We start from the raw sequence: 57,671 nt of genomic DNA, 5'->3' as shown, positions 1-57,671 counted from the left end.
ATAGTGCGGTCAGGTGAAGATCATGGGGCCACTCCTCGTTTGTCGAGTGGCCTGAACTGGCAATCGGGCTAAGTATGTTGTGCGAGACTGTCTTGGGCACCTTTCCTTGTGAGAGATACGGGGCACCTGTGGTCACGCGATGCGCGCGCCTGTGTCGAACGTCGGTACGATGCCGTACGGACATGCATCTGCGTCGACGTGCAATGGACGCACGAGGGCGGCCAGTTGGCAGCCTCACTGATATCGGAGCCGGCATACGATGCCAGGCCTACCGTCGCACGCGAATGAATTCACGCTTTCAACCATTGCCGTTCGTTCCCTGACTGACGCGATGCGTTGCAGAAATAGAGCATGCCCACGAATGTCGTGTACTCCGTCATGATGACTGTATCTCGCGCCATGTTTTATGGAAGGGCGAGCGCCTCGCCGCCTCGCCCCACCTCTGGAAAGTACGGCGTCCCGCCCGTACGTCGCCGTACTGACCTTGATCTGGATCAGGCGCAGACTTTTCCTTCCAGGATACGGTTAAGTTTCTTGAAGCAGTCAATGAAGGGGGGCGGCCTACTCCAGCGGGACGGCCCGGGAGTCACCGAAATGGACACACTCACATCAGAGTCGGTAAAACACCCTGAGCGTCCGAAGCTTTTGCAGATCATGGGGCCAGGCCTTATCACCGGTGCCTCCGACGACGATCCCAGTGGCATCGCGACCTACTCTCAGGTTGGCGCCCAGTTTGGCTACGGACTCGCGTGGACCTTGCTATTCAGCTATCCGCTGATGGCCGCCATCCAGGAGATCAGTGCACGCATTGGACGCGTCACCGGCTATGGCATCGCAGGCAATCTTCGCCGGCATTATTCGCCCTGGCTATCTAGCACGATCGTCAGCATGTTGCTGATTGCGAACACCATCAATCTTGGCGCCGACCTCGGCGCGATGGGAGCGGCACTGAAGCTGTTAGTCTCCGGACCCGCCCTGCTCTACGTCACTCTATTCGGCCTGCTTTCCGCTAGTCTGGAAATCTTCACGCGCTATGCACGTTACGTGTCTGTGCTGAAATGGCTGTGTCTGTCGCTGTTCAGCTATGTCATCTGCGCGTTCGTTGTGAAGGTACCGTGGACAGATGTTGGTTGGGCGGTGATCCAGCCACATCTGTCGCTAAACCCCGACTACCTGGTGGCGATCGTAGCCGTCATGGGAACGACCATCAGCCCGTATCTCTTCTTCTGGCAGGCTGAACAGGAAGTCGAAGACGAGCAGGAACGCCCCGGCGCAGCCCCCCTGACCAGTGCCCCGGAACAGGCGCGGGCAGAGTTCAGTCGCATCCGCATCGATACATATCTCGGCATGGCGCTATCAAACGTCGTCGCGTTCTTCATTGTCGTGACGACGGCCACCACGCTGCACGCACACGGCGTCACCAACATTCAAACATCTGCCGGAGCCGCCGAGGCACTGCGCGCGGTTGCGGGCCAGTTCACGTTTATCGTATTTGCGGCCGGCATCATCGGCACTGGCATGCTGACGCTTCCCGTGCTCGCCGGATCGGCCGCCTACGCCGTGGGCGAGCTGTTTTCGTGGCGCGTCGGCCTTGCGCGCCGGCCGTTCCAGGCGAAGGCGTTCTACGGGGTGATTGCTGCTGCGACGGCGCTTGGCGTCGGCCTGAACTTCGGCTCGATCGATCCGGTCAAGGCACTGTACTGGAGCGCGGTTCTCAACGGAATAGTCGCCGTGCCCGTCATGATTGCGATGATGTTTCTTTCGGTGCGCGCGGACATCATGGCTGGTTTTACGCTGCCGTTGAGATTACGCTTACTCGGCTGGGGCGCGACGTTCGTGATGGCGACAACGGTTGTCGCCATGGCCATCACATGGTTCGGCTGAGGGCACGATACGTGCGGCCCGCAAGCAGCGCAACGTTACGGACGCGTTACGCGCGCGCGTAACGCATCGATTTCATCGAGCAGGTCGAGGGCTAACGCAATACCCGACGGGTTGATGTCGAGGTCGCTCGCAAGCCGCACAGCGACGCGCGCCCGGTAGAGCAAAGCGCCGGCGAACCGCCACGTCTGCGGCGCGCCGTCCTGCACCCCGAATACGCCTTCCGAAATCCACAAAACCAGCTGCGATTCCGAAGCACCCGTCGCCCGACATAATCCAGACAGCGTGAACTCGGTATGATCTTCGACAATGTGACCTTCAAGCCAGATCGTTGACGGTTCGCTCATCATGATCACCTGTAGAAGTCGGCGCGCGGATCGAAATCAAACGCCTGTCGCATCCTGTCCCATGTCGCCTTTGCGCTGTCGCTGTCGGCCGGAGGCAGCGCGATGTTCAAGGTCACATACAGGTCGCCCGGTGGATTGCCCGGGATGCCCTTGCCTTTGAGTCGCAAACGCCGACCGCCGACGGAATCCGGCGGGATCGTCATTTCGACGGAACCGTCGGGCAGCGGCACCGTCACGCTCGCGCCGAGTGCCGCCTCCCAGGGCGCGACCGGCATAGCGAGTGATACATCACGTCCGTCGACACGAAAACGTGGGTGATCGCGCAACCGGATTTCCAGATAGAGGTCGCCCGCACGTCCCTGTCCGAAACCGGCACCGCCCTGGCCAGAAAGCCGCAGATGTTGCCCGCTTCGCGTCCCCTTGGGGATCGATACGTTAAGCGTGCGCGATCGCAACGAAACACGGCCTTGCGCATCGAGAACCGGTGTTTCCAGCGAGATGGCACGCTGCGCGCCGCGATACGCATCTTCGAGACTGATGGTGATCTTCGCGTGATGATCCTGTCCCGGCATCGGGCATTGCGCGCCGCTGTAGGCGTCTTCGAGATCGCTTGACATCTGCACGGCGTGATCAGCTTGCGATGTTTTTCCGTTTGCCTGCTGCCCCTGACCGCCTGCGCGTCCACTGCCGAACATCGCTTCGAAGAAATCACTGAAGTCCGCGTTTGAGCGGCTGCGGCTTTCCTTTCCGTTGAATTCGAAGTTGTCATCCCATTGCGGCGGCGGCTGAAAATCCTGACCTTCATGCCACTGGCTACCCATCCGGTCGTAGGCTGCGCGCTTCTCCGTATCCTTGAGCACCGTATACGCCTCGCCGAGTTCCTTGAAGCGCTCCTCCGCATCGGCCTGCCTGCTCACATCAGGATGATATTTGCGCGCCAGCTTCCGGTACGCACGCTTGATACCGTCCTCCGTCACATCGCGTGGCAGTCCGAGGATCTCGTAGTAGTCCCTGTATTTCATCTCGGCCGCGAAGAAGTGGGCGCGCACGTCGCGCGTCATATGATGGATATCGTTGCGGTGCCTGAAGCGAAGTGTTTGGCGTGCGCAGCATTAACACATTGCACGTATATGCGACGGAAATCGGTACGATGCCGTACCTGCGTGTGAGCGTCGGGCAACCCGCGACCGGCGCCGGACAAGGTACCCGTCGAGACCGGACGTCAACAAGCGATGAAGGCTGCTTTCGCCGGCGCCAACGTCTCAGGCGGGTGCTGCACGTTACCGTACAGACCTGCGCCGCGCGGTATGAGAACGTGCAGGTCCACGCTGCGCACACCGGCCTCCCGGGGCACTCTCGCAACGCAGCCATAGGCGGAACGTCTGCACATGGTACAGACAGACTCTGCGGCAGCGAAGCCACGTTGGTGGCCACCGCAAACGGCGACACCACACCGCGCGATTCTTGCGTTGCAATCCAGAGACCAACATGTCACAGCATCCCGCGTTCGCCGCGCCATCCATAGGCGCGCTTCCTTTCTATTGTGTCGAATCGGAGAAAGGATTCATCGAATACCCTTCCCAGACCACCGCCGCTCTTGCCGACAAGCACGTACCCTCTCTCGCAAAGCCCAGTGAAACCAAAGTGACAGATGAAATCCTCGCGATCGTTGCGCACGAATTGCGTGGTCCTCTGGCGCCGTTGCGACTCGCCGCTGAGGGTGATCCGCAGGACGTCCGCCGATCGGACCGACGTGCTCCGGATGGTCGACACGATTGAGCGGCAGATCGACGGCATCGCCCGTCTGGCCGAAGATCTGACGGACGCCACCAGAATCGGTCAGGGGTCGCTTCGTATGTGCAAGGGCGACGTCGACCTCATCGACTGCCTGTCCGACACACTCGACGCCACTGTCGCGGCGACCGCGGCACGTCACCAGACCTTCACCGTCGAGATTCCTGACCAGCCATTACGTATCGGGTGCGATCCCGTTCGCCTCTCACAGGCCGTCAGCAACTTCTTGCACAACGCCGTGAAGTACACACCGCCAGGCGGTCATATCCGCTTTTCCGCGCATACGGAGCGCATGCATCTGGTTCTGAGCGTGAGCGACGATGGCCTCGGCATGTCGGCCGCGCTGCTGCCGCATGTTTTCGACCTGTTTGCTCAATCCAGCCGGACGATCGCGGCCAGTTCGGGCGGTCTCGGCATCGGGCTTGCCGTCGTAAGCGCGATTGCGCACGCGCACGGAGGGACCGTGTCGGCGAGCAGCGCAGGCCCCGGAGCTGGTAGCGCATTTACGCTCCGCCTGCCTGTCATCGCCGCACAGCACGCACCCGACTGGACCTGATACCGCATTCACAGCATATAGACAGCCTCCTGATTCTCCCGTGCAAGAGCACGATCAACAGGTATTCTCAGCTTTTTCGCGGTTCTATTCGCCTTTTACGCCCGCAAATAGCCGGAACACGGCATGATGTCGCGCTGACGCACCCGAACTATAATTTGAACCAGGCTCCCCCTCGCTGTGGAGAGCGCTGCTGCAACCTCGTCGCCCGGTTTTCAGCAGCACGTTGAGGAGCGGTACATGGCAAACGTGGATCCCGCAAGGAGAAATCATCTGCTCTCGGTTCTGCAGGAGGCGGAGTGGGCGCGGGTGTCACCTCACCTGGTACGCGTCGATATGCCGTTGGGTCAGGTCGTATACGAATCCGGCGATCGTCTCAATCACGTTTATTTTCCGGTTACTGCAATCGTCTCACTGCTCTACGTGATGGAAGACGGCGCGTCAGCCGAAATTGCGATCGTCGGCAATGAGGGGCTCATCGGTATCGCACTGTTCATGGGTGGGGAGACGACGCCAAGCCGGGCGATCGTACAAAGCGCCGGCGAGGCGTACCGGCTCGATGCGCGAATTCTGAAAGAAGAGTTTCACCGTGCCGGCCCGGTGCAGCGGCTGTTGTTGCGCTACACCCAGGCGCTGATTACCCAGATGGCGCAGACAGCCGTGTGTAACCGTCATCATTCGATCGATCAGCAACTCTGTCGATGGTTGCTGCTCAGCATAGACCGCCTGCCGTCCAACGAACTGAAGATGACGCAGGAACTGATCGCCAACATGCTGGGCGTGCGACGTTCCGGCGTCACCGAAGCGGCGTTGAAACTACAGGATGCGGGACTGATTCGCTACAGTCACGGGCATATCGAAGTGCTGGACCGTCCCGGACTGGAAGTACGCGTATGCGAATGCTACAGCGTGGTAAGACGGGAATTCGACCGACTGTTGCCCGATCTGAAAGCACTGTAGAAGTCACTCTTTCCTACGACCAGTACCCCGCGTTGCCATAGAACGCGTACAGTTGCGTTTCGAAGTCGCGCTCTAGCGGGACAGCGCTGTCGTACACCGGGCTGTCCCTGATGGAGTCGCGTGTCAACCCTGTCGAAACAGTAGATCCGAGCCAGTCGATCAGATAGATCCACTGCGTTGCCAGCAACACTTCGTTTGACGGCCACCAGTTTTGTGTGTCGACGGCTAGATATCGAATGACCCAGGCCTCGTCGTCGAAAATGAATCCAGACACGTGACCGATATCGCTGTGGTCCGCCGCGACGTGGAACCCATCCACCGCGTTTGTGCTATGCAGATGACTGTCACCCGGCGGTTTGTCTCCGTACAGCGCAAGTTGCGCGCGCGTCTCCGGCGACACAGCCGACAGCGCCGCACGACTGAATGCCGGATAGCTACTCACGCCCCACACATCCAGGCCGCCCCAATAAGTCGGGTAGCCGTAATAGCGGAGATACTCCGCTTCATGATGACGCGAGACAGGTTGGTGGAGGTCGACGGGAGGGCTGTCGCTCACCTGCTGACGCATGAGCTCAACGTGGATGCCCAGCGCCCCCGGGTCCGTGCGGATAATCGAGTATGGCGAAACCAGCACGCGCCGCCCGTCGCTCCAGTTTCCCGTTTTGACGACCAGATAGCGGATACCCCACGCCTCGTCATCGAAGTAGAGCTCTTCGACATTGCCTATATCACCGTCACTCGCGACCACGGCGCATCCCCTCAGACTCTCGATATTTCGCAGCATGGTTCGATACTCCAGTGATGGGCGCAAGGCGCCCGCCTAAGCCGCCGTCTTGAGCGGTGTCGGCGACACGCCCGCTACGTCGCGCGCGGCTATGGCCAGCGCCAGCGGCGGGTTCAGGCTATCGATCATCGAACTTGGAATCAGGATGGTTGCGCCGCGCTCCTTCGTCGTTTCATAGATGATATTCATCGCCCGCAATTGCAGTGCCCCTGGGTGATTTTCATAGACCCGGGCAGCTTCGACGAACTTCGCGGCAATTTCAGCTTCGGCGGAACCGAGAATCACACGCGCCTGCTTTTCGCGCTCTGCCTGAGCCTGCCTCGACATCGCGTCCTGCAACGCCTCCGGAATCGCAACGTCCCTGATTTCTACCGATCGAACCGTGACGCCCCAGTCGGCAATCTTGCCGCCTATTTCATCGCGTAAGTGCGCATCGGCGGCCCTACGATCTGAAAGAAGCGAAGCCAGCATCGACGAGCCAATCATCTCGCGCAACGACGTCTGGGCGACGCGATCGATCGCTTGCCGGTAATCTGTGATGGCGAGCGCCGCCTTTTGTGCATCATGCACGTGCCAGAAGATGACCGCATCGACATTGACTGGGACAGTATCTTTCGTCAGCGCCTGCTCGGCATTAAAGGCGGTGGTCTGGACACGCTCGTCGATGATGGCGACCACGCTGTCCAGTACCGGAATGATCATGAAGAGTCCTGCACCCCTGACGCTCTGAAGTTTGCCGACACGCAGGATGACAAACTTCTGCCACACGTTGGCGACCTTCACCGACGCCGCGACCAGGATGGCAACAAGAAAAATGGGCGGCGCCAGATAAAGGCTGACCCATTGACCGACCGCGACTGCGATCAGCGTAATCGTGACGGAAAGAGAAAGTGTGATCGGGTTCATAGGCATGCTCCTGGCGCGGGTGGCGGCTAGCTCGCATGCACTGACGTTCTTCGCGTGACACCGCATTGGAACGCGCGAGAACAGATGTTCAGCGCATCGTGAATCATGGTGCCCGCTGCTGCGGTGAAACTCGGTACGGTAGCGGACGGCTTCCGAGACCGCCAGCACGTAACATTGCCCCGAAGGTAAGCGGACTGCTTACAGCGGTCCACCGTGCCACCGTATAGTTGCGAGGCACGGCCCTGACCGTCGCCTGAATCCGACGCGCCACCATCTTCAACAGTGTTCAGGGAACAATGCCATGCTAGTCAGAGAAGTGATGAAAGAGCCGGTCTGTATCCAGGCCAATGAAATGCTCGACTCGACCTCCCGAAAGTTCAAAAAGTTCAATGTCGGCGCGTTGCCGGTGTGTCTCAACAATAAGGTAGTCGGCATGATCACCGATCGCGATGTGACGGTGCGTGGCGTCGCCGATGCGCGCGATGTGGGTCGCATGACGGTGCGAGAGGCGATGTCGGCAGATATTCTTTTCTGCTTCGAGGACGATCCCGTTGAGGAAGCTGAACGGATCATGCGCGAGCGTCACGTGCAGCGGCTCGCCGTCCTGGATCGCGCGGACCAGCACCTAGGCGGGATCATTGCGCTCACCGCCTTGAGCGGCGGCGCCTCCGAACGGCGACCTTACGAACTCGCCTTCCACAAGACATTCATCGATCACAGAGGGCATCCACACCACACTGAACTGATGCGTGTGACTGTAGCCCAGGGCACGAAGGCAGAAGCCATCGTCGTCGGGATCCGTCAGTTCGAGGAAATGAACCATCTGAATGCATGGCATCAACTAGCCGACGGATACGATGTAACGACCGTGCATATCGACGCAGGCGGCGAAACGGTCGAAGAACGTGAGCCGACTTCCGTCAGGGAGGCGAGCATCCTGGTCCGCGCACGCGAACTGTGGGAACAAGCGGGTAAACCGCAAGGACGCGACAAGCAGTTGTGGGAACAGGCAGCCGGCGAAGTTGACAGCGCGCCACCCCGCCACGCCTGGCGTTTCCGATCCTGTTTCCACCCAGTCAGCACACATGGAACGACGTAATGAATAGGGATCAGCTGCACGGCTGGACAAAGCAAATTTCCGGCACGCTGCGCGCACACATCGGCAGGGTCATTGGCAATCGAGCGGTCACGCTGAAAGGCCGGGTGGGGCAAGTGATCGGCAAGACCCAGGCCTCTTACGGTAGCGCTAGGGCCCGCCTCAAGAAACGCGGGTGAGCAGCCGCGCCATGGCATCCGTAGGTACGACCGGTTCCTGCTGCGCTTGCGTAGCAGCCGACGCAGGCGACATCGAGAGAAGCAGGAACGCGAAGGTCGGATCCCTTGCGGGTGGCCCCGATCAGGAAAACAGGTGTCGGTAGCGAAGCGTAAATGAGATCGCGTCCCAACGTCCAGCCAACTGGCTTTGTACCGCCGCATGTGCGGGAATTCCTTGCCTGAGGGGAACATGGACCGGTTAACGTATGCGCTGCTTGAATATCACGAACGCAGCAAGCACCACGTCAACTTCTATGCTCCTGGCCCCGGGAGGCTCGACTGGACAACCCAGCCGGATCCCTTCCGGGTGTTTCACGGCGCACCGCGCGTAGGTCTGCCGTTAGCCGCGGATAAACTGGCCACACGCTACAACGCGTTGCGCTGTGGCACCCTGCCGCCCGCGCACGCATTCGATCTATCCAGTCTGGGGATCCTGTTCGAGCTTTCCCTCGGCCTGTCGGCGTGGAAATCCCATGACGCCCAGCGGTGGGCACTGCGCTGCAACCCTTCGAGCGGAAACCTGCATCCGACCGAGGGGTATCTTCTGTGCCCGGGTCTGCCCGGCTTGTCCGGAGGCGTCTACCACTACCTGAGTCGGCATCATGCGCTTGAGCATCGCGCTGCAGTGGAAGATCCGCGATGGACTGAGGCGTTTTCGGACAGCGGTGTCCTGCTCGGCATAAGCTCGATCCACTGGCGCGAGGCGTGGAAATACGGTATGCGTGGCTGGCGCTACTGCCAGCAGGATTGCGGCCATGTTATTGCTGCGCTGAGTTACGCAGCGGCTGCGCTCGGCTGGCAGACGCGGCTGGTAGAGGCGGCTGCCGATGATGCACTGGCCAACTTGCTTGGATCGGACCGCAGCGAAGATTTCGTGGACGCCGAGGCAGAGGCGCCAGATGTTTTGCTCTGGATCGGCAATCCTGGATGGCGGCCTGATCTTGGGCGCATGCTGACCGCTTTGGATAAGGCACAGTGGTACGGACGCGCGAATCAGCTGAGCTCGGGACATGTGAAGTGGCCGGATATTGATTCGATCCGTCGAGCAACACACAAGGCCCGTACTCCCGAACCGACTTCGCCGACTCCAGAATTGCGCCCGTCGCCCGCGAAGCCCGCCCTTGATCTCCGCTTTGCCCGGATCGCCCGGCAGCGTCGTAGCGCGGTGAATTTCGATGGTACGACGCACATCGCCAACGCGGCCTTTTTCAGCATGTTGGGGTGCCTGTTGCCGCGTCGCGACACGCCCCCGTGGAATTCACTGATATCCCCTGCGGCAGTGCATGCGGCGCTATTTGTACACCGCGTCGACGGCCTGGAGCCGGGCCTGTATATGCTCGTGAGAGATCCCGGAGCGCTGCCGGTTCTCAAGCAGACTCTGCGTCCGGAATGGCTGTGGAAGAAGACCGGGCCGGACTATTTGCCGCTCTATTTTCTACTGCCTTACGATTTGCGCGCCGTGGCAAAGTTGATTTGCTGCCACCAGGATATTGCCGCCGACTCCTGCTTTGCGCTGGGAATGATCGCGAGATTCGAAATCGCCTTGAAGCAACCATGGCGTTATCGCCACCTCTACTGGGAATGCGGCATTCTCGGCCAGGCTCTCTATCTCGAAGCCGAAGCCGCCGGAGTGCGTGCCACGGGGGTTGGCTGCTTTTTTGATGATGAAATGCACACACTGCTCGGAGTGAAGGACCACGCCTGGCAGAGCCTGTATCACTTCACCGTCGGTGGCGCGGTGGACGATCCACGCCTCTCTGCATTCCCACCGTATAAGGTTCAGCCTTGAAGTGAGCCTCCCGCGTTCCTTCCCTGGCGAGACGGCATTAGCCAGGATCAACCGGCGATTGAATGTTTATTACGTAATCCTCGTCTTTATTATCAACGCGTTGGCCTCCGAAGCTCGCCAAAAGGTCTGCTTTCCGAGGCAGCAACGGGTCAAAATCGCCAATTCGCCGTACACCGAGATGGACGTTGCGGACTTGCGCTATCGAAAGACGTGAACGGCGAGAATAGCCGATGGGACTCAAGACCATCTCGTCGAATAGATGAACGCTCGTGATGTTGTGCCGGACGCCGCGACCCAGCACAGCACAGCACAGCATTACTAATCGTATCGGGAGCGTTTCCGTTGCCCGTTTGCTAACGGGCACTCGAAGTGTCGGTTGCGACCAAGGTGCGACGCCTGTTGACGGCCGCTCAACGCGCGGGAGCGGCCGCTCAATCTCGCCCGGTGACCGTCTCCTAATGGCCGGTATTTGCCGAAGGTGACCGGCGGTAGTCGACCCATTGCCGAAGCTCGACAGGTACGAGGCGTCAGACTGCTTTCCCTGGGTGCTACGGTCATTCGAGTCGCGGATCGGCTGCGCCGGATGCGAAATTGCCCGCAATCGAGCCCGGTGAATGTACTCATATCTCACGACCGACAAAATTTTGCCTTTCTACAGTGACGCGTAAACAGACGTCCGCGCAGTCATGCGTTTCAATGCCCAACTGGACAGTTTTCCCAATTTTTGTTTGCAATCCTTATGACGTTGGCGAATACACTTGTCCAGCGGCGCTTGATTGACTATTGTCTTTTCATATCACATTTCCGTAACGGCCCTTCTCAATTGCACCCGTTGTAAGACACAAATTTGTGCTCGCCGCGCAAATCGACGCCATTCACAAAAAAGAAGCGCCGGGTACCGTCGTCGGCGCTCATCGCCCGTCCGGCCTGAAATGAACCCCGCCGGACCAGTATGTCCCGTCTTATCCCACCGCGGCCTGGGTGGCTTAGCAATCTGTGTTCATCTTTGAGGCAACTCCGACTCCCTGACCAGCGGAGGAAGGTATGTCCAGGAAGCCTGCCCGCGCGCGCGCGACACGCGCAGCGAAGCGCATCGACGTAATACGGCCTCACTTTCTTCACCGCCGACGCCGACATGTAAGCATTGCCGTTGCAACGCTTTTTGGCGCCGAATTGCTGGCTGCATTACCCGTTTCGGCCCAACAACTGATAGTCAACAATGGCACCCAGACCATAAGTGCAAACGCTTCGTATAACCAGATAACGGTGGGAAGTTCGGGAAGCGGCATCCTTATTGTCACTGGGAGCAACGTCCTGCTGACTGGCGTCGGTGCGAATCCGATGATTGAACTTGGTAATGGCGGGACTGGCACGCTGACGCTCACGAATGGCGGTGGCGTCTTCGCCTTCGGACTGAATATTCACGCGGGAAGCACGTTCGATCTGTCCGGCGCCGGCACTATTCCCACTACCACTGTATCTGGCGTCGGCCTGCTGAATCTGTCCGGCACCGGCACAATAAACAGCGGCAACAAAGCGCTGGTTGTGGGAGTCGACAACAGTAATCAGAACTTCTCAGGAACGATCGTCAATGCCGGAAACTCGTGGGACCCCAACACCAGTCCGCACGGAACGTTGGTCAAGGTCGGCAACGGCACACTCACGATCGACGGCGCCACCATCGCCGGTGCGGTCACTAACGGCGCCGCTGGCACGGGCGGAGAAGTGGTCGTCGCGGGAGGCACACTCGCGCAGACCAGCGGTAATACGCGCATCAGCGCACTGACAGTCGGTGTCCCAGTACCGGGCTTCGGAAATAACGGAAATCTCGCAGTAAGCGGGGGTACGCTTACCCTGGATACGAGCCTCACGGTAGGTTCTTTTACCGGTATCGGCACAGTGACGCAAACGAATGGCGCGGTGGTGATCCAGGCGGGTTGCGGTGATGTTGCCCATTGCGCCGCGCTTACCATCGGCAACCAGAGCGGCACCGGCACTTATGCTATCTCCGGCGGCGCCCTGACTTTCAATGGCCCCGGCTTCGTGATTCTTGGCCGCACATCGGGCACCGGCACGCTGAACATCAGCGGCGGGCAGATGTCGGTCAATGGAGGAAGTGGAGGCAACACGACTTTTATCATCGGCGACAACTCCGCTGCGGGTACCGGCACGGTCAATCAGACCGGCGGCACGCTGACGATTGCGAACAACGCGAGGCTGTATCTCTCCGGCACGGGCAACGGTACCTATAACCTGTCGGGGGGCGTTCTGCAGATCGGCGGTAATTCGCTCACGCACAACTACCCGGCCGGAGGCAGTGCTGGCGGCACCTATGCGTTCAATCTCGGCGGCGGAACGATACAGGTGCTCGGCACCCCGCTCACGACCGACGTGAATGCGACCCTCGCCGGCGGCACATCGACCATTGACACCAATGGCCTCGGCGCAACATGGACAGGCGTGCTGTCGGGCAACGGCGCCCTCAACAAGACTGGCGCGGGCGTGTTGACGCTTACCGCGACCAATCCCTACACAGGAGCCACCACGATATCAGGCGGCACACTGGCCGTCGGCAACGCGCCAAACAGCAGCGCGGCATTGTCGGGCACCAGCCAGCTCACGGTGCAGTCAGGTGCGACACTCGGCGGCTACGGCACTGTGGCAGGCAACGTCATGAACGCCGGCACGATTGCCGTCGCAAACGCGCTGCCAGATTTTCAGGGTAACGGACGCGGGTCGCTCACCCTGCTGGGAGACCTCGCCAACTCGGGCGTCGTCAATCTCGACGGTGGCACGCCGGGAAATGCCTTGATCGTGCGGGGCAACTACGCGGACGCGCCCGACGCGACGGTCATCGTCCGTACCGTGCTCAACGAAGGGGGGCCGCTGTCTAACCAGCAAACCGACCGGCTCCTGATATCCGGAAATGCAACAGGCACGACCACGGTCACGATCAACCCGCACGGGGAAGGAGGACCGGCAATCGGCCTGACCGGCACCCCGAGTTCCACCTCAGGGATCTCGATCGTTCAGGTGGGCGGCTCGTCGGCTTCCGGGGCATTTGTCCTTGGTAACGCCGGCGTCGCAGGTGACGACCCGTTTGTCTACCATCTGGCGGCCTACGGACCGTCGGCGGAACATGGACCATCGGCGGCATCGCAGGCCGACCCGCGCGGCGGAGGCAACACATGGGACTTCCGTCTGCAATCGACGTACACCACACCTGAAGGCCCGATAGACCTGCCGCCGGACCAGCCCGCTGAACCCACCGATCCCAATATCCGTCCAGCCGTCGCGCCTCAGGTGGCCGCCTATCTCACGGCACCCCTCGCGTTGTTTCAGGCTGGAATGGTCGACATCAGCACGTTGCACCAGAGGCTGGGCGAAATCCGCTACAGCAACCAGTCCGTACCGGGCGGCCCTCCCTCCGCGGGATTTTCTCTTTCCCCGGCAGAAGCGTTTGTTCGCGCGTACGGCGGGCAGTACCGGTACACAACAAACCGCAGTTTTGATGCGTTCGGATTTAACACCGACATTGATACGGCGGCCGTGCAATTCGGTGGAAGCGTTTTGCGGCGACAGGGTGACTACGGCGTGTGGCGCTATGGGCTTGCGGCCGCGTTTGGACACGTCTGGTGGACACCTTCCGCCGTTGACGGCAATAGCAAGGGCGATGCGAACCGGTACACGTTCTACGGTACGGCCACATTTCAATCCAACGCCGGGTGGTACACGGACGGCATCATTTTCGGCGGACTCTTCGACGGCCATGTCTCGACCGATGCGCAGGGCAAGGTCTCCGATATGGGCGGTACTACCGTAGGCCTGTCGTTCGAAGCAGGCTATCCGTTTCAGTTGACAAGTGGGGGGCTCTTTTTCGAGCCGCAGGCACAACTCGTCTGGCAGCATCTGTCGTTCAATCGCGAAACGGACATAGACGGAATCGATACCGATCTGGGGGGCCAGGATGACGTGCTGCTTCGTATCGGATTCAGGTTGGCGCAGCCGCTGGAATTCGACAAATACCCCATCACGCCATACTTCAAGTTCAATTTCCTGCAGCCCCTGACGGGCGACGGCAACGTCACCATCGGTGGCTTCCCGTTCGGAACCGGCAAGCAAGGCTCCGCTATGGAAGTAGGCGGAGGCGTCACGGGTCAGTTCACCCCGCGTTTCTCTGTCTTCGCTGATGCGGTCTATCAGCACAGGCTGGTTTCGTATGGATCGAATGGGTGGGCGGCAAATGCGGGACTACGATACGTATTCTGAACCGTCGAGGCGGCAGGAGAGTCGCCGGACAAATCGAGTGAACCCGCGTTTATCGCGCGCCTTTGGCACATTCCGCAGCGAAGTGGATAGCGGACGTTCTATGGATCAAATTTCCGAAATACATCGAGGTTCTGCCAGACGTCACAGTCGAGCGATCGTCGCTTCATGGCCGCGCGCTGCCGGACGCGTCCGGCACATATCGACCCGTTGCAGACCTTGACGCCTCGGGCACGAATGTCGGCTTACGGCGAAGCGTTGCGATGTTACGTAGGTCCCCTTCTGGTAGAGACGGCCGACAATCACGCGGTCTCGCGCACCCGAATCAGCTGATCAATTCTGGCAGCATTAGCGTGTTTGGCTTCTTACCCGCCGACACTCGCCCGTATAACTCGAAAAAAGTGTTGGCGTAGAGGCCGCCGTGCATGTAGGCGACCCGCACGTCGTGCCAGATGCGGCTCATCGGTGCATTCCGATTGATGAACGCGGTGCCCGACGCGCTCGCCAACATGTCCACGGCTTCCCAGATCAACTTGCTCGCGAGGCCAGCGTCGCGCCAGAGCCGTGCGCGCTGCTGCACACTCATTCGTTCACCGCTTGCCGCGTTTTCGTCCAGCAAGCGGATTGAATTCCTGATGATCGATTCCGCCGCATCGATCTTGGCAGTCGCCTCGCCGACCTGCAGGTGCGTGACCGTCGCCTCGTCCTGCTTTTCGTAGGTCGTGAACGCGATGCCGCGTGTCCCGATCGTTTCCATGAAAAGCTCGACCGCTGCTTTCGCCATGCCAAGCATCGGACAAACCAGGCGCGTCGCAAACGCCGGCACCATCGGCATCCGGTACATGGCTTCGCCACGCAGGTGTATGCCGGCGTAATCGTCCTGCAAGTTTCGGCTCATCGACGAGATCCGCTCGTCCGGCACAAACACATCCTTGACCGTAACGCTTGTGCTACCGCTGCCGCGCAGGCCAATTGTGTCCCAGTCGTTCAACAGGTTCACTTCCGATACCGGAATCAGCGCTGCGCCGCGGTCGACCACCTTGCCCTCATCGTTAACCAGCGGAATGCCAAGCTGACCCCACTGCGCGTGATAGATACCCGTGTTGTACATCCACAGTCCATCTTCGATCACGTAGCCGCCGACAACACGCCGCGTTTTCGCCCTGCGTGGCGCGAGCGCGCCAGCGGTGCGGAAATTCGCACCTTGCGCGAACACCTGGTCGGTCACGTGCTTCGGATACATCGTCGCGGCCATCCACGTGCCCGTGCAAATCAGCCCCAGTGCCCACGCCACCGAGCCATCGCCACGCGCAATTTCCATCAGCGTATCGAGGAACGTTCCGAAGGGCGACTGAAGGCCACCGTACATCTTCGGCACCATCATCTCGAAGAGGCGTGCCTTTTCAAAATCTACGACCGTCGCCTCGGGAAGCTTTGACAACGCTTCGGTTTCCGCTGCGCGTGAACGCAGCGTCGGAACCAGCGCGGCGGCCGCGACGACAACGTCTCTGTCTCCGTTGTCGCCGAACGCGCTGGAATAAATAGTGTGCGCGGCATCCGTTGGCTTCGCCGTATCGATCTTACTCATTGCATCTCCTGATATGCGCTCCCTTACTTCCATGTCGGCGAAAGGCGACGGATGGGAGCGGCGGTCGATCAGTCCGACGACACCCGTAAAGCATCCGAGGCCAACCAATGATTCCATATTGTGTGCAAGCAGCTAGGAGCGTGATTCCACAACGCCGCCTGCATCCACCACGCGAAGCAGCCGATGCATCATGTCGATCGCCGGCAACGAACAGCCGGCCGCACGGGCTGCATTAATCGGGGCCTCGTACATTGCCTCGAGTTCCATCGGGCGATGCAGTACGCGGTCGAAATACATACTGGGCAGATAGTCGTCGAAGGACTTGGTCATTTCGAGCAGTTGCTGCGGTGTTTCCTCGGAAAACGGATATCCACATGCGCGTGCGGCTTGTAGCACTTCCTGCATCAGTGTCAGCACTAACTTCTGGCTATCAGGATTCGCGGTCAGCAAGCTTGTACCGGTCTTCAGCAGTGCGGCGACACCGTTGAACGGCACATTCCAGACCAGTTTCCGCCAGCGCGCTTCGGTGATATCCGGAATATTCGAACAAAAAAGTCCTAACGCTATCAATTCATGCTTTGATCGACGAGTTTGTTCTTCGCGATCCAAGGCATCATGGCGCGTAGCTTCGCACCGACCTGCTCGATCTGGTGCTCGGCGGTGATACGGCGACGCGACTGCAGCGTCGGCGCGCCCGCGCGGTTTTCGATGATGAAGCTCTTCGCGTACTCGCCGGTCTGAATGTCCTTCAGCACATCCTTCATCACCTGCTTCGTCTGTTCGGTGATGATGCGCGGGCCCGTCACGTATTCGCCGTACTCGGCGTTGTTCGAGATCGAGTAGTTCATGTTCACGATGCCGCCTTCGTAGATCAGATCGACGATCAGCTTCAGTTCGTGCAGGCACTCGAAGTACGCCATTTCCGGCGCATAGCCTGCTTCGACCAGCGTCTCGAAGCCGGCCTTGATGAGGTCCACCGTGCCGCCGCACAGCACCGCCTGTTCGCCGAACAGGTCGGTTTCGGTTTCTTCACGGAAGTTCGTTTCAATGATGCCAGCACGGCCGCCGCCGATCGCGGCCGCGTACGACAACGCAGTCTCACGTGCCGCACTGGACTTGTCCTGCGCGATCCCAAGCAGCATCGGCACACCGCCGCCCTGCGCGTACGTGCTGCGCACCGTGTGACCCGGTGCCTTCGGCGCGATCATGATCACGTCGAGATCCGCACGCGGAAGCACCTGGCCGTAGTGCACGTTGAAGCCGTGCGCAAAGGCGAGCGCCGCGCCCTGCTTGATGTTCGCGTGTACTTCGTTCTTGTACACCTCGGCGATTTGCTCGTCGGGCAGCAGCATCATGACGACGTCGGCGCCCTTCACAGCCTCGGCCACTTCCTTCACGGTAAAGCCCGCGTTCTCGGCTTTGCTCCAGGAAGCGCCGCCCTTACGCAGGCCGACCGTCACCTTCACGCCGCTATCCTTCAGGTTTAGTGCGTGCGCATGGCCTTGCGAGCCGTAGCCGATGATCGTGACCTGCTTGCCTTTGATCAACGAGAAGTTTGCGTCTTTATCGTAGAAAACTCGCATATTTTCCTCAAAATGCAAATGAGTGGATCACATGACGCCGACATGATTACCAGCGGCACGCCGTTTACGGCCCCCGGCCGTATCGCGTGGAACGTTTCCGCTAAGGCCCAGGGTGGCGTTGTGACGTGCCCGCCCATGTTGCCTGCGGTGGCTCAAAGAAATCAGAACCCGTGCCGCTGCATGATCGCCAATAGCACCGACAGCGTCACAAGTGACGCGACCGTAGAAAATAGAATGGTCTGCGACGTCACGTGCACCTCACGCTGATAGAACTCCGCCAGCATGTATGGCCCGGTGCCCGTCGGCAGCGCGGCTAGCAACACGGCGACGCCGACCGTATCGGCTGGCAGTGCAAACGCTCGCGCCGCCATCCACCAAGCGAACGCTGGCTGTACGATCAGCTTGATCGCCGTGAATACAAACGATGTACTGCGTCCGTTGCCCACTGGCCGCTTCTCCGCCAGAAAAAGCCCGAGGCTCACGAGCGCGCATGGGCTCGCCGCGCCGCTCAGCAGCTTGAGGAACGTCTCGACACTGTGCGGCATCGTCCAATGCGCGCTCGCAACGAGCACGCCCGCGATCGGAGAAACGATAAGCGGATTTTTTGCGAGAGAGCGCAGCACCTTGAAGCCGAGCTTGTGCGGCGCGCGCTCGGTCTGCAACCCGACCTCGATGAGCACGATCGCGAGGGCGAACAGCACGCACGAGACGATGATCGTCGCGATCGTCGTCGGCGTGAGGCCCGCATTGCCGAATACGATAAACGCGAGCGGAAAGCCGATATAACCGGTATTCGGATTCGACGCCGCGACCGCGTCGACGCTTGCGTCGGCGAGATGCCGTCCCTGCGCGAGCCGCACGATCAGCACGCCAAGAAACGGCACCACGCACGCAACCGAGAACGTCGCAACGAAGCCCGGCTGATCGAGCTGTTGCCAGGTGGAATGCGCCATCGAGTCGAACAGCAGCGCGGGCAGCGCGAGCCACACGACGAAACGGTTCAGTTCGGAGGCGGCCGTCGGGCCGAGCAGATCGCGTCGCCGGCAGCCAAAGCCGGCGAAGATCAATGCGAAGACAGGAATCAGGATTTCGAGCGTGGTCAACATCGGTCGTGCACATCGGTAGGTTGCCCCACCAGGATTTTCTTCGGGCTGCTCGAACGACACCGCGCTGCGGCGTGCGCATACAACAATACGATGACGTCCGGACAACTCGAGACTATTACTGCAATCGATGCTCACTGAGGTCATTGAGCACTCCCTGGTTTGGCGGCAGCCACAAGTCTGCGGTGGTGATGCGATTTGGATCAGTTCGAGCCAGTATCGTCGGCTCCTGCACATAAATGAAGTGACTTATAGTCATCGTCGCCATAAGCTATTGTTATAGGGGCGGTCGGCAAGCGTCCTGCCGATCAAATGAACGTGCAGTCGGCAATGCTCATACAGATTGTGCGGGTTGCGCCCTTTGACGTGCAGCCATCGCGGCACAAACAGATCGGTGAAGATTAATGTTTGCCGTATAGGAAGGGGCTATAGTCGCCTACACATAACGGATAGTTATTGAGGCCGCGCTTGGACATTCGCGCGTTGCGCATCGTCGGTACGTCATCCTCGCACAGAGCCCTTCACTGTTCTCCCGGTCATGCCCGACCGGCCGCTTCTGGCCGGGTGCTGTCCGATTCAATCGGCATACGCCACCTGAATCTCGCGAGCCGGCGGTCGGCAGCACGCGACCCTGAGCGGTCGGCGAGGTGTGTCGCATCAACGGCTGCAGACGGCGCGTGAACCGTCGCTCATTGCGCAAACCAACCAGGGAATCGCACCCGCTGGCTTTGGTGTCGGTGTCGCGAGTCCTAGCGTCTCTCCTCTAATTTTGCGCCGTCGCTTACCGCTTGTAGTAGAGCTAACAGTATTCGGTTCGTGGGCGTCGGTACACCACACAATTCGCCCATTCGGACAATAGCGCCCGTTAGGGCATCCACTTCCAGTATGCGTCCGTTGACGGTGTCAAAATACATGGACGTCGCCACATCCGGGTGATAAGACAAGAGTCGCGCCAGCACCTGCGACTGCGCCTTCTCGCCAAGATCGACGCCGCAAGCGAGTGCGACGGCCAGACCTTCCTGAATGATGTCCGATGCGACGCTATGAATATCGCCTCGCTGAAAAACCGCGAGGCGTCGTCTCGTAAGGGCCGTAATCGGATTCGCGACTGCATTCAACAGCAATTTCGTCCACAGGCGCTGCGGAAAATCCTGCCGGGGTGATACCTTTAGCGAAGTCCCTTCGAACAGGGCTGCAAAGGCTTGACCGGTGGCACTGTCGGGAATCGCGATGTCGTCTTCGCTGGCATGGCGGAAACCGAAATCGCTCGCCGAGCGCCGTTCACCATTGAAATATACGACTGCCGGGACAACGGCGCGGCTTCCCACATAAGGCGCGACTCGCCGTTCGTGTTCTATTCCGTTCTGCAGCACAGCGACGCAAGTGCTGGGGCCGCACAGGCGCTCAAACCAGCCAGAAGCCGACGCGGTGTCCTGTGTCTTCGTACACAGTATGATCCAGTCGACATGGTCGGCTTGCAGGGGGTTGGTCACAACATCGAGTGTTAAACGATGTATACCTTGGGGCTGTTCCAGCGTCACCGCCTCGGCATTGCGGCGTGCGCATACGACAATCTGATGACGTCCAGATAGTTGAAGGCAGCTTGCCACTACACCACCAATACCGCCCATTCCTATTATGGCAATCGACGTGCGCTGAGTCACCTAAAACTCCTGTCCGGCAGCAACCGTATTCCGGCCATGCATGGTCATGCGATTTGGTTCATGGAAGTGTGGTCGGCCGCGGCACAAAAATGAAGTGACTTATAGTCATCGTCGCCATAAGCTTTTGTAATAGGAGACGGTCGGGTGGGCAGTCCTGCCCATCGGGAGCTGTTACAGTCGGCAATACTCATACAGATACGCAGTTTGTGCCCTTTGACATGCAACATCGCGGCACAAACAGATCGATGAAGATTAATGTTTGCCGTACAGGAAGGTTCTATAGTCGCCTACAAATAACGGATAGTTATAGAGGCGGCGCTTGGACATTCGCGCGTTGCGCTATTTTGCTGAGGTAGTCAACTGCGGGGGCTTTAGTCGGGCTTCCGAGATCCTGCACGTCACTCAACCTGCAATCAGCCGCGCGGTGCGCCTGCTTGAAGAGGAGTGTGGGGTTCGACTACTGACTCGCGAGCCGAAGACAGTGAAACTCACCCGCGAAGGCGAGGTAGTCTATCGGCACGCTACCCAGATGCTGCGTCAAGCCCGCCAACTCACCTCTGAATTGAAAGACATGAAGTCAGAGCTGAAGGGCGTGTTACGCGTTGGGTTACCACCTCTGGTTGGATCGACGTTTTTTCCCGACGTGATAGCGAAATTTCGCAGGGAGTATCCCGGCATCGAACTGCAAATTGCCGAGTTTTTTTCAAGCCACCTTGAGCAGGCACTCGACGACGGAGAGATTGATATTGCCGCGGCGATGCTGCCGGTCGACACGGAGCGCTTTGTCGTACAGCAGTTCGCCGCGGATCGATTGATGTTCGTCGTCAATCCGGGACACGAAATAAGCGCTTATTCAGCGATGAGGATTCTTGCGCTGAAGAGCCAGCCGTTAGTTACCTTCACTAAAGACTTCAAACTGTGTCAATTGATCGAAGACGCGTGCCGCGCGCAGGGATTCATTCCCTCGATCGTTGGCCGCAGCAGTCACCTTGACCTCGTACTGGCGATGGTGGCATCCGGAATGGGCATAACCGTTTTGCCCGAGTCTGTCATCGAAAGGAACAATGTAAGGCACTTCGTCTCGGTGCCCATTGTGAAACCTGCCATACACTTCGAGCTTGCACTCGTGCGACTGCGGGAGAGTTATGTCAGCCATGGATGCAGGGCTTGGTTAGCGCTCGCGGCGGGTGCCCTGGGATTTCAGATCTCTGACTCGTTCGTGTCCCAGGCCGGCGCCGAGCCACGGCCTTAATGTGCGATACGTCATTGCTGCTCCCGGCGGTCACGTCCGCCCATCGTGTCATCAGCCTCATATAGAGTTTGGTCCCGGACCGCGCCGGCCGATGGCCACTCATCGCAAAGCGGTCATCATCGATCGATTGACGAACGTCTCTTCATGGCCGAGCACAGCCGCTCGCAATGGTAGTTTTAACGGGAGCTAACGCGAAACCGTGGCGCGCTAGTTCATACGCGCTGTACGCAATGCACACCGCGATCACGGCTAGCATACCCGGAGCAAATGTCGTCCTGAGATGGGTCTGGTTTGCGCGGATGCGGAGCGGGTTGAACGGCGCATCAGCTTGCGGATTTTGCCGGTACACGGACATCCATGACCTGTCATCCGTCGGGAATCAGCCCATGAGGCTGTTGCATAATATGCTTCGTGGATTATCAATGCCCGCTTTGCCGCTTCAGGTGTTTCATCTGGACAGCAATGCGGGCGAATTGCGATTGAATGCTGCGAACTAATTACTCATACCGACGCCGGTGGAGCCTTGCTCGTCGCCGCGCGAAGCGCGAACACGCGCCTGAAGCCACGCGTTGATTTCGGCCTCGATCCAACCGACAGAGTTGGCTCCCAGTTGGATTGGCCGCGGAAAGCTCGGGTCATAACTTTTCGACGCTTTGTCCAGGCGGCGGTATATCGACGGGCGCGAGAAGCCTACGCGATTTTGGACTTCTTGCACCCGCAGGATGCGGATAGGCGAATTCATCGATGATCCTTGTGTCTGCGACCGCTCGAAGTTGGCGGCCGACGAGCACACGTTACGGTCACGACGAGATCGCGTGATACCGCGCGCTACGGCAATATACTTGCGCACCGCAACAATGTCGCCATCGCGCCCCCACTTACAAGTCGTCGTCCAAGTCATCATCGTGAATTTCCGCCGCTCGGCGTTTTGCATCAGCGATTAATTCACGCGCTGATATTCCATTCATCCACGCATCGATCATGTCCGCCCAACACTGAAGCATGATTTTCCGCTCCGCCAAGTAGCGATTCACGTTATACACAGCAGCGATGCGGTCGCGCGGTGCATGCGCCAGTGACATTTCAATCCAGCGTTCATCAAATTTGGCACGGTTAAGGCCGGTCGAAAAAGTGCGTCGCAAGTCATGCACACCGAAAGACATAAATTCCGGATCGTCCTTTCGGATGCACGCTACGGCGGCATCAATCACACGATTCAACGTAGCGTTGCTGATCGGCAAGTCGCTGTCATATCGGCCAGGATGCAGGTAGCGGCTTGCACCGAAGCACGAACGCAAGGCCGTCAAGACGTCGAGCGCTTGCTCACTCAATGGCACGACATGCGCCTTGCCAGCCTTCATCCGAGCGGCCGGAATAGTCCAGCGTTCAGCGGAGAAGTCAACTTCGTCCCATGTGGCATCGATAAATTCGCCCTTGCGCACGCCCGTCAGCAGAACAAACTTCAATGCCAAGCGCAGTGTCGGCGTAGTGGCTACCTGTCCCAATGCACTCAAGAATTTGCGGACTTCGGCGGGTGCAAGTGCGCGGTCACGCGGTTCAAAAGTCGCGATAGCGCTGGCCCGCACAACTTCAGCCGGATTGCTGATTGTCTGCCCTCTGCTCTGCGCATGCCGGAATACCGCGTGCACTACATCGCGGACATGGATGGCAACCGCCGGCCCACGTTTCGCTTTGGTCTCGTCGCACAATCGAATCAGCCTCTGTGGCGTGACCTCGTCCAGCTTCAGCTTCCCAAACGCGGGTTCGATGATGCGCCGAAAGGTCGAGCGACGGAATGCCAAGGTGCTATCCGCCAGCCGCTCAGCGCCGCTCTTAGGGTCAGCCTTATGCTCGAAGTAGCTTTCGGCCCATCCGGCAAAGGTCGGCGCATCAGCGGCCAGGATGCGATTCTCGACTTTGGCACGCGACGGTGAAACGCCGCGTTCCACATCGCGCCGCGCGCGGTCAAGCAGTGTGCGAGCTTCGCGCAGTGACACGCTCATGCCGAACGAAAGTGTGTCCGGATCACGCGCCTGAGTGCGCGCCAAGTCACCGGCATAGCGCCCGATAGTCAGAGTTTCACGCCGGCCGTTGAGACGATAGTCGAATCGGAAGGAAACCGTGCCTGTCGGGAGGACCGAGACATACATCCCATCGCGGTCGCTCACTTTGAACGTTTTTTCTCTGGGCTTCAGAGCACCCAGCTCTCGATCGGTCAGCAAATTAGCCTCACTCTAATTTGCCGCTCGATACCGTCAGCCCGTCTGACGGTACCGTTCGCGGCATTTTCAACCGCTTCAAACAGTACCGTCACGACAACCGTCACATTGCATGTGATTGCATGAGACGGGTTAAGACTACGGGAGACGCTTAAGTCCTTCTCACGCTTGGGTTTCGTGCTGTTTTTGATACTTTATGAAACGGCGTGAGACGATGCTAGATCACTCCCACTCAATCGTCGCCGGCGGCTTCCCCGAAATGTCATACACCACCCGGTTAATCCCGCGCACTTCATTAATAATCCGATTCGACACATGCCCCAGCAGATCATGCGGCAGATGCGCCCAATGCGCGGTCATGAAATCGAGCGTCTGCACCGCGCGCAGCGCGACGACGTATTCATAAGTCCGCCCATCGCCCATCACCCCAACGCTCTTCACCGGCAGAAACACCGCGAACGCCTGGCTCGTCAGGTCGTACCACGACTTGCCCGTTTCCTTATCGATAAACGTGCGCAACGTTTCGATAAAAATCGCATCCGCACGCCGCAGCAAATCAGCAAATTCACGCCGCACCTCGCCGAGAATCCGCACGCCAAGGCCCGGCCCCGGGAACGGATGCCGGTACACCATCGCCGGCGGCAAGCCGAGCTTCACGCCGAGCTCACGCACCTCATCCTTGAACAGTTCGCGCAGCGGCTCGAGCAGTTTCAGATTCAGCGTCTCCGGCAAGCCGCCGACGTTATGATGGCTCTTGATCGTATGCGCGGCCTTCTTGCCCTTGCCCGCCGATTCGATCACGTCCGGATAGATCGTGCCCTGCGCAAGCCACTTCGCATCGGTCAGCTTCGCCGCTTCGGTCTGGAACACCTCGACGAACTCCGCGCCGATAATCTTGCGCTTCGCCTCAGGATCGGTCACGCCCGCCAGCTTCGACAGAAACGCCTCGCTCGCGTCGACGTGAATCACCTTCACGCCCAGATGATCGGCGAACGTCGCCATCACCTGCTCGGCTTCATTCAAGCGCAGCAACCCATGGTCGACGAACACACACGTGAGCTGATCGCCGATCGCCCGATGCAGCAACGCCGCCGCCACCGACGAATCCACCCCGCCCGACAGACCGAGAATCACATGCTCACGGCCGACTTGCGCGCGAATGCTTTGTACCGCTTCGTCAATGTAGTTGCCCATCTCCCAGTCCGGCTTCGCGCCGCAGATTTGCAGCACGAAGCGCTCGAGCATCGCGCGGCCCTGCACCGTATGCGTGACCTCCGGGTGCCATTGCAGACCGTAGAAATGACGCGCCTCATCGGCCATCGCGGCAATCGGGCACGACTCCGTCGACGCCATCAGCCTGAAGCCCGGCGGCATATCGAGCACCTTGTCGCCATGGCTCATCCATACCTTCAGCATGCCGTGTCCTTCCGGCGTACGGAAGTCTTCGATGCCGTCGAGAAAGCTCGTGTGATTGCGTGCCCGCACTTCCGCGTAACCGAACTCGCGCAGGTGCCCGGTGTCGACCTTGCCGCCCAGTTGCTCGGCCATCGTCTGCATACCGTAGCAAATGCCGAGCACCGGCACGCCGAGTTCGAATACCGCTTGCGGCGCACGCGGCGTATCGGTGTCGACCACCGAATTCGGGCCACCGGACAGAATCACGCCCTTCGGCTTGAACTCACGAATAAACGCGTCGCTCACATCGTGCGGATGAATTTCCGACAGCACGTGGGCTTCGCGGATACGACGGGCAATCAGTTGGGTGACTTGTGAACCGAAGTCGAGGATCAGGATTTTGTCATGCATGGCAGCGGACGGAATCGAAATGGAAACGGATAGTGAAAACCGCGCATCACGCGCGGTGTCGATTTAATGTTTTCGTAGCTCGCCCGATGCGAGCGATCTGCTGAACGGACTCGATGCGCGCCGCAAAGAAATCCGGCAACGGGTGCGGCTCGACGGCGGGCGCGCATGCCAAAACGCGAGCGGACAACGGGACCAGGCAGAAGCGGCGCGACTGACCACGCGTCAGCCATGAAACGGCGGTCGCGGTGCATCCGGCGACCCCGCCGCGTCGCGGCGCGCCTGCTCGTCCCGCGCGGCCCGCGCCGCTTCGGCTCGCGCCTGCGCTTCCCGCTCGCTGGCCGGTGGCACGGCAGGGGTTGCCGCCACCGTCGGCTCGAGCGGCGCTCCGCTCACCGGGTCGACCGCGCGGCCCGTGGCCGGATCGACGGTACGGCCGGTCGCCGGATCGACAACGGTCGTCTGACGCGGCGACAGCACTGGCTCGATGACGGGTTCGCTCGCCGCATAACCGCCCGCCGCCGGCGTTGCACGCGCGGCGGTTTGCGCCCGCGCTTCCGCTTTGGCTTCGTACTTCGCGTCCTTCGCGGCCTGCCGCGCCGCGGCCTTGTCCGCACGTTCGGCTGCAACCGCCTCGGCGGCCAGCGCGCGTTCGCGGCGCCGAACCGCACTCGCCAGACGCACTCCGCCCAGCCCGACGATCACCAACACAACCGCCGTCAGCACGGCAACCAGTTGCCCGAAGCCCGTCAGCGACGGCGTATGCAAGCCGATCAGCCACACCAGCATCAGCAAGGCCATCAGCCAGTTCACATGCCCGATCACCTTCGCGACCGTCGCGGTCAGCGCGCCGTCGAGCGACGCATGCAGCGCGAGCCATGCCAGCCCGACCAGCGCGATACCGAAACCCTGTCCGACCAGCGCCGGCTCGGTCTGCACGAGATGCAGCGCGTCGTACAGCGATTTCCACGGCGTCAGCAGAAACAGCAGCCCGAACGCGAGCAGCAACAACGCATCGATGATCAGTACGGCACGCAGCAGCGGCTTCATCGGCGATCAGTCCACGTGATAGTTCGGCGCTTCCTTCGTGATCTGCACGTCATGCACATGCGACTCGCGCATGCCGGCAGCGGTGATCTGCACGAACTCGGCCTTCTCGTGCAGTTCGTCGATCGTGCGGCAGCCGCAGTAGCCCATGCTCGCGCGCACGCCGCCGATCAGCTGGAACAGGATCGCGCTCACCGCGCCCTTGTACGCGACGCGGCCTTCGATGCCTTCCGGCACCAGCTTGTCGATATTCGCGGAATTGTCCTGGAAGTAGCGGTCCGCCGCGCCGTCCTTCATCGCGCCGACCGAGCCCATGCCGCGGTACGACTTGTACTGGCGGCCCTGGTACAGGAACACGTCGCCCGGCGACTCTTCGGTGCCGGCGAACATGCTGCCCATCATCACCGTATTCGCGCCGGCCGCGAGCGCCTTGCTGACGTCGCCCGAGAAGCGCACGCCGCCGTCGGCCACCACCGGCACGCCCGAGCCCTTGAGCGCCTCCGATACGTTCGCGATCGCGCTGATCTGCGGCACGCCGACTCCGGCGACGATCCGCGTCGTGCAGATCGAGCCCGGCCCGATGCCGACCTTCACGCCGTCCGCACCGTATTCGACGAGCGCTTTGGCCGCACTCGCGGTGGCGATGTTGCCGCCGATCACTTCGACATGCGGGAAGTTCTTCTTGACCCACTTGACGCGCTCGAGCACGCCCTTGCTATGCCCATGCGCGGTATCGACGACGATCACGTCGACGCCCGCCTGCACCAGCAGCGACACGCGTTCCTCGTTGTCGTCGCCGACGCCGACCGCCGCGCCGACGCGCAGCTTGCCGTGTTCGTCCTTGCACGCATCCGGGTGTTCGGTCTGCTTCGTGATGTCCTTGACGGTCATCAGGCCGCGCAGTTCGAACGCGTCGTTCACGACCAGCACGCGCTCGAGCCGGTGGCTATGCATCAGCGCCTTCGCTTCGGCGAGCGCCGTGCCGTCCTTCACCGTCACGAGCCGCTCGCGCGGCGTCATGATGGTGCGCACCGGTTCGTCCAGACGGGTTTCGAAACGCAGGTCGCGATTCGTGACGATACCGATCAGCTGCGCGCCTTCGACGACCGGAAAGCCGGAAATGCCATGCTGCTGCGACAGTGCGATCACGTCGCGCACCTTCATCTGCGGCGGCACCGTGATCGGATCGCGCACCACGCCCGATTCGAAGCGCTTCACCTTCGCGACTTCGCGTGCCTGTTCGGCTGCGCTCAGATTCTTGTGGACGATGCCGATACCGCCCTGTTGCGCCATGACGATTGCCAGACGCGCTTCGGTCACGGTGTCCATTGCGGCGGACACGAGCGGCATATTCAGGGAGATGTTGCGGGTCAGCCGGGTTTTCAGGCTGGTGTCGCGCGGCAGAACGTCGGAGAAGGCCGGGACGAGGAGCACGTCATCGAACGTGAGTGCTTTCTGGATCAGACGCATGGCAAATCCTATAGGCGCAAAAGCGAATTATACGCGATCCTCCCCGCTTTTCGTCGCTTGAACAGTAAGTTAGCGAATTTCGCCACGCTTTTTCCACGGCTGGCAGCCGCCGATTTCGCTTTTCCGTTCAGGTCCGTTTCGATCGATTTTCGTTTGCGGAAAGCGCCGGGATACGCGCGAGGATGCCGGCTCGGCACGCTTCCGACACGCGGCGTGCGGGCGCTGGGAACGCCGGGTACTCCGGGGGCGGCTCACACCTCACTCGGGTTTAGCCAGCGTATGGGTGTCGGCGATTCGCTGCGCGACCGGGGAGTCCGCTGCCATCCCAGGCGTCGGCGGCCGGCCCCGAGCCTGCGCGGCGCGGCGCACCCGCGCGCTGCAGAATCGAACAAGACGCGCGCCGGCCGGCCACGCTATGCTGCGCGCACTTTCTTTCAGGTTTTCGATCGAGGCAGGCAATGCGGCGTGGCGTGATGTTCGGCATGATGGCTGGCGCGTTATGGGGCACCGTTTTCCTCGTGCCGCGGCTGCTGCCCGACTTTTCGCCGCTGCTGCTGAGTTCGGGCCGTTACATGATGTACGGCGCCGTGTCGGTCGTCGTGGCGCTGCCGGGCGCGCGCTCGCTGCTGCGGCGCCTGTCCGGCGCGGACCTCGCGGCGCTCGTGAAGCTCGCGCTCGCGGGCAACCTGCTCTACTACCTGCTGCTGACCGGCGCGGTCCATATGGTCGGCATCGCGCCCGCGTCGCTGATCGTCGGCGTGCTGCCGGTCACGGTGACGCTGCTCGGCCGCCGCGATCACGGCGCGGTGCCGCTCGCGCGGCTCGTCTGGCCGCTCGCGATGGTGCTGGCCGGCATCGCGTGCATCAATGTCGACGTATTCACCGCCGCCAGCGCCGGCCCGGGCGCGAGCGGCAGCATCCTGACGAAGCTCGCGGGGCTGGCATGCGCGGTCGGCGCGCTCGTGACATGGACGTGGTTTGCGGTCGAAAACGCCCGCTATCTGCAGCGCAATGGGCATTTCAGCGGCAGCGAATGGTCGGTGCTGTGGGGCATCGTGACAGGACTGCTCGGCGCGGCACTATGGATTGTCGTGGCCGCGCTGCCGGCCGGCTTCGTCACAGCGCCGGCGGACGGTACGGCCGAGGTCCGCTGGCATCTGTTCTGGATGCTCAACCTCGGGCTTGCGATCGGCGCATCGTGGCTCGGCAACGGGCTCTGGAACGCTGCGGCGAAGCGCCTGCCGCTTACGCTGTCGGGCCAGCTGATCGTGTTCGAGACGTTGTTCGCGCTGCTTTACGCCTTCGTCTACGACCACCGGTGGCCGCGCCCGCTCGAGACCGCGGCCATTCTTCTGTTGCTGGCGGGCGTCAGCTGGTCGGTACGGCAACATGCGGACGACGGCGCGAAACGCGCGTCACTCGAGGAAAAGGCGCAGGCGGCAGTGCACTGAGCGTGGCAGGCCGCCTTAAATGACCTCGGTCGACCTCCACTCGCGCGCCCTAGCGCGAATCCTTCGGCAGCCACTTCCGCCCTTCGACCGACCCCGCGCCGCGCGTCTTCTCGACGCGCCGCTGCCGCGCAAGCTTCGGATCGACGATCAGCGGCCGGTAGATCTCGACGCGATCGTGATCGGCGAGCACCGTATCGAGCGGCTTGAGCTTGCCGAACACGCCGACCTTCTGCTTCGTCAGATCGATCTCCGGATGGCGCTGCAAGACACCGCTCGCGTCGATCGCCTGCCGGACGGTTGCGCCCTGCGGCAATTCAAGCGAAATCAGCGTCTGCCGGTCGGGCAGCGCATAGCAGACGTCAATCGAAAAGGGCGGGCTCATGCCTTGCCGTAGCGCTGGTCTGCGCGCTTCACGAACGATTCGACGAAGGTGTTCGCGATATGGCTGAAAACCGGCCCGATCAGCTTCTCGAGAATGATGTTCGTGAATTCGTAGTGCAGCGCGAACTCGATCTTGCATGCGTCCGCGCGCAACGGCGTAAAACGCCAGAAACCGGTGAACTTGCGAAACGGCCCATCGGCAAACTGCATGTCGATGCGCGACGGCCGTTGTTGCGTGTTATGCGTGGCAAAGTGCTGCCGGATGCCCTTGAAGTTGATGTCGATGCGCGCTTCCATGCCATTCTCGTCCTGCCGGCGAATCTCGACACCGCCGCACCACGGCAGGAAATTGGGGTAGTCCGCGACGTCGGTGACGAGGTCGAACATCTGTTCCGCCGAGTGGCGAATCAATACGGTTTTCTGGACATCTGCCATAAATTCAACGGCACGTGGCGGCAATAAAAAAGCAGGTGAACGGGCAATCGGGAGCAAACTCGAAGGCAAACGCGACGCAACCGGATAAAAATGCCAAAAAGCACGGCGGGTTTCCGGCTTCGCTTTGCTAAAATCGTGATTTTAAACGAGTTGGGCATTTTCCATTCATGAGCATCATCGATAACAGGAAGGCCTTCTTCGACTACCAGGTCGAAGAACGCTTCGAGGCCGGACTCGTGCTCGAAGGATGGGAAGTCAAGGCATTGCGCGCCGGCCGCGGGCAAATCAAGGAAGGCTACGTGGTGATCAGGAACGCCGAGCTGTTTCTGATCGGCACGCACATCAGCCCATTGCCCGAAGCCTCGACGCATATCCACCCCGATCCGGTGCGCACGCGCAAGCTGCTGATGCACGCGGAAGAAATCAGCAAGCTGATCGGCAAGGTCGAGCAGCGCGGCTATACGCTCGTGCCGCTCAACTTTCATTACAAGGGCGGCCGGGTCAAATGCGAAATCGGCCTCGCGAAGGGCAAGAAGCTGCACGACAAGCGCGAGACCGAGAAGAAACGCGATTGGGAACGCGAGAAGGCGCGGCTGATGCGCACGCCGACGTGAGCGGGCTGGGTCGGTTGATTCGGCCGCGCCCGCCGGTTCGGTTGAAACTCCTCGCTGGTTCGCTTTGAACCCGCTGGTTCGGTTGAACCCGCTGAATCAGCCGCCGCGCAGCTGAGGCGGACGCCCCGCGCGCGCCTGATCTCAAAGCCTGAATGAAAACCGGTCAGCACGCGCCGAAAACTCAGGCGTTCGCGCCCTTCTGCGGTTTCACGATCGTCAACGCCGACGCGATCATCGAGCTCATCTCCGCGAAATTGCCCGGTACGATCAGCGTATTGCCCTGCTTTGCCAGATTCGCGAACGCATTCACATATTGCTCGGCCACCTTCAGGTTCACCGCCTCCATGCCGCCCGTCGACTGGATCGCCGCGGCGATTTTCTGAATTGCCTGTGCATTCGCTTCGGCCACCGCGAGAATCGCGGCCGCCTGCCCTTGCGCCTGATTGATCGCCGCCTGCCGCTCGCCTTCGGATTTTTGAATCGCCGCTTCGCGGCCGCCCGATGCGATATTGATCTGCTCCTGCTTGCGACCTTCTGACGCGGCAATCAGCGCACGCTTTTCGCGCTCCGCGGTGATCTGCTGCTGCATCGCGTGCAAAATTTCCTTCGGCGGCGTCAGATCCTTGATTTCATATCGCAGCACCTTCACGCCCCAGTTCGACGCCGCTTCGTCAAGCGCCGACACGATGCTGTGATTGATGTAGTCGCGCTCCTCGAAGGTCTTGTCGAGTTCGAGCTTGCCGATCACCGAGCGCAGCGTGGTCTGCGACAGCTGCGTGATCGCAAAAACGAAATTGCTCGATCCGTATGACGCTTTCATCGGGTCGGTCACCTGAAAGTACAGCACGCCGTCCACCTGCAATTGCGTGTTGTCGCGCGTGATGCAAACCTGGCTCGGCACATCGAGCGGAATCTCCTTCAGCACATGCTTGTACGCGATGCGATCGATAAACGGCACCACGAAGGTCGCGCCGGGCGTCAGCGTCGCGTGATAGCGGCCGAGCCGCTCGAGAATCCACGCGTGCTGCTGCGGCACGATCTTGATCGTTTTGCCCACCAGCACGATGACGATGATCAGAAGCACGACCGCGAAGATCGTCGATTCCATATTGCCCCCTGGGTCCATGATTGTTCCAGTCCGTGATCGGTTCAGTTCGTGATGCGTCCGGTTCGGCCCGGCTTGCATCGCTACGCGACAACCGGTTGCCCGTCAGGTTTTCGCCGTGCCCGAGGCGCCCGCGGCGTGGCGGCTCGCAACCACGACGAGGCAACTGCCGCGCAACGCGGACACCTGGTACAGACGCGCATCCTCCGGCTCGCCCGGCGCGAGTTCGACGTCCCACGCCGCGCCGCGGTACTGCGTGCGGGCCCGGCGCTCGTGCCACTCGGGCACCGTGAGCGTCGCGCCGATGTCGAGATTGACGTCCGGATCCTGCGCCGCGTCCACGCGCTTGCGGCGGCCAAAACGCGAGCGCCGCAAGATTGTCACCGCAACCAGCGCGACACCCGCCGCCACCGCGAATTGCGCCGGCAACGGCGCACCCGCGAGACGCGCGAGCGCGGCGGCGACAAAGCCGAGCGCGATCATCAGCAGATAGAACGTGCCGACCATCAGTTCGAGCACGATCAGCACGCCCGCGCCGATCCACCAGAACACGCCTGTTAGTGACACTTCGGTCTCCCCAAAGTAAAACACCCCGGACTATCCGGGGTGTTTTATAGCACGAATGCGGCGCGACTCTGGAACGATTTGGCGTCGAATCGAGCGTTCGAGTGGTGCTCAGGCAGCGTTCTCAGGCAATGTTCGAGCGGCGCTCACACCGACACGCCGCTCAAACGATGCATTGCGCTTACTTCGCCTGCGCTTTCGCGAGCGCCTGCCACGTATCGATGATCGTGTCCGGATTCAGCGACATCGACCCGATGCCGATTTCAGTCAGCCACAGCGCGAAATCCGGATGATCCGACGGACCCTGACCGCAAATGCCGACGTACTTGTTCGCACGCAAGCACGCATCGACGGCGCGCTTCAACATGAACTTGACCGCCGGGTCGCGTTCGTCGAAGTCGGCCGCGAGCAACTCCATGCCCGAATCGCGATCGAGGCCGAGCGTCAGCTGCGTGAGATCGTTCGAGCCGATTGAGAAGCCGTCGAAGTGCTCGAGAAACTCGTCGGCAAGAATCGCGTTCGACGGCACTTCGCACATCATGATCAGCCTGAGGCCGTTCTCGCCGCGCTTCAGGCCGAACTTCGCGAGCAGCCCGATTACGCGCTCCGCCTGCTTCAGCGTACGCACGAACGGCACCATCACCTCCACGTTGCCGAGGCCCATTTCTTCGCGCACCCGTTTCAACGCCGCGCATTCCATCTCGAACGCGAGCGCGAAGTCGTCGGCGATATACCGCGATGCGCCACGGAAGCCGAGCATCGGATTTTCCTCATCCGGCTCATAACGCGAACCGCCGATCAGCTTCTTGTACTCGTTCGACTTGAAGTCGGACAGACGCACGATAACCGGCTTCGGATAGAACGCGGCGGCGATCGTCGCGATGCCTTCGGTCAGCTTGTCGACGTAGAACGCACGCGGCGACGCGTGGCCGCGCGCGACGCTCTCGACCGCCTTCTTCAGGTCCTGATCGACGTTCGGGTACTCGAGAATCGCCTTCGGGTGCACGCCGATGTTGTTATTGATGATGAATTCCAGGCGCGCAAGACCGACGCCCGCGTTCGGCAACTGCGAGAAGTCGAACGCGAGTTGCGGATTGCCGACGTTCATCGTGATCTTCGTCGAAATCGGCGGCAGCTCACCGCGCTGCACTTCGGTGATTTCGGTTTCGAGCAGGCCGTCGTAGATACGCCCTTCGTCGCCTTCCGCGCACGACACGGTGACGAGCGCGCCTTCCTTCAGCACGTCGGTCGCGTCGCCGCAGCCGACCACCGCCGGCACGCCAAGCTCACGCGCGATGATCGCCGCGTGGCAGGTACGGCCGCCGCGATTCGTGACGATCGCCGACGCGCGCTTCATCACCGGCTCCCAGTTCGGGTCGGTCATGTCGGCGACCAGCACGTCGCCCGGCTGCACACGCTCCATTTCCGACGGATCGTGAATGACGCGCACCGGACCCGCGCCGACCTTCTGGCCGATCGCGCGGCCAGTGGCGAGCACCTGCGACTGGCCCTTCAGCTTGAAGCGCTGTTCGGACTTGTTGCCGGCCTGGCTCTTCACCGTCTCCGGCCGTGCCTGCAGGATGAAGATCTTGCCGTCGCGGCCGTCCTTGCCCCACTCGATGTCCATCGGGCGCTGGTAGTGCTGCTCGATGATCACCGCGTACTTCGCGAGCTGGATCACGTCTTCGTCGGTAATCGAGTAGCGGTTGCGCTGCTCGGGCGTCACATCGACGGTCTTCACGCGGCCTTCTTCGCCGGCCTTCGTGAATTCCATCTTGATCAGCTTCGAGCCGATCGAGCGGCGGATGATCGGGTACTTGCCCTGCGCGAGCGTGGTCTTGAACACGTAGAACTCGTCCGGATTCACCGCGCCCTGCACGACCGTTTCGCCCAGACCGTAGCTCGACGTGATGAACACCGCGTCCTTGAAGCCGGATTCGGTATCGAGCGTAAACATCACGCCGGCCGCGCCGACGTCCGAGCGCACCATCCGTTGCACGCCCGCCGACAGCGCGACTTCAGCATGCGTGAAGCCCTTGTGCACGCGATACGAAATGGCACGGTCGTTGTACAGCGACGCGAACACGTGCTTCATCCGGTCGAGCACGTCTTCGATGCCGACCACGTTCAGGTAGCTTTCCTGCTGGCCCGCGAACGATGCGTCCGGCAGGTCTTCGGCCGTGGCGGACGAGCGCACCGCGAACGACAGTTCCTCGGGCGAGCTTTTCGAGAGCGTCTCGAACGCGGCGCGGATTTCCTGTTCGAGGCGCTGCTGCAGCGGCGCGTCGACGATCCATTGACGGATTTCCTTGCCCGCGGCGGCAAGCGCCTTCACGTCGTCGACATCGAGCGTTTCGAGACGTTGCGCAATGCGTTCGGTCAGCGTGTTGTGATGCAGAAAGTCGCGGAATGCGAGCGCGGTGGTGGCGAAACCGGTCGGCACCTGCACACCCGCTTCGGCGAGCTGACTGATCATCTCGCCAAGCGATGCATTCTTGCCGCCGACGATCTCCACGTCGGTCATGCGCAACTGTTCGAACGGAACTACATACGCCTTATCCTTTGCGACGTTAACTGCGTTAGTCATACAAGCCCCTAAGAGTGGAAGAAATGCTCGATTGCGCAAGTGGGCTCTCACGCGCGGCGCTCATAAGAAGCGTTCGCGCGTCTTGCGCAACCTGTTGGAGAAGCAATCGCCAGCGGGCCTCAGCGAAGCCAGGCTTGCGATGGCCTTCGGTTTGCCTGCAATTGCTTATCCAACAGGTTGCCGCTATTCTACCGTGCCGATTCCCCGAAATGTGCCGGTCGGCCAACAATGGCGCGAAGCACGGTGCGAAATGCGTTGCAAAAAGCAGGCGAAATCGCGCAGAAGCCCGGCCGGCGGGCGTTTGCGCGGTACACCCTGCGCTCGGGGCCGGTGCGCCGCGCTCGCTTCGCGCATGGAGTTCGTGCATTTAATTCGAGTGGTTCGCGCCGCTCACGTTCCCTTCCAGACTGATGCCGCCCACCGTATTCATCGTTTCCGACGGTACCGGGATCACTGCCGAAACCTTCGCGCATTCGATCCTCTCCCAGTTCGACCAGAAATTCCGGCTCGTGCGTGTGCCGTTCGTCGATTCGACCGAAAAAGCGTACGCGACGCTCGAGAAGATCAACGAAGCGGGCCGCCAGGAAGGCCGCCGCCCGATCGTCTTCACCACGCTCGTGAACAGTGCGTCGAACCAGATCGTGAAGGACTCGGACGCGCTTGTGCTCGACATGTTCCAGACCTTCGTCGAGCCGCTCGAGCAGGAGCTCGAACTGAAGTCGAGTCACGCGATGGGCCGCGGGCACCAGAACGCCGACACCGAGGAATACAAGAACCGCATCGAGGCGATCAACTTCTCGCTCGCGCACGACGACGGACAGTCGAACCGCAATCTCGCCGAGGCCGATGTGATTCTGGTCGGCGTGTCGCGCAGCGGCAAGACGCCGACCAGCCTTTACCTCGCGATGCAATACGGCGTGAAAGCCGCGAACTACCCGCTGATTCCCGAAGATTTCGAGCGCGGCAAGCTGCCGACGCCGCTGCTCTCGCACCGCGAAAAGATGTTCGGGCTATCGATCGACCCGCAACGCCTCGCCGAAATTCGCAATGAACGTCGGCCGGGCAGCAAGTATGCGTCGCTGGAGAGTTGCCGCTACGAAATCAACGAAGCGGAAGCGATGATGCGGCGCGAAGGGGTCAAGTGGCTGTCGTCGACGCACAAGTCGATCGAGGAAATCGCGACCACGATCCTGCAGGAAATCAGGATCGACCGACCTTCGTATTGATGGCTTTATTGATGGCTTTATTGATGGCTTGACCGGTCGGCGTGCTTGCGCGGCGCGCCTGTCGTTTATTGCCCGGAGGCGGTCGCCAATATCATGTGCGCCCGCGCTGCTGCCGGCATTGTTCGAACAGACACACCGCAGCCGCAGCGGCAACATTCAACGACTCCATCCCGCCCGGCTGCGGAATCGTGACCCGATGCGTGACCGCGTCGCGCCACGCCTGCGACACGCCCGCGCCTTCGTTGCCGAACACCCACGCGAGCGGGCCGGACAGATCGCAATCGTAGAGCGCCTGCGCGCCATGCGAGTCGGTGATCGCGACCGGCGCCGCGAGCCGCTCGATCAACGCATGCGGCTCGACATCCTCATGAACGCGCAGCAGAAAATGCGCGCCCATCGCCGAGCGCAGCACCTTCGACGACCATGCATACGCGGTGCCGGGCGCGCAGAACACATCGCCGATGCCCGCCGCGGCCGCGCTGCGCAAAATCGACCCGACATTGCCCGCGTCCTGCACGCCGTCGAGCACCACGCAGCTTTGCGTGACACGCTCGGGCAGCGGCACCGCGGGCCGCTCAACCAGCAGCAGCATGCCGACGCCGTTCACCACGTTCGACAATTGCCCGAACAGCGCGTCGGGCAGCGTGACAATACGCGCCGCGTCGATGCGCGCGACGATCGCCTGCGCTTCATCGTGACGCAACGCGCCTTCGGTCACCACACAGGTTTCCGGCTGTCCGGCGGTATCGAGATAGGCGCTCGCCAGATGAAAGCCTTCGAGCAGCGCATGCGCGCTGCGGCGCTGCTGATGCGTCGAACCCGCGAGCGTTTTCAGCCGTTTATAGAGCGGATTGTCGCGCGAGGTGATGGATTTCACGGCTGGCATTTCACGGCGGGGATTTCGCGTCAGGGTTCACGTCGGGAATGTCACGTGAGGCGAGCCGGATCAGAACGGCGGGCGATCGAGATCGAGCGTCGCATCGTCGAGCGCATCGCCGCTGAACGCCGGCGGGTCGACCACGACGATCTCCGACGGCAGACCTTCGGCGCCCAGCCCGAGCCGCAGATGCGCTTCGCGCACCGGTGCGAACGAGCGCCGATGATGTGCGCAAGGCCCATGTTCGCGCAGCGCGAGCAGGTGTTGCGGCGTGCCGTAGCCCGCGTGCGCATTGAACCCGTACACCGGGAACATCTGATGCAGTTCGAGCAGCATCCGGTCGCGCGTGACCTTCGCGATAATCGACGCGGCCGAAATGCACGGCACCAGCGCATCGCCGCTGATAATCGCCTCGCTGCGCACACTCAGCGTCGGGCAGCGATTGCCGTCGATCTTCGCCAGCGTCGGCACGATCGACAACCCTTCGACCGCGCGTTTCATCGCGAGCATCGTCGCGTGCAAAATATTCAGCGTATCGATCTCTTCGACCGACGCCGACGCGACACTCCACGCGAGCGAGCGTTCGACGATCTTGTCGTACAGCGCTTCGCGCGTCTTCGCGTTCAGTACTTTGGAATCGTCGAGGCCGCGAATGCGCCGCTTCGGATCGAGAATCACCGCGGCTGCGACGACCGGTCCGGCGAGCGGCCCGCGCCCCGCCTCGTCGACGCCGCAAATGATATCGAGCGGCGACTCGAAGTCGAGCCCCGGTTGCACGCCGGCCGCTGCCTGGGCAGTCGGCGTTCCGGCTTTCCTGACCGTCCTGACGGCGGCCGCCTTCGTGCGACGCGACGACGGTGTATCGCTCATGCCCGCCCCTTGCGCGATTCGACGACCTGCGCGACGGCTTCGGCCGCCCGCTGCGCGGTGTTCTGCTTCAGCACATGATGCATTTCGGTGAAAATTTCCGTCAGCGTGCGCCGGTTTGCGTCGTCGCGCAACTGGGTCAGCGTCGCATCGGCGAGCGCTTCGGGCGTTGCGAAATGCTGCAGGATTTCGGGCACGACAAAGCGCCCCGCCAGGATATTCGGCAACCCGACATACGGCAGATAGCCTTGCCGGCGCATGATTTCGCCAGTCAGCCACGGCACCTTGTACGAAATCACCATCGGCTTTTTCAGCAGCGCCGCTTCGAGCGTCACGGTGCCGCTTTTGACGAGCAGCGCGTCGGCGGCGGTCATCGCGAGTTGCGCGTGGCCGTCGGTCAGCGTCAGTGCGAGGTGCGGGCGCGCGTCGACGAGCGGCTTCAGCTGTTCGCGCAGCGCCGGCGTCGCAGCCGGCATCACGAAGCGCACGTCGGGCTCGCGTTGCTGCATCAGCACCATCGCATCGAAGAACGTCGGGCCGATCAGGTCGATTTCCGAGCGGCGGCTGCCCGGCAACACCGCGATCACAGGGCCGCTTGCGGGCAGGCCGAGCGTCGCGCGCGCGCCGGCCATATCCGGTTCGAGCGGAATCTGGTCGGCGAGCGGATGGCCGACGTAGGTCGCCGCGACCCCGGCCTTTTCGAGCAGCGGCTTCTCGAACGGAAACACGCACAGCATATGGTCGACCGCCTTCGCGATCTTCCGGATGCGGCCGCCGCGCCACGCCCAGATCGACGGGCAGACGAGATGCACGGTCGGGATGCCGGCCTCGCGCAGCGCATGTTCGAGGCCGAAATTGAAGTCGGGTGCGTCGATGCCGACGAACGCGTCGGGCGGGTCCGCAAGCAGCTGGCGTTTGAGCTCGTTGCGAATGCCGAGAATTTCCGGAATATGCCGCAGCGCTTCGACGTAGCCGCGCACGGTCAGCTTGTCCATCGGAAAGTGCGCATCGAAGCCGTGCGCGATCATGCGCGGGCCGCCGATACCGTAGCTGCGCACGGCGGGCAGCCGGGCCGCGAGGCCGTCGAGCAGCGCCGCGCCGAGAATGTCGCCGGACGGTTCGCCGGCGACCATCGCAAGACGCGGCTGACTGGAGTGCAGCGACATGCGCGTTAGCGGATGATGCCGCGCTGCGACGAATCGACGAAGTCGGCGAACGCGCGCACCGCTTCGTCGCCGTCGCCGCCGGCCGATGCCAGCTCGCGCAACTGCACCTTCGCCTCTTCGAGCGACAGGCCGTTCTTGTACAGCAGCCGATAGGCGGAGCGCAACGCCGAAATCGCATCGGCCGAAAAGCCGCGCCGGCGCAGACCTTCGACGTTGATGCCGTGCGGCTCGGCCTTGTTGCCCGCGGCAATCACAAACGGCGGAACATCCTGCACGAGCGCCGACGCGCCGCCGAGCATCGAATGCGCGCCGATCCGCACGAACTGATGCACGCCCGACATGCCGCCGATAATCGCATGGTCGCCGATGATCACGTGCCCGGCCATCTGCGCATTGCTCGACAGAATCACGTTGTCGCCAATCTGGCAGTCGTGACCGACGTGCACGTAGGCCATGATCCAGTTGTCGTCGCCAAGCGTCGTGACACCGGTATCCTGCACCGTGCCGGTGTGGATCGTCGTGAACTCGCGAATCGTATTGCGATGGCCGATCGCGAGCCTGGTCGGCTCGCCCTTGTACTTCATGTCCTGCGGCCGGCCGCCGATCGATGCGAAGTGGCCGATCCGGTTGTCCTCGCCGAGCGTCGTATGACCTTCGATCACGCTATGCGAACCGATCGTGGTCCGCGCGCCGATCGTCACGTGTGCGCCGACGATCGCGTACGGGCCGATCTCGACCGTGTCGTCAAGTTGCGCACCTGGTTCGATGATCGCAGTGGGATGAATCCTGCTCATGCGCCCTCGCTTGTATTTCAGTTTGCGTTTCGCGATGCCGCCGATGCGCGATGTGCCGCGTCGATGGCGATCGTCGAAATCGCTGTGTCGTTCGTCTGCGGCCGTCCTGCGCGGCGGCCGGTCGCCGGCCGCCCTGTCTATCGACAGCGATCGGCGGCGGCGCCGTCAGCCCTCGTCCGACGTGCGCACCGCGCACATCAAGTCCGCTTCCGCGGCCACCGCGCCGTCGACTTCGGCGCGCGCCTTGAACTTCCAGATGCCGCGCATATGGCGCTCGAACGTCACATTCAGAATCAGCTGATCGCCCGGTTCGACGACGCGCTTGAAGCGCGCGTTGTCGATACCGACGAACAGATACAGCGTATTGTCCGGATCGTGCGGCTCTTCCGCGAAGGTCAATAGCGCAGCGGTCTGCGCGAGCGCTTCGAGAATCAGCACGCCGGGCATCACCGGGCGCTTCGGAAAGTGCCCCATGAAGTACGGCTCGTTGATCGTGACATTCTTCAGCGCCTTGATCGCTTTATGCGGCTCGAGCTCGACCACCCGATCGACCAGCAGGATCGGATAGCGGTGCGGCAGCAGCGTCAGAATCTTGTGAATGTCGAGGTTGATTTTTTCGGTACTCATGGTATTTCGGCTCACGCATCAATGGCGCGACGATGACTGCGGATGCTCGTGCGGGTGAACAGGTTACGTGCCGCCGCCGGCTACGCGTCGCGCCACGCCGGTAATTGCGGCGGCGCCCTCGATCCGTGCCGCTTTCAAGCGGTAACGGCGAGCGCTTCTGGATGATGTGTTTCTGTTCCCTTCCTGTTCGTTTTTTGCTACCGGTCGTTCCCTGCTACCGGATTGTTCCCTGCTGGATGTTGCCTGCTGGTCGCCCACTATCCGTACGCTTTTACTGCACGCGTGGCTGACAGAAGCAGCGGCCGCTGCCTGCCGTCGGCCGCGTCACGCCTTGTCCGCACCCGCCCGGGATGCCGCCGCGGCTTCGAGCGCCTTGATCCGGTCGCGCAGCTTGTCGAGATTGCGCAGCAACGCGGCGCTTTTGTTCCACTCCGCATGCTCGACCGCTGGAAACGCGCTGGTGTACAGACCGGGCTTCAGCAGCGACTTCGATACGCCCGACTTCGCGGTGATGATCACGTAATCGCCGAGCGTCACGTGACCCGCAATGCCGACCGCGCCGCCGATCATACAATGCTTGCCGATCGTGGTGCTGCCCGCGATACCCGCACACCCCGCGATCACCGTATACGCGCCGATCCGGCAATTGTGCGCGATTTGCACGAGGTTATCGATTTTCACGCATTCCTCGATCACGGTGTCCGCCATCGCACCGCGATCGATGGTCGTATTCGCGCCGATCTCCACGTCCGGGCCGATCGTCACCCCGCCGACCTGCGGAATTTTTACCCAGCTGCCGGTGCGTGCGTCGCCTTCACCGACGAAATCCGGCGCGAAGCCGAAACCGTCCGACCCGATCACCGCGCCGGCATGCACGATCGCGCGCTCGCCGAGGGCGCAGCCGTGGTACACGGCCACATTCGGGTACAGATGCGACCCGGCGCCGATGCGCGTACCGCGGCCGATAAACACGTTCGCATCGAGACGCACGTTTTCGCCTATTACCGCGCCGGCTTCGACCGTGACATTCGGCCCGATCACCGCGCTTGGCGCGATCTGCGCGGACGCGTCGACGTGTGCGCTCGGGTGTACGCCGGGCACGGCCTTCGGCGCCGCGAGATCGATAAACGCCTGCGCGACGCGCGCGAAGTAAGCGTACGGATTCGGCGTGACGATGAAGTTACGTCCATCGGGCGACGCGAGTTTTGCGAGGTCGTCCGCGTTGATCAGCACCGCCCCTGCCTGGGTGGTATCGACCTGCGACAGGTACTTCGGGTTCGCGAGGAACGCCAGATGTTCCGGGCCGGCCTGATCCAGCGGCGCCAGGTTGCTGACGCGCTGCGTGCGGTCTCCGATGATGTCGCCGCCGAAGCGGCTGGCGATCTCCTCGAGCGTAAAAGCCATGCGTGACCTGCTCCTGATTTCGTTTAGCGCCCAGGTTGGCGCTTATCGGGGTATCGGAATGAGACGCTTCGATACCGGCTTGCTGCTCGCTTGCTACTCGTGCTGCGTGGTTGCGCTGTTGTCCCGGGTGCGTCCGGTTTGCGTCTAGTTCGTATTGTTCGGTGCGGCCAGCGCCTTCAGCACCTGGTCGGTAATATCGATACGCGGGCTCACGTACACCGCTTCCTGCACGATCAGGTCGTAATGCTGCTGCTCGGCAATCTGCTTGATGACCTTGTTCGCGCGATCGAGCACCGCGGCAAGCTCTTCATTGCGGCGCTGGTTCAGATCTTCGCGGAATTCGCGCTGCTTGCGCTGGAAGTCGCTGTCGAGCTGCGACAGGTCGCGCTGCTTCTGCGCGCGGTCGCCCGGCGACATCGACGGGCCGTTCTTGTCGAGCGAATCGGACAGCGACTTCAGACGCTGCGCCATGTCCTGCAGATCCTTGTCGCGCTTCGCGAACTCGGCTTCGAGCTTCGCCTGGGCCGCCTTCGCCGCCGACGACTCGCGCAGGATACGGTCCGAATTGACCGCCGCAATGCGCGCCTCCTGTGCCTGCGCGGCGTGCACGAGGCCCGCCCCGAGGGTCACGGCCAGCGCCAGTGCACATGCCACACGTTTCGAAATCATACCGGTTAGCAAAGTCATCCTCTCGATACTGTAAGGTTCGCCGTTCGTCCGATCAGAAGGCCGTCCCGATCTGGAACTGGAACTTCTGATACTGGTCGCCAGCGTGCTTCTGTACCGGGAAGCCCAAGCTCAGCTTGAGCGGCCCGATCGGCGAAATCCATGCGAGACCGACACCGTAACCATAACGCAGGCCGTTCGAGCCGACCGTCGTGTCGCCGCCCTGGCGCGGGTCGCCCCACACGTTACCGGCATCGAGGAACGTGAACACGCGCAGCGTGCGGTCGTAACCGGTACCCGGCAGCGGGAACGTCAACTCGATATTGCCGACGAACATCTTGTTACCGCCGACCGGATCGTTGGTGGTCGTATCGCGCGGACCCAGCGAGCTCGGCTCATAGCCGCGCACCGACCCGATACCGCCGGCGTAGTAGTTCTTGAAGATCGGGAACGGATTGCCGATACCGTTGCCGTAGCCGCCCTGCACGTTGAAGCCGAGCACGAAGCCGCGCGAAAACGAGTAATAGTACTGCGCCTGCAAGTCGGCCTTGTAGTACTGCGTGCCGCCGATCGGCGTGCCGTATTCCGCGTTCGCCTGCGTGAAGTAACCGCGGCTCGGCACCAGCGCGCTGTCACGCGCGTCGCGCGACCAGCCGACCGTGAGCGGCACGTTGTTCGACACGCGGCCGAAGTCCTGCACGTAGTTCTTGTAGGTCTGCGGCGTGTTCGCGTCGACGTCGAGCGTGTTCTGCTCGAAGCCCACGCCGAAGAACACCGTGTCCACTTCCGAGAACGGAATGCCGAACTTCAGGTCGCCGCCCACGGTGACGATCCGGAAGCTCGAATCGGTCGAATAGAAGAGCGGTTCGTACGTGCGGTAGTAGACGTCCGTGATCCGCTTGATGCCATCGACCGTGAAGTACGGGTCGACCTGCGTGACCGTCAGCGTGCGGTACGTCTTCGCGGTATTCACGTTCACCGACAGGCTGGTGCCGGAGCCGAACACGTTGTCCTGCGACACGCCGGCGGACAGCACCACCTTGTCCGTCGACGAGAAGCCCGCACCGAGCGTGATCGCGCCGGTCGGTTTCTCGGTCACTTTCACATCGACGTCGACCTGGTCGGGCGTGCCTTCGACCGGCACCGTCGTCACATCGACATCGGTGAAGTAGCCGAGACGGTTGATGCGGTCCTTCGACAGCGCGAGCCGGTTCGAATCGAACCACGAGCTTTCGAGCTGGCGCATTTCGCGGCGCACCACTTCGTCGCGCGTACGCGTGTTGCCGACCACGTTGATGCGGCGCACGTACACGCGGCGGCTCGGGTCCACCTGCAGCGTGAGGTCGACCTTATGGTGCTCCTGGTCGATCTGCGGCAGTGCGTTCACCGTGGCAAACGCATAACCGTATTCGCCGAGCTTGTCGACGATCGCCTTGGTGGTGGACTGCAGTTTCTCAGCCGAGAAACGCTCGCCCGGTTTGATCTTGATCAGCTTGGTGAGCTCCGCCTCGCGATCGAGCAGATTGCCCGCGAGCTTGATGCTCGAAATCGTGTACGGCTCGCCCTCGTGCAGCGTGATCGTCAGGTACATGTCCTTCTTGTCGGGCGTGATCGACACCTGGGTCGACTCGATGTTGAACTCGAGATAGCCGCGATTCAGGTAGTACGAACGCACGTTTTCGAGGTCGCCGGTGAGCTTTTCCTTCGAATAGAGATCGTTCTTCGTGTACCAGGAAAACCAGTTCGGCGTCGACAGCTGCATTTCGTCGCGCAGCGTGCCGGTGCTGAACGCCTTGTTGCCGATAAAGTTGATCTGGCGGATCTTCGCGCTCGGGCCTTCGACCACCGAGAACAGCAGCCCGACGCGGTTACGGTCGATCGGCGTGACCGTGGTGGTCACCTCCGCCGCATAGAAACCGCGCGTCAGGTACTGGCGCTTCAGTTCCTGCTCGGCCTTGTCGACCAGCGCCTTGTCGTAGTACCGGCCTTGCGACAGGCCGACCGAGCGCAGCGCCTTGGTCAGGTTGTCCTTTTCGAATTCGTGAATGCCGGCGAAATCGATCGTGCCGATTGCCGGGCGTTCGATTACCTGGACGATCACGACGTTGCCTTCGGTCGCAATCTTGACATCGTTGAAAAAGCCGGTGGCGTACAGCGCGCGGATGGCTTCGGAGGCTTTATCGTCGGTGAACGTGTCGCCCTGCTTGATCGGCAGGTACGAGAACACCGTACCCGGTTCGACCCGTTGCAAACCCTCGATCCGAATGTCTTGCACCACAAAAGGTGTCGTTGCGTGGGCAACCAGCCCATACGCGGCGAATGTCGCCGCTACAACTGATTTAGGAACAAAGCGATGAGGTTTGAACAACGTGCTTCCCCAGTGTTATAGCTGCATCAGGTCCGACGGTCGTCGCGAACGCCGCCTGACACCTTTAAAAATGGATTAAACGAGCAAGATCGTTGAAAAGCGCAATCGCCGACAGGGCGACGATGCAGGCAAGTCCCGCTCTTTGAAGAACCAGCTGCCAGCGATCGGATACGGCTTTGCCGGTAACCGCTTCAACCAAATAATATAACAGATGCCCCCCGTCCAATACCGGAATTGGTAAAAGGTTGAGAACGCCGAGGCTAATGCTGACAAGCGCGAGGAATGACAGGAATGCTGATGGTCCGAGCCTCGCGCTCTTGCCGGCGTAGTCGGCAATCGTCACGGGGCCCGACAGATTCTTCAGCGACGCTTCGCCGACAATCATGCGGCCGAACATCCGGATCGAATAAACGCCCAGCTCCCACGTGCGATTCGCACCGAGCCGCAGGCTCTCGAACGGGCCGTAGCGCACGTCGATCGACGGCACATGGGTCGCGAGTTCCGCGCCGATGCGGCCGATATTTTCGCCGGTCGCCTCGTCGCGCTGCACGGCCGGAACAAGGGTAATCGTGTGCAACGTGCCCGCTTGCGAACCGCTTGCGCCGCGCTCGATTTGCAGCACGATCGGCTTGCCCGCATGCGACTTGACGTAGTTGATGAAGGTCGTCGCGTTGTCGGCCGGATGGCCGTCGACCGCGCGCAGCCGGTCGCCTGCCGCGAGACCCGCGCGTTGCGCCGCGCTGCCCGCCTGCACGCCCGCCACCGACAACGCGCCGCCGCCCGGCTCGAAGCCGAGGCGCGACATGAAATTGTCATCGACTTCCTTGTCGGACAGACCGTCGAGGTTCAGCGGAAATTCGAACGTGCCGTTCCGGTCGGTCGCGGTCAGCACGATGCCGCGATGATCGAATGCCGCGCCGAGCAGCTTCCAGCGCAAGTCCGACCACGACCGCACCGGTTCGGTTTCGCCGCCGCTCGCATCGCGGACCGCGGTGACCGTTTCGCCGCCTTCGAAACCCGCGTGCGCGGCGGCGGTGTTCATCGCCGGCGCGGCGACGATGGCCGCCGGCTCGGTGACGCCGGTCGCGAACACCGCGGCGAACAGCACGATGGCCAGCAGGAAGTTCGCAATCGGGCCGGCCGCGACGATCGCGAAGCGCTTCGCGACCGACTGGCGGTTGAACGCATAGGGCAGTTCGCTGTCGGGAATGCGCGCGCCCTCTTCGCGCTCATCGAGCATTTTCACGTAGCCGCCGAGCGGCAGCATCGCGATCGTCCACTGCGTGCCCGTTTTCCTGCTGACCCACTGCACGAGCGGTTTGCCGAAACCGATCGAAAAACGCAGCACCTTCACGCCGCACAGACGCGCGACGCTATAGTGGCCGTACTCGTGTACGACCACCAGCACGCCGATCGCAACCACGAAGGCGAGCACTTCGGTCAGCAGATTCATAAACGCCTCACTGGATGGCGCGCTCCGCGCGCTGCGCTTGCGCCGGCAGCCTGTCGACGATCGACGCCGCCGCGCGCCGCGCCGCGGCATCCGCTTCGATCACGTCGTCGAGGCTCGCCGCATCGCGATTCGGCAGCGCGTTCAATACCGCATCGACGATCTGCGCAATCGCCGTAAAACGGATGCGGCGCGCAAGAAATGCGTCGACGGCCACTTCATTGGCCGCATTGAGCGCTGCGCTGGCCACGCCGCCTGCAGCGAGCGCTTTCATGGCGAGCGCAAGACACGGGAAGCGCGTGTAATCGGGTTTCTCGAATGACAGCGACGCGATCTGCGCGAGATCGAGCTGGGCCACGCCCGAATCGACACGCTCCGGAAACGCGAGCGCGTGCGCGATCGGCGTCCGCATATCAGGGTTGCCCAGCTGCGCGAGCACCGACCCGTCCGCGTACGACACGAGCGAGTGAATCACGCTCTGCGGATGGATCAGCACGTCGATACGGTCGCCGGCAAGGCCGAACAGCCAATGCGCTTCGATCACCTCGAGGCCCTTGTTCATCATCGTCGCCGAGTCGACCGAGATCTTGCGGCCCATCACCCAGTTCGGATGCTTGCAGGCCTCTTCCGGCGTCACGTCGGCGAGGCTGGCGGGCTCGCGCGTGCGGAACGGCCCGCCCGACGCGGTCAGAATGATTTTCGACACGCCGCCGTGCAGCGCCGCTTCGCGCGGCAGGCACTGGAAGATCGCATTGTGTTCGCTGTCGACCGGCAGCAGGATCGCGCCGTGGTCTCGCACCGCGTTCATGAAGATCGCGCCGGACATTACCAGCGCTTCCTTGTTCGCGAGCAGAATGCGCTTGCCGGCGCGTGCGGCGGCAAGGCTCGGCGCAAGACCGGCCGCGCCGACGATCGCCGCGACCACGGTGTCGCAGCCGTCGCTCGCCGAGACGTCGACAAGCGCCTGCGGCCCGTGCAGCACCTCGGTTTTGCAACCCGCCGCGCGCAGCTTGTCCGCCACCTGCTGCGCGGTCGCGGCGTCGCCGACCACGGCGACTTCCGGTTGAAAGCGCAGGCATTGATCGGCAAGCTTGTCGCCGTTGCGATGCGCGCTCAGCGCGTAGACCGAGAAGCGCTCAGGATGCCGCGCCACCACGTCGAGCGTGCTGTCTCCAATCGAGCCCGTGGAACCGAGCAAGGTCAATCGTTTCTTCATCTCTCTTTTCTCTAGCCGAGCAGCAGCATCGCAAGCGGCAGCACGGGCAACAGCGCATCGATGCGATCGAGCACGCCGCCGTGGCCGGGCAGCAGGTTGCTCGAATCCTTGACGCCGGCCTGGCGTTTCAACATCGACTCGAACAGATCGCCGACCACGCTGAACGCGACGAGCAGCGTCAGCGCAATCAGCGCGCGCACGGAACCGAGGCGTTCCAGCAGCGTAAAAAACAGGGTCGGCTCGAATGCGCGGGTCAGCGCCGCGACGAGCGCCACGACGATCACCGCAAGCCAGCCGCCGATCGCCCCCTCCCAGGTCTTGCCCGGGCTGATCGCCGGCGCAAGCTTATGCTTTCCAAACGCCTTACCGGCGAAGTATGCGCCGATATCGGCCAGCCACACCACCAGCAACAGGGAAAGCACGAATGCGACGCCGTTCATGCGCGCGGCCACCAGCGCGTGCCAGCAGGCCGCGAACACCGCAATGCCCGCCGCCAGCAGAAACACGCGCCAGCCGCCCGCGGCCAGCACCGGTCTGCGTATCAGCACGAACGGACCGACCAGCACCCAGAAGATCGCCGCCGCCTCGAACAGCGGCCGCGGCGCAACCAAACCGACACCGAGCTTCGTGCTCGCAACCAGCGCCAGCGCCGCGACGATTGCGTAGACGATCGGCCCCGCGCCGTTCAGCTTCAGAAGACGCGCCCACTCCCACGCCGCGAATACGACCACGAACGCGATCAGCGCGCCGAATGCACCGATCGGCGCATACAGCGTGACCGGCAAGAACACCGCCAGCAGAACGATCGCCGTGATGACACGGGTCTTTAGCATGAAAGCGAGTCGGCGTTCTGGGACTGCGGCTCGAGTTGCGCGCTGGTGCGACCGAAGCGCCGCTCCCGGTCGGCATACGACGCGATCGCATGGCCGAGCGCGTCGGCATCGAAATCCGGCCAGAACGTGTCGGTGAAATAGAACTCGGTGTACGCGAGCTGCCACAGCAGGAAGTTGCTGACGCGCTGCTCGCCGCCGGTGCGGATAAAGAGGTCCGGCTCCGGTGCATACGCCATCGCGAGATGCTCGCTAAACGCTTCCTCGCTGATGTCGACGGGGCGCCCCGCGAGCACCGACTGATCGACCAGCTTGCGCGTGGCCTGCATGATGTCCCAGCGGCCGCCGTAGTTCGCGGCAATGGTCAGCGTGAGCCGCGTATTGCGCGCAGTCTTGGTTTCCGCGCGACGGATCAGATCCTGGATGCGCCGGTCGAATGCCGACAGGTCGCCGACCACGCGCAGCCTGATGCCGTTCGCATGCAGCTTGCCGACCTCGCGCTCGAGCGCCGTGACGAACAGGCGCATCAGAAACGACACTTCGTCTTCCGGACGCCGCCAGTTTTCCGAACTGAACGCGAATAGCGTCAGGTATTCGACGCCGCGCCGCGCGCATGCCTCGACGGTCGCACGCACCGCGTCGACGCCGCGCGAATGGCCGGCCACGCGCGGCAGCCGGCGCTGCGTCGCCCAACGGCCGTTGCCGTCCATGATGATCGCGATGTGACGCGGCACAGCCGAGACATCAGGTACGAGAACGGTTGAACTGGTATAGGTCATGGCCGTCGGGAAGTGACTCTGCAAATAAAGAAGTAAAGACTTGAAGGCGCGGATGCCGTGCGGCATCAGACCGTCATGATCTCGGCTTCTTTGGTCTGCACGAGCTTGTCGATTTCCGCGACGAATTTATCCGTCAGCTTCTGCACGTCGTCACCGGCGCGGCGCTCTTCGTCTTCGGAAATTTCTTTGTCCTTGACGAGCTTTTTCAGCTGCTCGTTTGCATCGCGGCGCAGATTGCGCACTGCAACCTTCGCCGTTTCGCCTTCGCTCTTCACGACCTTGGTGAGCTCGCGGCGGCGTTCTTCGGTCAGCGCCGGCATCGGCACGCGGATCAGATCGCCCTGGGCGGCCGGGTTCAGGCCCAGGTCCGATTCGCGAATGGCTTTCTCGACCACCGTGACCATCTTCTTTTCCCACGGCTGCACGCCGATCGTGCGTGCGTCGACGAGCGTCAGGTTCGCGACCTGCGAAATCGGCACGGGCGAGCCGTAATAGTCGACCTGGATGTGATCGAGCAGCCCCGTGTGCGCACGCCCGGTGCGGATCTTCGACAGATCGTTCTTGAACGCGTCGATCGAGCGCTGCATTTTCTGTTCAACGCCCTTTTTGGTGTCAGCCACAGACATGATTAAACCTCCGAACCTTCAAAACGATGCGAGCCGGCCAGCAGGCGGATAGCCGCGGCCCGAGGCTCGCGCTCGAGCCCAACTGATATGACAAAGAGTTTACACGTGCACGAGCGTGCCTTCGTCTTCGCCTTGCACGATGCGTTTGAGCGCGCCCGGCTTCACGATCGAAAACACGCGGATCGGCAGCTTCTGGTCGCGGCACAGCGCGAACGCGGTCGCGTCCATCACCTGCAGGTTGCGGCCGATGGCCTCGTCGAAGCTGATCGTCGTGTAGCGCGTGGCCGTCGGGTCCTTGCGCGGATCGGCCGAATAGACGCCGTCCACCTTGGTGGCCTTCAGCACGACTTCCGCGCCCACTTCCGAGCCGCGCAATGCAGCGGCCGTATCGGTCGTGAAGAACGGGTTGCCGGTGCCGGCCGCGAACACGACGACCTTGCCCTCTTCGAGCTGACGGATCGCGCGCGGCCGGATGTAAGGTTCGACCACCTGATCCATGCGCAGCGCCGATTGCACGCGCGCCTCGATGCCCGCATGGCGCATCGCGTCCTGCAGCGCGAGCGCGTTCATCATGGTCGCGAGCATCCCCATGTAGTCGGCGGTCGCGCGGTCCATGCCGGCCGCGCCGCCCGCGACACCGCGGAAAATATTGCCGCCGCCGATCACGACGGCCAGTTGCGTACCCAGCCGCACGACCTCGGCCACGTCCGCCACCATTCTTTCGATCGTCGCGCGATTGATGCCGAAGGCATCGTCGCCCATCAGGGCTTCACCGGAGAGTTTCAGGAGGACGCGTTTGTAGGCAGTGGGCATAGAGATATCCAGATCGCGCAGTAGACAACAACGTGGAACTGTAGGGGTGAAATGCTGGTTCGGGCAAGCGCCGCCAAATTCTCGGGCCATGGGCGAGGCCCTCGACGGGACTCGGGCTGCGTCGCAACCCGCAGCCCACCCCGCCGCAACGGAACGCCTTGCGCCGGGCCACCCGGCGGCACTGCCGGCCGCGGCGAAATACTACGCCGCCGCGGGTACAACGGTGAAGCAGGTTACAGGCAGATTCGAGCGGATAAAACGTAAAAACTGCAACCGTCTGCTACCCAGCCGCTGCCTGCCCGCTACCCGCCCGCTACCCTGATGCCTCGACTTCGGGTGCTACCTTAGCGCTTATTGCTGCTTTGCAGCAGCGACCTGCGCAGCCACTTCGGCCGCGAAGTCATCCTGACGCTTCTCGATGCCCTCGCCGACCACAAACAGCGCGAATTGCTGCACGCTGGTGTTCGCCGCCTTGAGCATCTGCTCGATCGTCTGCTTGTCGTTCTTCACGAACGGCTGGTTCAGCAGCGACACTTCCTTCAGATACTTCTGCACGCTGCCGTCGACCATCTTCGCGACGATCTCGGCCGGCTTGCCCGATTCGGCCGCCTTCTGTTCGGCGATGCTGCGCTCCTTCGCGATCAGATCGGCCGGCACGTCGCTGGACGACAGCGAAACCGGCTTCATCGCGGCGATATGCATCGCGACGTCCTTGCCGACCTGCTCGTCGCCGCCCGTGTACTCGACGAGCACGCCGATGCGCGTGCCGTGCAGGTAGCTCACCAGCTGGTTGGCGGTGGCGAAGCGCGCGAAGCGGCGAATCGACAGGTTTTCGCCGATCTTGCCGACCAGCGCGAGGCGCACCGCGTCGACCGTCTGGCCGTTCAGCGGCAGCGCCGACAGCGCCGCGACGTCAGCCGGGTTCTGCGTGGCGACCAGTTCCGCGACCTGCTTCGAGAACGCGTTGAAATCGTCGTTCTTCGAGACGAAGTCGGTTTCGCAGTTCAGTTCGACGATCGCGCCCGCGTTGCCGCCGATAAACGACGCGATCACGCCTTCAGCCGTCACGCGCGAGGCGGCCTTGCTGGCCTTGTTGCCGAGCTTCACGCGCAGCAGTTCTTCCGCGCGCGCCATGTCGCCGTCGGCTTCGGTCAGCGCCTTCTTGCATTCCATCATCGGCGCATCGGTCTTCGCGCGCAGTTCTGCAACCATGCTTGCGGTAATTGCCGCCATCATTCGCTCCTTGAGTCTGTCCTGAGTGCGCCGCCGGCCGCGGTTCGCACTGCGAGCCGCGCTGCCGCCGACGCCGATCCGTTTCGCCGGCGCACACCGCGGGTCGCTGTGACCTGTGCGCGCCGCGCCGTCTGCCTGCTCGTTGCCTGCCTGCTGCCTGCTTGTTGCCCGCCGGTCGCCTCATTTGCGACCGGCCTCGCGCAGGCCACCCGTTTTGCCGCCCCGGCGCGCATTGTGGCGCAGCGCAAGGCGGTCACAGCCGGGTGGCTTGGGCTTAAAAAAAGGGGGCCTCTAGCAAGCCCCCTTTTTTGCCGGACCCGGGGTTGTGTTACGCCTCCCCGTTGACCTCGACGAACTCGTCGCCGTCGTCACCGCCGCGGGCGGCCTGCACGACTTCGTTGACCGCATTCGCACGGCCTTCGAGGATCGCATCAGCCACGCCTTGCGCGTACAGCGTCACCGCCTTGCTCGCGTCGTCGTTGCCCGGGATCACGTAATCGATGCCTTCCGGCGAGTGGTTCGTATCGACCACGGCGATCACCGGCACGCCCAGCTTGTTCGCTTCGGTAACGGCAATCTTGTGATAGCCGACGTCGACCACGAAGATCGCGTCCGGAATGCCGCCCATGTCCTTCACGCCGCCGATCGACTTCTGCAGCTTCGCGATTTCGCGTTCGAACAGCAGCGCTTCCTTCTTGCTCATCTTCTCGAGCTCACCCGCCTCGACTGCCGTTTCCATGTCCTTCAGGCGCTTGATCGATACCTTCAGCGTCTTGAAGTTGGTCAGCATGCCGCCGAGCCAGCGTGCGTTCACGAACGGCATGCCGGCGCGCTGTGCCTCTTCCGCGATCGTGTCGCGCGACTGGCGCTTGGTGCCGACGAACAGGATCGTGCCGCGATTCGCTGCCAGTTGACGCACGTACTTCAGTGCGTCGTTGTACATCGGCAGCGTCTTTTCGAGGTTGATGATGTGAATCTTGTTGCGATGGCCGAAGATGAACGGGGCCATCTTGGGGTTCCAGAAGCGCGTCTGGTGACCGAAGTGGACACCGGCTTCCAGCATTTGACGCATGGTCGTTGCCATGAAAAAACTCCGCTAGGGTTGGGTCTTAAGCCGGCTGCTGTATTCCTGGCGCGGTCTCTTTCCTGGTTGGCGGCGCTGCTGCGCACCTCGTGCATGCGTTGACTGCCTGCATTCAGCACCGCACCGTATGCGAACCTGGGAAAAAACCTGACGCCGCGAACACCCTGGGTGCGCCGGCTTGCGAATAAAGCCGCCTGCCTGATTTGCCTCGCTGGCCTGCTGTTCGTTGCTTGTTCGTGCTTGTTGTTACAAGCCGCTTTTTGCAGCGACGGCGAAACCAGAAGTTGACGAGCGACTTAGCCGAAGATTATAGCACGCGACTATTGCATGACTCAACTCGCCCGAGCGTATGCGAACCTGCGGCAACCTGAGTCAAAAGCGCGCAGAAACAGGCGGCAAGCCAGTCCACCCCGCGGTACGACCCGCCGCACAACTCGCCGCACAACCCGCGCAAAATGCCCCGCCGAGCTTGCAAAAGCCTGCGGCGGCGGGAAGATGGTGCGATAATTCGCCGATAAATCCGCATCTCAGGCCCAATCTGCCGGTCAAACTTCCAAAGCTAGACCCAGCGGCCCTACCCGAAGGCCCCATTCATGGCTATTACGCTCAGAAACGCACAGGACATCGAGCAGATGCGCGTCGCCGGCCGGCTCGCAAGCGAAGTGCTCGACTACATCACGCCGTTCGTCCAGGCCGGCGTCACGACGGGCGAGCTCGATCGCCTGTGCCACGAATATATGGTGAACGTGCAAGGCACGGTGCCCGCCCCGCTCAACTATCAGCCGCCGGGCTACCCGCCGTATCCGAAATCGGTCTGCACGTCGGTCAACGACGTGATCTGTCACGGCATCCCGGGCGACAAGGTGTTGAAAAACGGCGATACGCTGAATATCGACGTCACCGTGATCAAGAACGGCTTTTTCGGCGATACGAGCCGGATGTTCATCGTCGGTGAAGGATCGATTCTCGCGAAGCGCCTCGTGCAGACCACTTACGAATGCATGTGGCTCGGCATCGAGCAGGTGCGCGCGGGCGCCCATCTCGGCGACATCGGCCACGCCATTCAGAAGCACGCGGAAGCGCAAGGTTACAGCGTCGTGCGCGAATACTGCGGGCACGGCATCGGCACGGTGTTCCATGACGAGCCGCAGGTGCTGCATTACGGGCGCCCCGGCACCGGCATCGAACTCGAAGCCGGCATGATCTTCACCATCGAGCCGATGATCAACGCCGGCCGCCGCGACATTCGCACGATGCCCGACCAGTGGACCGTCAAAACGAAGGATCGCAGCCTCTCCGCGCAATGGGAGCATACGATTCTCGTCACGCCCGCCGGCTACGAAGTCCTGACGGTGTCGGCCGGCACCCCCGAGCGCCCGCAGATCGTCGCGGCCGCGACCGCCTGATCGCCTCCTCCATCTTTGCACCCGCCTATGAGTAGCGTTCCAGCCGCCTTGCCCGAAGCCACGTCCCTGAAGGCGGACTACAAGCTGGCCAAGCACCCGTTGCTGGAGCGTTTCAAGACGGCGACCAACGTCGACGCGCCGATGCACGCGCTCGCGCGCATCACCGACGATGCGCTGAAGAACGCGTGGTCCGCGTGCGAGCTGTCCGCGTCGTTCGCGCTGGTCGCGGTCGGCGGCTACGGGCGCGGCGAGCTTGCGCCGCATTCGGACATCGACATTCTGGTGCTGCTGCCCGACGAACCGATGCCCGGCAGCGAAGCGTGCATCGAGAAGTTCATCGGGCTCGCGTGGGATCTCGGGCTTGAACTCGGCAGCAGCGTGCGCAGCGTATCGCAGTGCATCGAGGAAGCGGCCAACGACGTGACCGTGCGTACGTCGCTGCTCGAAGCGCGGCGCATTTGCGGCAGCACCGCGCTCTTCGAAGGCTTCGCGCTGCGCTATCAGGATGCGCTCGACCCGCGTGCGTTCTTCCAGGCGAAAGTGCTGGAAATGCGCCAGCGGCACGCGAAGTTTCAGGACACGCCGTACTCGCTCGAACCGAACCTGAAGGAAAGCCCGGGCGGCCTGCGCGACCTGCAACTGATCCTCTGGGTGACGCGCGCCGCGGGCTTCGGCAGCAGCTGGCGCGAACTCGAAGCGCGCGGGCTCATAACGTCGCGCGAGGCGCGCGAGCTGCGCCGCAACGAAGGCTTTCTGAAGACGCTGCGCGCGCGTTTGCACATCCTCGCCGGGCGGCGCCAGGACATCCTCGTCTTCGATCTGCAGACGCCGCTTGCCGAAAGCTTCGGCTTCAAGGCCACCGCGACCAAGCGCGCGAGCGAACAGCTGATGCGCCGCTACTACTGGGCCGCGAAGGCCGTCACGCAGCTCGCGACCATCCTGATCCAGAACATCGAAGCGCAACTGTTCCCGAACACGAGCGGCATCACGCGCGTCATTTCGGGGCGCTTCGTCGAAAAGCAGGGCATGCTCGAAATTGCCGCCGACGACGTCTTCGAACGTCATCCGAACGCGATTCTCGAAGCCTTCCTGCTCTACGAGGAAACGCCCGGCGTGAAGGGCCTGTCGGCGCGCACGCTGCGCGCGCTGTACAACGCGCGCGACAAGATGGACCAGCACTGGCGGCGCGACCCCGAAAACCGGCGGCTCTTCATGGACATCCTGAAGCAGCCGGCCGGCATCACACACGCATTCCGGCTGATGAACCAGACGAGCGTGCTCGGCCGCTATCTGCTGAATTTCCGCCGCATCGTCGGCCAGATGCAGCACGACCTGTATCACGTGTACACGGTCGACCAGCACATCCTGATGGTGCTGCGCAATCTGCGCCGTTTCGCGATGGCCGAGCATGCGCACGAGTATCCGTTCTGCAGCCAGCTGATCACGAATTTCGAGCGGCCCTGGGTGCTGTACGTGGCGGCGCTCTTTCACGACATCGCGAAGGGCCGCGGCGGCGATCACTCGAAGCTCGGCATGGCCGATGCGCGGCGCTTCTGCCGCGAGCACGATATTCCGGAAGACGACAGCGCGCTCGTCGTGTGGCTCGTCGAGCACCATCTGACGATGAGCCAGGTCGCGCAAAAGCAGGACACGAGCGACCTCGACGTGATCAAGCGCTTTGCGGAGCTGGTCGGCAATGAGCGGCGGCTCACCGCGCTCTATCTGCTGACGGTCGCCGACATCCGCGGCACCAGCCCGAAGGTCTGGAACACGTGGAAAGGCAAGCTGCTCGAAGACCTGTACCGGATGACGCTGTCCGTGCTCGGCGGCGCGCGCCCCGACACGCATTCGGAACTGAAGATGCGCAAGGAGGAAGCGCTCGCGCTGCTGCGGCTCGAGACGGTGCCCGACTACGCACACAAGGCGTTGTGGGACAAGCTCGACGTCGGTTATTTCCTGCGCCACGACGCGGCCGATATCGCATGGCAAACGCGCGTGCTGTACCGCCACGTGGAAACCGCCACGCCGATCGTGCGCGCGCGGCCGTCGCCGGTCGGCGAGGCGCTGCAGGTGCTGGTCTACGTGAAGGACCGCCCTGACCTGTTCGCCGGCATCTGCGCGTATTTCGACCGCAACGGCCTGTCGGTGCTCGATGCGCGCGTCAGCACGACGCAGCACGGCTACGCGCTCGATAACTTTATCGTTGCGCATACCGAACAGGACGTTCACTATCGCGACATCGCGAATCTCGTCGAGCAGCAGCTCGCCATCCGGCTTGCCGCGGACGGTCCGCTGCCGGAGCCGTCGAAGGGACGTCTGTCGCGGCTGTCGCGCACCTTCCCGATCACGCCGCGCGTCGACCTGCGGGCCGACGATCGCGGCCAGTACTACATCCTGTCCGTGTCCGCCAACGACCGGCCAGGCCTTCTTTATTCGATCGCGCGCGTGCTGGCCGAGCACCGGGTCGGCGTCCATGCGGCGCGGATCAATACGCTCGGCGAACGCGTCGAGGACGTGTTCCTGCTCGATGGATACGGCCTCTCCGACAACCGGCGTCAGATTCAGGTCGAAACGGAATTGCTGCGCGCGATCGCAGTGTGAGCGCAGTTTCAATTTTTTCTATGCGAACAAAGCTAACAGCGAAGCATCCGCGGCCGGCTTCGGCCGAGCGCGCGCCCGTACGATCCGGCAGCGCGGTGGCGCGCAAGCCGGTGCGATCGGCGCCGGGTAAGCCGGCAGGGGCGCCTGCTCGCGCCACGGGCAATGCGGGTGCGGGAGG

49 protein-coding genes are annotated in these 57,671 nt (G+C 62.0%); 14 read left to right on the top strand and 35 right to left on the bottom strand.

The window, feature by feature from the left end; genetic code table 11:
- The first annotated feature begins 594 nt into the window (after nucleotides 1-594).
- Complete coding sequence (locus tag HV675_RS22535; RefSeq protein ID WP_175113331.1) at nucleotides 595-1,884, top strand: NRAMP family divalent metal transporter; 1,290 nt, start codon at nucleotides 595-597, stop codon at nucleotides 1,882-1,884.
- 35 nt (nucleotides 1,885-1,919) lie between these two features.
- Here the strand turns inward: HV675_RS22535 and HV675_RS22530 are convergent, their stop codons facing one another.
- Nucleotides 1,920-2,228, bottom strand: a complete 309-nt coding sequence (locus HV675_RS22530; protein ID WP_175113329.1) for a chaperone modulator CbpM — start codon at nucleotides 2,226-2,228, stop codon at nucleotides 1,920-1,922.
- 5 nt (nucleotides 2,229-2,233) lie between these two features.
- The gene (locus HV675_RS22525) at nucleotides 2,234-3,250 is read right to left on the bottom strand and encodes a DnaJ C-terminal domain-containing protein (RefSeq protein ID WP_175113356.1); all 1,017 of its coding nucleotides are present in this window, start codon (nucleotides 3,248-3,250) and stop codon (nucleotides 2,234-2,236) included.
- Between the two features lie 466 nt (nucleotides 3,251-3,716).
- On the opposite strand from HV675_RS22525, the gene HV675_RS22520 reads away from it, so the two are divergent.
- The 3 genes from HV675_RS22520 to HV675_RS22510 all read left to right on the top strand — a co-directional run bounded on the left by HV675_RS22520 (nucleotide 3,717) and on the right by HV675_RS22510 (nucleotide 5,535).
- Nucleotides 3,717-4,007: a hypothetical protein gene (locus tag HV675_RS22520; RefSeq protein ID WP_175113327.1), complete on the top strand. Its 291-nt coding sequence runs from the start codon at nucleotides 3,717-3,719 to the stop codon at nucleotides 4,005-4,007.
- Nucleotides 3,991-4,578, top strand: coding sequence for a sensor histidine kinase (locus HV675_RS22515; protein ID WP_175113325.1), 588 nt, complete (start codon nucleotides 3,991-3,993; stop codon nucleotides 4,576-4,578). Before HV675_RS22520 ends, HV675_RS22515 begins: the two co-directional genes overlap by 17 nt.
- A gap of 237 nt (nucleotides 4,579-4,815) precedes the next feature.
- Nucleotides 4,816-5,535 carry a Crp/Fnr family transcriptional regulator gene (locus HV675_RS22510; protein ID WP_175113323.1) on the top strand — a complete coding sequence of 240 codons (720 nt, stop codon included), beginning with the start codon at nucleotides 4,816-4,818 and terminating at the stop codon, nucleotides 5,533-5,535.
- 13 nt (nucleotides 5,536-5,548) lie between these two features.
- On the opposite strand, the gene HV675_RS22505 is transcribed toward HV675_RS22510, so the two are convergent.
- Entirely contained in the window at nucleotides 5,549-6,319 is a 771-nt protein-coding gene (locus tag HV675_RS22505) for a PRC-barrel domain-containing protein (RefSeq protein ID WP_175113321.1), read from the bottom strand.
- A 36-nt stretch (nucleotides 6,320-6,355) separates the two neighbouring features.
- Nucleotides 6,356-7,225, bottom strand: coding sequence for a slipin family protein (locus HV675_RS22500; RefSeq protein ID WP_175113319.1), 870 nt, complete (start codon nucleotides 7,223-7,225; stop codon nucleotides 6,356-6,358).
- Nucleotides 7,226-7,526: 301 nt separating this feature from the next.
- Between HV675_RS22500 and HV675_RS22495 the strand changes: the two genes are divergently transcribed.
- From HV675_RS22495 to HV675_RS22480, 4 genes are all read left to right on the top strand, one after another.
- Nucleotides 7,527-8,324 carry a CBS domain-containing protein gene (locus HV675_RS22495; protein ID WP_175113317.1) on the top strand — a complete coding sequence of 266 codons (798 nt, stop codon included), beginning with the start codon at nucleotides 7,527-7,529 and terminating at the stop codon, nucleotides 8,322-8,324.
- Complete coding sequence (locus HV675_RS22490) at nucleotides 8,324-8,500, top strand: CsbD family protein (protein WP_175113315.1); 177 nt, start codon at nucleotides 8,324-8,326, stop codon at nucleotides 8,498-8,500. The genes HV675_RS22495 and HV675_RS22490 overlap by 1 nt, the downstream gene beginning before the upstream one ends.
- A 229-nt stretch (nucleotides 8,501-8,729) precedes the next feature.
- Nucleotides 8,730-10,328: a SagB/ThcOx family dehydrogenase gene (locus HV675_RS22485; RefSeq protein ID WP_175113312.1), complete on the top strand. Its 1,599-nt coding sequence runs from the start codon at nucleotides 8,730-8,732 to the stop codon at nucleotides 10,326-10,328.
- 1,044 nt (nucleotides 10,329-11,372) lie between these two features.
- Entirely contained in the window at nucleotides 11,373-14,597 is a 3,225-nt protein-coding gene (locus HV675_RS22480) for an autotransporter family protein (protein WP_175113311.1), read from the top strand.
- Between the two features lie 322 nt (nucleotides 14,598-14,919).
- On the opposite strand, the gene HV675_RS22475 is transcribed toward HV675_RS22480, so the two are convergent.
- From HV675_RS22475 to HV675_RS22455, 5 genes are all read right to left on the bottom strand, one after another.
- Nucleotides 14,920-16,182, bottom strand: a complete 1,263-nt coding sequence (locus HV675_RS22475; protein WP_175113309.1) for an acyl-CoA dehydrogenase family protein — start codon at nucleotides 16,180-16,182, stop codon at nucleotides 14,920-14,922.
- A 132-nt stretch (nucleotides 16,183-16,314) separates the two neighbouring features.
- Complete coding sequence (locus tag HV675_RS22470; protein WP_175113307.1) at nucleotides 16,315-16,791, bottom strand: ketopantoate reductase C-terminal domain-containing protein; 477 nt, start codon at nucleotides 16,789-16,791, stop codon at nucleotides 16,315-16,317.
- Entirely contained in the window at nucleotides 16,749-17,765 is a 1,017-nt protein-coding gene (gene ilvC / locus HV675_RS22465; RefSeq protein WP_175113305.1) for a ketol-acid reductoisomerase, read from the bottom strand. Before ilvC ends, HV675_RS22470 begins: the two co-directional genes overlap by 43 nt.
- 161 nt (nucleotides 17,766-17,926) lie before the next feature.
- Entirely contained in the window at nucleotides 17,927-18,871 is a 945-nt protein-coding gene (locus tag HV675_RS22460) for an AEC family transporter (RefSeq protein WP_175113303.1), read from the bottom strand.
- Nucleotides 18,872-19,617: 746 nt separating this feature from the next.
- Complete coding sequence (locus HV675_RS22455; RefSeq protein WP_175113302.1) at nucleotides 19,618-20,532, bottom strand: 2-dehydropantoate 2-reductase; 915 nt, start codon at nucleotides 20,530-20,532, stop codon at nucleotides 19,618-19,620.
- Between the two features lie 319 nt (nucleotides 20,533-20,851).
- Here HV675_RS22455 and HV675_RS22450 point away from each other — a divergent pair, with 319 nt between their 5' ends.
- Nucleotides 20,852-21,784 (top strand): LysR family transcriptional regulator, encoded by a 933-nt coding sequence (locus HV675_RS22450; protein ID WP_175113301.1) that lies wholly within the window; start codon nucleotides 20,852-20,854, stop codon nucleotides 21,782-21,784.
- Nucleotides 21,785-22,277: 493 nt separating this feature from the next.
- Here HV675_RS22450 and HV675_RS22445 read toward each other — a convergent pair whose 3' ends face one another.
- From HV675_RS22445 to guaB, 5 genes are all read right to left on the bottom strand, one after another.
- Nucleotides 22,278-22,526 carry a helix-turn-helix transcriptional regulator gene (locus HV675_RS22445; protein ID WP_175113297.1) on the bottom strand — a complete coding sequence of 83 codons (249 nt, stop codon included), beginning with the start codon at nucleotides 22,524-22,526 and terminating at the stop codon, nucleotides 22,278-22,280.
- 136 nt (nucleotides 22,527-22,662) lie between these two features.
- A complete protein-coding gene (locus HV675_RS22440) occupies nucleotides 22,663-24,006 on the bottom strand; it encodes a tyrosine-type recombinase/integrase (RefSeq protein WP_175113295.1) in 1,344 nt (447 codons plus the stop codon).
- 219 nt (nucleotides 24,007-24,225) lie between these two features.
- Nucleotides 24,226-25,809, bottom strand: coding sequence for a glutamine-hydrolyzing GMP synthase (guaA, locus tag HV675_RS22435; protein WP_175113293.1), 1,584 nt, complete (start codon nucleotides 25,807-25,809; stop codon nucleotides 24,226-24,228).
- A gap of 222 nt (nucleotides 25,810-26,031) precedes the next feature.
- Entirely contained in the window at nucleotides 26,032-26,856 is an 825-nt protein-coding gene (locus tag HV675_RS22430; RefSeq protein ID WP_175113291.1) for a hypothetical protein, read from the bottom strand.
- 6 nt (nucleotides 26,857-26,862) lie between these two features.
- Nucleotides 26,863-28,323, bottom strand: a complete 1,461-nt coding sequence (guaB, locus tag HV675_RS22425) for an IMP dehydrogenase (RefSeq protein WP_175113289.1) — start codon at nucleotides 28,321-28,323, stop codon at nucleotides 26,863-26,865.
- A 458-nt stretch (nucleotides 28,324-28,781) separates the two neighbouring features.
- Here guaB and HV675_RS22420 point away from each other — a divergent pair, with 458 nt between their 5' ends.
- The gene (locus HV675_RS22420; protein ID WP_175113288.1) at nucleotides 28,782-29,774 is read left to right on the top strand and encodes a DMT family transporter; all 993 of its coding nucleotides are present in this window, start codon (nucleotides 28,782-28,784) and stop codon (nucleotides 29,772-29,774) included.
- Nucleotides 29,775-29,823: 49 nt separating this feature from the next.
- Here the strand turns inward: HV675_RS22420 and HV675_RS22415 are convergent, their stop codons facing one another.
- Nucleotides 29,824-30,156: an RnfH family protein gene (locus HV675_RS22415; RefSeq protein ID WP_175113287.1), complete on the bottom strand. Its 333-nt coding sequence runs from the start codon at nucleotides 30,154-30,156 to the stop codon at nucleotides 29,824-29,826.
- Complete coding sequence (locus HV675_RS22410) at nucleotides 30,153-30,590, bottom strand: type II toxin-antitoxin system RatA family toxin (RefSeq protein WP_175113286.1); 438 nt, start codon at nucleotides 30,588-30,590, stop codon at nucleotides 30,153-30,155. The genes HV675_RS22415 and HV675_RS22410 overlap by 4 nt, the downstream gene beginning before the upstream one ends.
- A 167-nt stretch (nucleotides 30,591-30,757) precedes the next feature.
- Here HV675_RS22410 and smpB point away from each other — a divergent pair, with 167 nt between their 5' ends.
- Nucleotides 30,758-31,204: an SsrA-binding protein SmpB gene (gene smpB / locus HV675_RS22405; protein ID WP_175113285.1), complete on the top strand. Its 447-nt coding sequence runs from the start codon at nucleotides 30,758-30,760 to the stop codon at nucleotides 31,202-31,204.
- A 181-nt stretch (nucleotides 31,205-31,385) separates the two neighbouring features.
- On the opposite strand, the gene HV675_RS22400 is transcribed toward smpB, so the two are convergent.
- From HV675_RS22400 to ppsA, 3 genes are all read right to left on the bottom strand, one after another.
- Nucleotides 31,386-32,312 carry an SPFH domain-containing protein gene (locus tag HV675_RS22400; RefSeq protein WP_175113354.1) on the bottom strand — a complete coding sequence of 309 codons (927 nt, stop codon included), beginning with the start codon at nucleotides 32,310-32,312 and terminating at the stop codon, nucleotides 31,386-31,388.
- Between the two features lie 102 nt (nucleotides 32,313-32,414).
- Entirely contained in the window at nucleotides 32,415-32,816 is a 402-nt protein-coding gene (locus HV675_RS22395) for an NfeD family protein (protein ID WP_377700489.1), read from the bottom strand.
- Between the two features lie 238 nt (nucleotides 32,817-33,054).
- A complete protein-coding gene (gene ppsA / locus HV675_RS22390; protein ID WP_175113283.1) occupies nucleotides 33,055-35,460 on the bottom strand; it encodes a phosphoenolpyruvate synthase in 2,406 nt (801 codons plus the stop codon).
- 410 nt (nucleotides 35,461-35,870) lie between these two features.
- On the opposite strand from ppsA, the gene ppsR reads away from it, so the two are divergent.
- Nucleotides 35,871-36,686 (top strand): posphoenolpyruvate synthetase regulatory kinase/phosphorylase PpsR, encoded by an 816-nt coding sequence (ppsR, locus tag HV675_RS22385; protein ID WP_175113282.1) that lies wholly within the window; start codon nucleotides 35,871-35,873, stop codon nucleotides 36,684-36,686.
- Nucleotides 36,687-36,777: 91 nt separating this feature from the next.
- Here the strand turns inward: ppsR and HV675_RS22380 are convergent, their stop codons facing one another.
- From HV675_RS22380 to rpsB, 16 genes are all read right to left on the bottom strand, one after another.
- A complete protein-coding gene (locus HV675_RS22380; protein ID WP_175113281.1) occupies nucleotides 36,778-37,563 on the bottom strand; it encodes a TrmH family RNA methyltransferase in 786 nt (261 codons plus the stop codon).
- Nucleotides 37,564-37,632: 69 nt separating this feature from the next.
- Entirely contained in the window at nucleotides 37,633-38,433 is an 801-nt protein-coding gene (rnhB, locus tag HV675_RS22375) for a ribonuclease HII (protein ID WP_175113280.1), read from the bottom strand.
- Nucleotides 38,430-39,596, bottom strand: a complete 1,167-nt coding sequence (lpxB, locus tag HV675_RS22370) for a lipid-A-disaccharide synthase (protein WP_175113279.1) — start codon at nucleotides 39,594-39,596, stop codon at nucleotides 38,430-38,432. Before lpxB ends, rnhB begins: the two co-directional genes overlap by 4 nt.
- 5 nt (nucleotides 39,597-39,601) lie before the next feature.
- The gene (lpxA, locus tag HV675_RS22365) at nucleotides 39,602-40,390 is read right to left on the bottom strand and encodes an acyl-ACP--UDP-N-acetylglucosamine O-acyltransferase (RefSeq protein ID WP_175113278.1); all 789 of its coding nucleotides are present in this window, start codon (nucleotides 40,388-40,390) and stop codon (nucleotides 39,602-39,604) included.
- A 165-nt stretch (nucleotides 40,391-40,555) separates the two neighbouring features.
- Nucleotides 40,556-41,017: a 3-hydroxyacyl-ACP dehydratase FabZ gene (fabZ, locus tag HV675_RS22360; protein ID WP_175113277.1), complete on the bottom strand. Its 462-nt coding sequence runs from the start codon at nucleotides 41,015-41,017 to the stop codon at nucleotides 40,556-40,558.
- Nucleotides 41,018-41,341: 324 nt separating this feature from the next.
- Nucleotides 41,342-42,421: a UDP-3-O-(3-hydroxymyristoyl)glucosamine N-acyltransferase gene (gene lpxD / locus HV675_RS22355; RefSeq protein ID WP_175113276.1), complete on the bottom strand. Its 1,080-nt coding sequence runs from the start codon at nucleotides 42,419-42,421 to the stop codon at nucleotides 41,342-41,344.
- A gap of 144 nt (nucleotides 42,422-42,565) precedes the next feature.
- Nucleotides 42,566-43,108, bottom strand: coding sequence for an OmpH/Skp family outer membrane protein (locus tag HV675_RS22350; RefSeq protein ID WP_175113275.1), 543 nt, complete (start codon nucleotides 43,106-43,108; stop codon nucleotides 42,566-42,568).
- Nucleotides 43,109-43,142: 34 nt separating this feature from the next.
- Complete coding sequence (bamA, locus tag HV675_RS22345; protein WP_175113274.1) at nucleotides 43,143-45,455, bottom strand: outer membrane protein assembly factor BamA; 2,313 nt, start codon at nucleotides 45,453-45,455, stop codon at nucleotides 43,143-43,145.
- A 64-nt stretch (nucleotides 45,456-45,519) separates the two neighbouring features.
- Entirely contained in the window at nucleotides 45,520-46,908 is a 1,389-nt protein-coding gene (gene rseP / locus HV675_RS22340) for an RIP metalloprotease RseP (RefSeq protein ID WP_175113273.1), read from the bottom strand.
- Nucleotides 46,909-46,915: 7 nt separating this feature from the next.
- Nucleotides 46,916-48,121 (bottom strand): 1-deoxy-D-xylulose-5-phosphate reductoisomerase, encoded by a 1,206-nt coding sequence (locus HV675_RS22335; RefSeq protein WP_175113272.1) that lies wholly within the window; start codon nucleotides 48,119-48,121, stop codon nucleotides 46,916-46,918.
- An 11-nt stretch (nucleotides 48,122-48,132) separates the two neighbouring features.
- Complete coding sequence (locus HV675_RS22330) at nucleotides 48,133-48,954, bottom strand: phosphatidate cytidylyltransferase (RefSeq protein WP_175113271.1); 822 nt, start codon at nucleotides 48,952-48,954, stop codon at nucleotides 48,133-48,135.
- On the bottom strand, nucleotides 48,948-49,730 hold the full coding sequence (gene uppS / locus HV675_RS22325) for a polyprenyl diphosphate synthase (RefSeq protein WP_175113270.1): 783 nt from the start codon (nucleotides 49,728-49,730) through the stop codon (nucleotides 48,948-48,950). The genes HV675_RS22330 and uppS overlap by 7 nt, the downstream gene beginning before the upstream one ends.
- Before the next feature lie 65 nt (nucleotides 49,731-49,795).
- The gene (gene frr, locus HV675_RS22320) at nucleotides 49,796-50,356 is read right to left on the bottom strand and encodes a ribosome recycling factor (RefSeq protein ID WP_175113269.1); all 561 of its coding nucleotides are present in this window, start codon (nucleotides 50,354-50,356) and stop codon (nucleotides 49,796-49,798) included.
- Nucleotides 50,357-50,455: 99 nt separating this feature from the next.
- Nucleotides 50,456-51,169, bottom strand: coding sequence for a UMP kinase (gene pyrH, locus HV675_RS22315; RefSeq protein WP_175113268.1), 714 nt, complete (start codon nucleotides 51,167-51,169; stop codon nucleotides 50,456-50,458).
- A 351-nt stretch (nucleotides 51,170-51,520) separates the two neighbouring features.
- Complete coding sequence (gene tsf, locus HV675_RS22310; RefSeq protein WP_175113267.1) at nucleotides 51,521-52,402, bottom strand: translation elongation factor Ts; 882 nt, start codon at nucleotides 52,400-52,402, stop codon at nucleotides 51,521-51,523.
- Nucleotides 52,403-52,730: 328 nt separating this feature from the next.
- Nucleotides 52,731-53,486: a 30S ribosomal protein S2 gene (gene rpsB / locus HV675_RS22305; RefSeq protein WP_175113266.1), complete on the bottom strand. Its 756-nt coding sequence runs from the start codon at nucleotides 53,484-53,486 to the stop codon at nucleotides 52,731-52,733.
- 593 nt (nucleotides 53,487-54,079) lie between these two features.
- On the opposite strand from rpsB, the gene map reads away from it, so the two are divergent.
- A complete protein-coding gene (map, locus tag HV675_RS22300; RefSeq protein ID WP_175113265.1) occupies nucleotides 54,080-54,892 on the top strand; it encodes a type I methionyl aminopeptidase in 813 nt (270 codons plus the stop codon).
- A gap of 27 nt (nucleotides 54,893-54,919) precedes the next feature.
- Nucleotides 54,920-57,493, top strand: a complete 2,574-nt coding sequence (locus HV675_RS22295) for a [protein-PII] uridylyltransferase (RefSeq protein ID WP_175113264.1) — start codon at nucleotides 54,920-54,922, stop codon at nucleotides 57,491-57,493.
- The last annotated feature ends 178 nt before the right edge of the window (nucleotides 57,494-57,671 follow it).

It is taken from the genome of Paraburkholderia solisilvae (genome assembly GCF_902859875.1).
Lineage (GTDB): Bacteria > Pseudomonadota > Gammaproteobacteria > Burkholderiales > Burkholderiaceae > Paraburkholderia > Paraburkholderia solisilvae.
This window is presented reverse-complemented; position numbering and strand designations above follow the sequence as displayed.

Bases quoted from the DNA above. Each gene is read 5' to 3' on its own strand.
- HV675_RS22535 (WP_175113331.1), top strand. From the start codon at position 595: ATGGACACACTCACATCAGAGTCGGTAAAACACCCTGAGCGTCCGAAG.
- HV675_RS22530 (WP_175113329.1), bottom strand. From the start codon at position 2,228: ATGAGCGAACCGTCAACGATCTGGCTTGAAGGTCACATTGTCGAAGAT.
- HV675_RS22525 (WP_175113356.1), bottom strand. From the start codon at position 3,250: ATGAAATACAGGGACTACTACGAGATCCTCGGACTGCCACGCGATGTG.
- HV675_RS22520 (WP_175113327.1), top strand. From the start codon at position 3,717: ATGTCACAGCATCCCGCGTTCGCCGCGCCATCCATAGGCGCGCTTCCT.
- HV675_RS22515 (WP_175113325.1), top strand. From the start codon at position 3,991: ATGGTCGACACGATTGAGCGGCAGATCGACGGCATCGCCCGTCTGGCC.
- HV675_RS22510 (WP_175113323.1), top strand. From the start codon at position 4,816: ATGGCAAACGTGGATCCCGCAAGGAGAAATCATCTGCTCTCGGTTCTG.
- HV675_RS22505 (WP_175113321.1), bottom strand. From the start codon at position 6,319: ATGCTGCGAAATATCGAGAGTCTGAGGGGATGCGCCGTGGTCGCGAGT.
- HV675_RS22500 (WP_175113319.1), bottom strand. From the start codon at position 7,225: ATGAACCCGATCACACTTTCTCTTTCCGTCACGATTACGCTGATCGCA.
- HV675_RS22495 (WP_175113317.1), top strand. From the start codon at position 7,527: ATGCTAGTCAGAGAAGTGATGAAAGAGCCGGTCTGTATCCAGGCCAAT.
- HV675_RS22490 (WP_175113315.1), top strand. From the start codon at position 8,324: ATGAATAGGGATCAGCTGCACGGCTGGACAAAGCAAATTTCCGGCACG.
- HV675_RS22485 (WP_175113312.1), top strand. From the start codon at position 8,730: ATGGACCGGTTAACGTATGCGCTGCTTGAATATCACGAACGCAGCAAG.
- HV675_RS22480 (WP_175113311.1), top strand. From the start codon at position 11,373: ATGTCCAGGAAGCCTGCCCGCGCGCGCGCGACACGCGCAGCGAAGCGC.
- HV675_RS22475 (WP_175113309.1), bottom strand. From the start codon at position 16,182: ATGAGTAAGATCGATACGGCGAAGCCAACGGATGCCGCGCACACTATT.
- ilvC (WP_175113305.1), bottom strand. From the start codon at position 17,765: ATGCGAGTTTTCTACGATAAAGACGCAAACTTCTCGTTGATCAAAGGC.
- HV675_RS22460 (WP_175113303.1), bottom strand. From the start codon at position 18,871: ATGTTGACCACGCTCGAAATCCTGATTCCTGTCTTCGCATTGATCTTC.
- HV675_RS22445 (WP_175113297.1), bottom strand. From the start codon at position 22,526: ATGAATTCGCCTATCCGCATCCTGCGGGTGCAAGAAGTCCAAAATCGC.
- guaA (WP_175113293.1), bottom strand. From the start codon at position 25,809: ATGCATGACAAAATCCTGATCCTCGACTTCGGTTCACAAGTCACCCAA.
- HV675_RS22430 (WP_175113291.1), bottom strand. From the start codon at position 26,856: ATGAAGCCGCTGCTGCGTGCCGTACTGATCATCGATGCGTTGTTGCTG.
- guaB (WP_175113289.1), bottom strand. From the start codon at position 28,323: ATGCGTCTGATCCAGAAAGCACTCACGTTCGATGACGTGCTCCTCGTC.
- HV675_RS22420 (WP_175113288.1), top strand. From the start codon at position 28,782: ATGCGGCGTGGCGTGATGTTCGGCATGATGGCTGGCGCGTTATGGGGC.
- HV675_RS22415 (WP_175113287.1), bottom strand. From the start codon at position 30,156: ATGAGCCCGCCCTTTTCGATTGACGTCTGCTATGCGCTGCCCGACCGG.
- HV675_RS22410 (WP_175113286.1), bottom strand. From the start codon at position 30,590: ATGGCAGATGTCCAGAAAACCGTATTGATTCGCCACTCGGCGGAACAG.
- smpB (WP_175113285.1), top strand. From the start codon at position 30,758: ATGAGCATCATCGATAACAGGAAGGCCTTCTTCGACTACCAGGTCGAA.
- HV675_RS22400 (WP_175113354.1), bottom strand. From the start codon at position 32,312: ATGGAATCGACGATCTTCGCGGTCGTGCTTCTGATCATCGTCATCGTG.
- HV675_RS22395 (WP_377700489.1), bottom strand. From the start codon at position 32,816: ATGGTCGGCACGTTCTATCTGCTGATGATCGCGCTCGGCTTTGTCGCC.
- ppsA (WP_175113283.1), bottom strand. From the start codon at position 35,460: ATGACTAACGCAGTTAACGTCGCAAAGGATAAGGCGTATGTAGTTCCG.
- ppsR (WP_175113282.1), top strand. From the start codon at position 35,871: ATGCCGCCCACCGTATTCATCGTTTCCGACGGTACCGGGATCACTGCC.
- rnhB (WP_175113280.1), bottom strand. From the start codon at position 38,433: ATGAGCGATACACCGTCGTCGCGTCGCACGAAGGCGGCCGCCGTCAGG.
- lpxB (WP_175113279.1), bottom strand. From the start codon at position 39,596: ATGTCGCTGCACTCCAGTCAGCCGCGTCTTGCGATGGTCGCCGGCGAA.
- lpxA (WP_175113278.1), bottom strand. From the start codon at position 40,390: ATGAGCAGGATTCATCCCACTGCGATCATCGAACCAGGTGCGCAACTT.
- fabZ (WP_175113277.1), bottom strand. From the start codon at position 41,017: ATGAGTACCGAAAAAATCAACCTCGACATTCACAAGATTCTGACGCTG.
- lpxD (WP_175113276.1), bottom strand. From the start codon at position 42,421: ATGGCTTTTACGCTCGAGGAGATCGCCAGCCGCTTCGGCGGCGACATC.
- HV675_RS22350 (WP_175113275.1), bottom strand. From the start codon at position 43,108: ATGACTTTGCTAACCGGTATGATTTCGAAACGTGTGGCATGTGCACTG.
- rseP (WP_175113273.1), bottom strand. From the start codon at position 46,908: ATGAATCTGCTGACCGAAGTGCTCGCCTTCGTGGTTGCGATCGGCGTG.
- HV675_RS22335 (WP_175113272.1), bottom strand. From the start codon at position 48,121: ATGAAGAAACGATTGACCTTGCTCGGTTCCACGGGCTCGATTGGAGAC.
- HV675_RS22330 (WP_175113271.1), bottom strand. From the start codon at position 48,954: ATGCTAAAGACCCGTGTCATCACGGCGATCGTTCTGCTGGCGGTGTTC.
- uppS (WP_175113270.1), bottom strand. From the start codon at position 49,730: ATGACCTATACCAGTTCAACCGTTCTCGTACCTGATGTCTCGGCTGTG.
- frr (WP_175113269.1), bottom strand. From the start codon at position 50,356: ATGTCTGTGGCTGACACCAAAAAGGGCGTTGAACAGAAAATGCAGCGC.
- pyrH (WP_175113268.1), bottom strand. From the start codon at position 51,169: ATGCCCACTGCCTACAAACGCGTCCTCCTGAAACTCTCCGGTGAAGCC.
- tsf (WP_175113267.1), bottom strand. From the start codon at position 52,402: ATGGCGGCAATTACCGCAAGCATGGTTGCAGAACTGCGCGCGAAGACC.
- rpsB (WP_175113266.1), bottom strand. From the start codon at position 53,486: ATGGCAACGACCATGCGTCAAATGCTGGAAGCCGGTGTCCACTTCGGT.
- map (WP_175113265.1), top strand. From the start codon at position 54,080: ATGGCTATTACGCTCAGAAACGCACAGGACATCGAGCAGATGCGCGTC.
- HV675_RS22295 (WP_175113264.1), top strand. From the start codon at position 54,920: ATGAGTAGCGTTCCAGCCGCCTTGCCCGAAGCCACGTCCCTGAAGGCG.